Here is a 57,164-nt window from a genome sequence, read left to right as displayed (position 1 = left end):
CCGCTCAGCGTGCCCTGGTAGCCGAAGCTGGCGGTGCCGCCCGGCGCGATCGAGCCGTTCCAGCCCACGTTCCGCGCAGTCACCGACGACCCGTTCTGGGCCACCGTGGCGTTCCAGGAGTTGGTCACCGTCTGCCCGGCGGGCAGTGTGTACGCCAGCGTCCAGCCGTTGATCGTGCTCGACCCGGTGTTGGTGATTCGCACGTCGGCCGTGAAGCCGGTGCCCCAGGAGTTCGGCGTGTACGTCACCGCGCACCCGCTGCCACCCGGCGGCGGCGTGGACGGCGGGGGCGTGGACGGCGGAGGCGTGGTGGGCGGCGGGGTGCTCGGCGGCGGCGTGGTCGGGTTGCCGCCGCCGTTGACCGCGGCCGAGTAGTTGGTGACGGCCAGCCCGACACCGCCCTGCCAGGGCTCGAAGCCGGCCTGGATGCTGGTCAGGTACCAGGAGTTGGTGATCGCGCCCCGGTTGCGGACGTCGGCGATGAAGTCCAGCACGCTGAAGCTCAGGCTCGTGATGGCCGACGGGGCCACGTACGAGATGACGTTGTTGGAGCCGTTGCTGCCGCGCCAGACCTCCCAGGTGCGCCCGGCGAGGCTGGCGGTGCCGACCGGCGAGCCGATGGGCTGGATCGAGCCCTGCCGGTTGAGCCAGATCATGATCTCCATCTGGTTCACCCCGTCCCGCTTGGGTGAGGGGTCGAGCCAGATGTCGTACGAGGCGTTGTAGGTCGCCCCGCTGACGTAGCGGTACGTGATGCTGCTGTTGGCGCTGCTGATCTGGCTGACCTGGATGGGCAGGTTGGTGCCCGGGGAACAGTTCGTGTAGTGGCAGCCGACGAAGATCGACGGGTACGCGGTCGGCGCGCCGTTGGTGGGGTTGCTGCCGTCCTGCCTGGTGATTTCGAAGCCGGTGTCGGTGACGTTGATGCACTGCTGGGCGCTGGTGCCCCAGCGGTTGTTCTGCACCACGTACCGGCCCTGGATGGTGGTCGAGCCGTACTGCTCGCAGATCTGGGTGTCGGCGGAGGCGGTGCCGCCGAGGGCCACGGCGACGATCGACCCGGCGGCGAGCAGGGCCGCGGCCGCGATGGCGCGGAGTGGACGTTTCATGGTGCTCCTCAGTCACCGGCGCCGCGTGGCGCCGGACGGTCGGTGGTGGAGGTTCGGGAGCGCTCCCACAGTAGTCGACACATTTACATCTCTGAAACCCTCGCGCAACAAGACGGCAGTAATGAGATGGAAAGTGAGGTTTGTCACGTCAACGACGGGTGGCCCGCTGGTGGTCGTCCAGGCAACCGGCGCGGCGCGGAAAGGGGTTGCCGGGAGGGGACCGATTGACTCTGGCGTGCGTCGATTGCGCCGAGTAGTGTCTTGCCTCCAACGCGTGCCGAACCCCCTCCGGAGGCGTACACCACCATGGGTGGCTCCCCCCTGCGCATCCTCGTCGTCGGCGCGGGCATCGCCGGCCTCGCCGTGGCCCGGGCGCTGCGGATGGCGGGCTTCCGGCCCGACGTCACCGAGAAGCTCCCCGCCGGCGAGCTCCCGGAGACCGGCCTCTACCTGCCCGGCAACGCCGCGCGGGCGCTGCGCCGGCTCGACCTCGACGGGCCGGTCCGCCCCCTCGGCCAGGTGATCCACCGGCAGTACTTCCTCGACGCCGCGGGCGCGCCGCTCTGCGAGGTCGACCTCGACGCGCTGTGGACCGGCGTCGGAGAGTGCCGGGCGCTGCTCCGGGCCGAACTGCACCGGGTGCTGCTCACCGGCGCCGGGGGTGCCGTGCGGCACGGCGCCGAGGTCCGCAGCATCGACCTGCTGCCGCGCGGCGTCGGCGTCACGTTCGTCGACGGCACCGCCACCGAGTACGACCTGGTGATCGGCGCGGACGGGCCACGCTCCTCGATCCGTACGCTCGCCTCCCTCGGTGGCCCGCCACGCCCCACCGGGCAGGTGGTCTACCGCAGCGTGGTGCGGGACGCGCCGCCCGTCCGCGAGTGGACCGCGCTGCTCGGGCAGCGGGCCGGGTTCCTGATCGTCCCCATCGGGGCCGGACGGCTGCACTGCTACGCGGACGAGACGGGCACCCAGCCGCCGGTCGACCCGGTGGCCCGGCTGCGGGAACTCTTCGGCGACTACGGCGGCCCGGTGCCCGAGGTGCTGGACTGCCTGGACCACGTACACGTCGGCGCCACGGACGAGGTCGAGCTGGGCCGCTGGCACCGGGGGCGGGTGCTGCTCGTCGGTGACGCCGCGCACGCCACCGCACCGACCCTCTCCCAGGGCGCGGCGATGGCCCTGGAGGACGCCGTCGTGCTCGCCGAGTCGCTCACGGCCGCCGGCAGCGTCGAGGCGGCGCTGACGGCGTACGAGAGTCGTCGTCGCCCGCGTACCCGATGGGTGCGGGACCGGACCCGGGACCGCAACCGGACCCGCGACGTGCCGCCGGCGCTGCGCGATCCGCTGCTGCGCGGGCGCGGCGGACGCATCTTCGGCGAGCACTACCGGCTGCTGCTGGGTCCGCTCTGACGGTGGCCGGGGCCGACGGCGGCGGGCGCGGGCGCGGTCCGGGGTGCCGGGTGGCGCAGGTTACCCGACCACCCCACGCGGCGCTGCCACCTACCGGGGACTATCATCCTTGCGGATGACGGCCCGCAGACAACAACGCGTGCCGAGCGGGACAACCCAGAACCGGAGGCCACTCGTGACCACCGTCGCACCCAAGCCGGTCGTGACCCGGCCCTGGCCGGTCCGAGCGCCGGTCAAGGGGTCGGCCATCGCGCGGCTGCTGCGGACCACGGACGCGAAGCAGATCGGGATCATGTACATGGTCACCGCGTTCGCGTTCTTCATGATCGGCGGCCTGATGGCCCTGATCATGCGGGCCGAGCTGGCCCGGCCCGGGCTGCAGTTCCTGTCGCCCGAGCAGTACAACCAGCTCTTCACCATGCACGGCACGATCATGCTGCTGTTCTTCGCGACGCCGATCGTGTTCGCCTTCGCGAACTACATCGTGCCGATCCAGATCGGCGCGCCGGACGTGTCCTTCCCCCGGCTGAACAGCTTCGCCTACTGGCTCTACCTGTTCGGTGGGTCGCTGGCCACGCTGGGCTTCATCACGCCGGGCGGCGCCGCCGACTTCGGCTGGTTCGCGTACACCCCGCTGAGCAGCGTCGAGCACTCGCCGGGCGTCGGCGCCAACATGTGGATCGTCGGCCTGGCCATCTCCGGTCTGGGCACCATCCTCGGCGCGGTCAACATGATCACCACGATCCTGACCCTGCGCGCGCCCGGCATGACGATGTTCCGGATGCCGATCTTCACCTGGAACATCCTGGTCACCAGCCTCCTGGCGATCCTGGTCTTCCCGCTGCTGGCCGCCGCGCTGTTCGCGCTCGCCGCCGACCGCCTGATGGGCGCCCACGTGTACGACCCCGCGACCGGCGGGCCGATGCTGTGGCAGCACCTGTTCTGGTTCTTCGGCCACCCCGAGGTGTACATCGTCGCGCTGCCGTTCTTCGGCATCGTCTCCGAGGTCATCCCGGTCTTCTCCCGCAAGCCGATCTTCGGCTACAAGGGTCTGGTCGCCGCGACCATCGCCATCGCCGCCCTGTCGATGAGCGTCTGGGCGCACCACATGTTCGCCACCGGCCAGGTGCTGCTGCCGTTCTTCAGCTTCCTGAGCTTCCTGATCGCCGTCCCCACCGGCATGAAGTTCTTCAACTGGATCGGCACCATGTGGCGGGGCCAGATCAGCTTCGAGTCGCCGATGCTGTTCTCGATCGGCTTCCTCGTCACGTTCCTCTTCGGCGGTCTCACCGGCGTGCTGCTGGCCAGCCCCCCGCTGGACTTCCACGTGTCGGACTCGTACTTCGTGGTGGCCCACTTCCACTACGTGCTCTTCGGCACGATCGTGTTCGCGGTGTTCGCCGGCATCTATTTCTGGTTCCCGAAGATGTTCGGCCGGATGCTCGACGAGCGCCTCGCCAAGATTCACTTCTGGCTGACCATGATCGGCTTCCACACCACGTTCCTGGTGCAGCACTGGCTGGGCAATGAGGGCATGCCCCGGCGGTACGCGGACTACCTGCCGACCGACGGCTTCACCACGCTGAACATGATCTCCACGATCGGCGCGTTCATCACCGGTATCTCGACGCTGCCGTTCATCTACAACTGCTGGAAGTCGTACAAGGCCGGCCCGGTGGTCGAGGTCGAGGACCCGTGGGGCCACGGCAACTCGCTGGAGTGGGCGACCAGCTCGCCGCCTCCGCTGCGGAACTTCGACCGGATGCCGCGGATCCGCTCCGAGCGGCCGGCGTTCGACCACAAGTTCCCCGAGCTGGCCGCCGGTGGCCAGTCGCTGGCCGGCCCGCCGGAGGGCGGCGCCAAGCCGCTGACCAGCGAGTCCGACGGTGGTGCCAGCTACCAGGAGGACGTCGCGAGCGACATCGACCGCCGCTGACGGTCCACGTCCCGCACGACGGGCGCCGCTCCCCGGAGGGGAACGGCGCCCGTCGCCGTTCGGCCGAGGTGACCGGCGCCGGCTACGGCAACCCGCACGGGTGACCCGGCCGGCGCGGCCGGCGGCGGTGCGTGCGGACCAGGCTGATCCACTCCAAGCCGGCGGCATCGCGTGCTCTGGGACTGGCCGACCCCGCGACGCCGGCGGCATGGAGTTGACCTTCCGGCCGCCCCGGCCCAATTCGGCGCGGCCGGGTGCGGTCGGGTCGAGGTCGGGGTGCTCTAGGCGGCGGGGGCGAGTTCGGGCTCGGGCTCGGGGGCCAGCTCCACAGCCGGCACGGCCCGGCGGCGGCGCAGCTCGACCGGGAGCACGGCCAGGGCGACCAGCGCGCCGATCGCGCCGGTGACCGCGAAGCCCCAGGCGGGCGCGGACGCGTCGATGACCGCCCCGGCCAGCGGGGCACCGACCGCGATGCCGATCGTGATGGCCGAACCGTGCAGGCCCATCGCCTCGCCGCGCGCCTCGGCGGGTGCCAGCCGGCTGACCTCGTCGGAGGTTGCGGCGATGGTCGGCGCGCAGAGCAGGCCGGCCGGGATCAGCGCCAGGCAGAGCAGCCACCAGTGGGAGCCGCCCAGCCCCACCGGGATCGTGGCGACGCTGAGCGCCGCCATCAGCACGAGCGGGGACCAGGAGCGGGTGACCGCCCCGTACGCGAAGCCGCCGACCAGCGAGGCGGCCGCCCACATGGCGAGCACCAACCCGGTGTAGCCGACCTCGCCGCCGTCCCGCAGCACCGCGATCACGGCCACGTCGGTGCCGCCCAGCACGAGGGTGGCGGCGGTGCTCGCGGCGAGCACGGCGAGCATCCGCGGGGTGAGCCATTCGCGCCGGGCCACCTTCCGCTGCGGCCCGACCGGCTCACCGGCGCCGCGTACCGGAGGGTTGAGCAGCCAGAGCCCGGCGCCGGCGGCGACGATGCCGGCGCCGACCAGGTAGAGGGTCGTCCGGGCGGAGATGGCGGTGACGGCGACCGTGGCGAGCGCGGGGCCGACCATGAACGACAGCTCCACGGACATCGAGTCGAGCGCGTACGCGGGGCGGCGCCGGGCCGGCGGGACCATGGCCGCGATGGACTGCCGGATCACCGAGAAGATCGGCAGCGCCAGTGAGCCGGCGAGGAAGGCGGCCGGCAGGAGCAGCGCGTACGACAGCATCGGCGCCGTGGACCAGAAGACCGCCTCGGCGACGCCGGTCAGCACGAGCACCGGGCGCAGGCCCCGCCGGTCCACCAGACGGCCGAGCAGCGGGCCGCCGATGGCCGCGCCGACGGTGATCGCGGCACCGACCAGCCCGGCGGCGCCGTACCCCCGGCCGAGGTCCTCGACGACGAAGAAGGTGAGTGTCACCCCGGTCGCGGTGAGCGGGACCCGGGCGAGGACCGCCACCAGCAGCAGCGACCGGAGACCGGGCAGGGCGAGTGCCTCCCGGTAAGCCTTGATGTTCACGACGGTCCGTACCTCCGCGGACATCCTCAGCCGGGGGTACGACAACCGCCAAAGATTTACCGGGTCATGCGGCCCTGATCACAGGCTTTCCCCGGGTGGTGATCCCCGCGCCCTCGAACGCGCGGAGCGCCACGTCGGTCGTGTCCGGGGCGACACCGGCGGTCAGGTCCAGCAGCACGGTGGTGTCGAACCCCTCCTCGAAGGCGTCCAGGGCGGTGGCGCGGACGCAGTGGTCGGTGGCGATGCCGACGATCTCCACCTGGTCGACGTCGTGCCGTCGCAGCCAGTCGGCGAGGCACTCGCCGCCGTCGGTGTGCCCCTCGAAGCCCGAGTACGCGGCCGCGTGCTCGCCCTTGTGGAAGATCGCCGCTATCCGGTCGGTGGCCAGGTCGGGGTGGAACTCCGAGCCGGGGGTGCCCACCACGCAGTGCCGGGGCCACGAGTCGACGAAGTCCGGCGGATCGCCGAAGTGGGGGCCCGGGTCGACGTGGTAGTCCTTCGTGGCGACCACGTGGTCCCAGCGGCCCGGATCGGCGGCGAGCAGCCGGCTGACGCCGGCCGCGACGGCGGCGCCGCCACCGACGGCCAGCGAGCCGCCCTCGCAGAAGTCGTTCTGCACGTCCACGATGATCAACGCCTTGCCCATGTGACGTCCCTCCAGAGACTCAGTCCGCCGGAACGACGGTGACCGGGATGGCCGGGTCACCCGCCGAGAGCTTCAACCCCTCCCAGGGAATCGAGATCAGGCACTGCCGCAGGTGTTCCCGGGACTCGTCCAGCGTCGGCTGGTCGACCGGCTCCCCGCCCACCACGTACGACCGCTGGAGCAGCCGGTCGTGCGGCCGCCGGTCCGGCACGCCCTGCGGCACGATCACCTCCTCGGTGGCGGTGCCCGTCGGCTTGTGCCGGCGCACCGCCACCTTGCGTCCCCCGATGGTGGCCTTCTGCTCGGAACGCTTGACCACCGGGCGGCCGTCGACCTCGACGAGCTTGTAGACGAGGCCGGCCGTGGGGGCGCCGGAGCCGGTGACCACGGCGGTGCCGGCCCCGTACATGTCCACCGGTTCCGCGGCGAGCGCGGCGATGGCGTACTCGTCGAGGTCGCCGGACACGATGATCTTCGTCTCGGTGGCGCCGAGCGAGTCGAGCAGCTCGCGGGACTGCTGCGCCATCACGGCCAGGTCGCCGGAGTCGATCCGGACGGCGCGCAGGTCCGGCCCGGCCACCGCGATGGCGTTGCGGATGCCCTGGCTGATGTCGTACGTGTCGACCAGCAGCGTGGTGTCCTTGCCCAGCGTGGCCACCTGCGAGGCGAACGCCGCCCGCTCGTCGTCGTGCAGCAGGGTGAACGCGTGCGCGGCGGTGCCCGCGGTGGGGATCCCGTAGCGCTGCCCCGCCGCCAGGTTGGAGGTGAACCGGAACCCGGCCAGGTACGCCGCCCGCGCCGCCGCGACCGCCGCCTCCTCGTGCGTACGGCGGGAGCCCATCTCGATGAGGGTGCGCCCGCGGGCCGCGGTGACCATCCGCGCGGCCGCTGCGGCGACGGCGCAGTCGTGGTTGAGCACCGACAGGACCAGCGTCTCCAGCACCACGCACTCGGCGAAGGTGCCCGAGACGGTGAGGATCGGCGAGCCGGGGAAGGACAGCTCACCCTCGGCGTACCCGTCGACGTCGCCGGTGAAGCGGTAGCTGGTGAGCCACCGCGCCGCGGCCTCGTCCACGACGCCGGTGCGCCGCAGGAAGTCGACCTCGTCGGCGTCGAAGCGGAAGTCGCGGATCATCTCGACCAGCCGGCCCGTCCCGGCGACCACGCCGTAGCGGCGGCCCATCGGCAACCGGCGGCTGAACACCTCGAACACGCAGTGGCGGTCGGCGGTGCCGTCGCGCAGGGCGGCGCTGACCATCGTCAGCTCGTAGTGGTCGGTCAGCAGCGCGGGGCGAAGGGTGGTCACCGCCTCAGCCTAGAGTTTGGTCCGGGTGCCCGCCGTCGTGGCCCGGGATCGCCCGCAGCGCCGCCCCCAGCTCCGCCCGCCCGGTCACCCCGAGCTTGCTGTAGATGCGCTGGAGGTGGTTCTCCACGGTGCGCGCGGAGAGGTAGAGCCGCTGGGCGATGACGCGGCTGGTGGCGCCGGTGGCCGCGAGCCGGGCCACCTGCCACTCCCGGTGGCTCAGGGTCGGCGTACCGGCGCGCAGCGCGGGGGTGTCGACCTGGCCGCACCGCCCGAGCAGGGCGGCCAGCCGCTCCCGGGCGGTGCTGGCCGCGGGCGACCGCCGCTGCCGCAGGAGGTGTAGCGCCGTGGCGGTGGCCTCGGCGGCCCAGACGGTCAGGTCCAGCTCGGCGAAGGCCTCGGCGACGCCGAGCAGGTCCTCCGCGGCGCCGTCGGCCGCCGCCCGGGCGTGCCGGGCCAGCAGCGGCGGCAGCACCCCGTCGACCTGCTCGGACAGCTCGGCCAGGCGCTGGGCGACGGTGCGTCGGCTCCCGTCGGAGCAGGTCGGCCCGAGCGGTGCGGTGGCCTGGTCCAGGCGGACCAGATCGTGGAGCGCGTGGACCTCGTGTCCGGCGAAGCCGTCGGCGCGGAGCCGCTCGGCCAGCTCCGCGAGGTGCTTGACGGCGCCGGGCAGGTCGCCGCCGGCCGCCAAAACCGCCCCGCGGGCCTGCTCCAGCCACGGGTAGAGCACCGCCATTCCCCGCGCGTGGGTGCGGTCGGCCTCCGCCATCGCCGCCGCGGCCTGCTCCACGTCGCCGCGCAGCGCCGCGGCCTGGGCCCGCTCGGCCTGTGCCAGACCGGCGTAGACCCGGCTGGTGGCCAGGACGGCGCACGCGCCGAGGCTGGTCCGCAGCGCGGTGTCGGTCTCGCCGCGCAGCCGGGCCGCGTACGCCTGGAGGATCGCCAGGTAGCCGGTGCCGAGCCGGAAGTCCCCGGCGCCGGCCAGGTCGGCGAACTCGTCGGCCACGATGGCGTCGATGCCGAGCAGGTCCCCGGCGAGCGCGAGCCGGGTGCCACGGGCCAGCTCCAGCGCGAGTTGCAGGTACGGCATGTCCGCCCGCCAGTGCCCGGCCGCCGCCTGGACCAGCTCGATGGCCACGGCGCTGCGGCGCAGCTGCCCCTGCGCGGTGTGCAGGTAGGCGATGGTGCACCGGGCCAGTTCCCGCGCGGCGACGCTGGCGGCGGGCCGGTCCAGCACGGTCTGCCCGAGCCGGAGCGCGGCGGCGGTGTCCATGAGTTGCAGTCGCATGATCGCCTCGAAGGCGAGGACGCGGGCCTGGGCGGCGGAGTCCTTCAGCTCGGCGCCGCGGGCGGCGAGTTCCTCCACGGTGGATTCCCGGCTGAGCCCCCAGTAGCTGACCATGCCGCGCACGGTGAGCCACCGGCTGCGCCGGTGGTCGTCGGCCAGGTCGGCCGCGACGGCGTCGAGCACCTCGATCGCCTCGTCCGGCCGGTCGGCGAACATGAGGATGGTGGCCAGCAGTTCCGCGGCGTCGAACCCTCCGCCGGTGTCGAGCGCCGCCCGGGCGAGCCGCGTCGCCAGCGGTACGTCGTAGCGGGTGAACGCCTGCACCGCGGCGCCGAGCAGCATCCGCTCGTCCTGCGCGGTGCCCGACTCCAGCCGCCAGACGGCGACCCGCAGCAGGTCGTCCCGGCGGCGGGTGCCGACCTCCTCGAGCAGTTGCGCGAGGCGGGCCTGCAGGCGGCGGGTGCGGCTGACCGGGCACTGCCGGCGCATCACCTCCCCGTACATCGGGTGGGCCAGGCGTACGTCGAGCCGCCGGTCGTCGCGGACCACGGTGATGAGGCCCCGTTCCTCGGCGGTCTCCACGTCGGCCGGTTCGACCGCCTGCCCGAGCAGCTGCAGGCCGAGGGGTTCGCCGAACGCGACCAGCTCGACCACCGCCCGGACGCCGGGAGTGAGCTGACCGATCCGGGTGTCGATCAGGTCGGTCAGGCTCGGCGCCAGCTCCAGCCGGCCGGTCCACGTCCACACCCCGTACGTGCTGGTCAGCTCCCCGGTGCCGGAGGCGGCGTGGACGAGTTCGCGGAGCAGCAGTGGGTTGCCGGCGGAGAGCCGCCAGAGCCGGTCGGCGGAGCCGGCGTCGACCGGCCCGTCCAGGATCGCGGCGAGGAGCCCGGCGGTGTCGGCCGGGTCCATCGGGCTCAGCTCGGCGCGGTCGACCAGGTCGTCGGTCCACAGTGCGCGGATCGGCAGCGGGATCTGCTCGCCCTCGCGCAGGGTGCCGATGACGGTGGCGTTCTCGGATCGGGCGATGAGGTGCACCAGCGCGGCGGACGGCGGGTCCAGCAGGTGCGCGTCGTCGACGGCGAGCACGATGCGGCGGCCGGCCGCCTGCTGTTGCAGCACGTCCACGGCCCAGCGCAGGACACCGGCCGGCGACAGGCCCTGCGGCTGGTCGGCGGGGAGGACCTGGACCAGCCCGCCGAACGGGAGCGCGGCGGTGGTGGCGCTCGCCGCGACGTACCAGACCGCGTACCGGTCGCGGGGCAGCCCGTCCACGCACTCGCGGAGCAGCCGGCTCTTGCCGATGCCGGCGCTGCCGCTGATGAACAGCCCTCGCCCGTCGACGCCTGTCACCGCCGACAACAGACGGTCGAGCTCGTGTCTGCGACCGACGAATCTCCACCGACTCATCCGCGCAGCATATCGACGTGATTCCGTATGCAACTAGTCCGTCACGCACCGAAGTTGAGTAACCTCGTCGTTACCGCTGAGTAGACTGGATGTTCCGACTCGGTCCCGGGTCGCCCGTACTCTTCCGGCATCCGGTCAACTACCGGACAGTTCCGCGTGGCCGGCACCGCCGGTCACCAGCACTGGGAGGCCGCCTGTGATGCCGGGTCCGCTCCCCGCGGTCGACATGTCGGGCGATCCGGCCGGCGCCGCCGACCTGCCCCGCGGCCGGCCGCTGCCCAGCCGGAACGCGCCCGCGCCCGGTGCGGACGAGCCGCTGGCGGTGGTGGCCGCCGGTCCCGCCGGCGCGGGTCGGGTCGAGGTGCTCGCCACGCTGCTCCGGCTGGACCCCGCCATGCTCGCGGTCCCCGCCGGCAGTTGGCTGGTCGTCCGCCACGCGCGGGTTCCGAGTCGGGCCGCGTACGTGCCCGGCTACCGCCAGCCGCACTCGTACGGCGCGGACCGGCTGGCCGCCGGGCCGGCGCTCGCCCGACCGCCGCGCCGGGTCGAGCTGTCCGTGTCGGAGCCGCTGCTGAGGCACTTCGCCCTGGTCGACACCCCGGACACCGGCAGCCTCGGTGTGCCCGGTAACCGGGTGCTGCTGGACGCGGCGGGCCGCGCCGGCGCGGTGCTCTTCGTCATCGCCGCCGACCAGGCGTTCACCGCCGCCGAGCTGCATCTGCTGGCCGACCTCGCCGCCGCGCGGGTCGAGGTCTTCTTCGCCGTGACGCCCGGTGCGGGTGGCTGGTGCCCGCCCGAAGGCGGGTCGACGACGGAGGACACGGGGGCGTCCGTCGGCACGGCCGACGCCGGGTCCACCGGGCCGTCGGCGGTCACCCCGGTGGACCCGGCCGCCGTGACCGTGGCGGCGCACCGGGCGGCCCTGCTCGCCGCGGTCCCCGACCTCGCCCGTGCCCGGTGGTTCCCGGTCAGCCCCAGCGCCGCCGACGACCTGCGTCGGGGGCTGGTGGGCTGGGCCGCCGACGAGGGGCTGCGAAGGGCGAGCGCCACGCCGCCGGTGCTGCCCGGGGCGCACGGCCGGGTGCCGGTGCTGCCCGAGCCCGGCCCGTGGTCCGACGAGCTGGACCGGCGGGCCCGCTCGGTCGCGCGGCGCATCCGCCAGCACCTGGCCCTGGAACTCGCGAACGTCCACCTGCGGGTGGTGCAGGAGATCGTCTTCGGGGTCGGCTGCACCGGCCTCCCGCAACTGCTCGACCGCGAGATGGAGGCCCTCTCGCTGCTGGCCACCGCGCAGTGCGACCAGGCCGTCCGCAACCTGGTCGACGAGGCGGCCGGGCGGGTGTTCGGCGCTCCGCTGGCACCGGGCGTCCGCCGGCGGATCGTCAACGCGGTCCGGTGGGGCCTGGCCGACCACCGCTCCGGCGAGGAACTGGAGCGGGTTCTCCTGGTGACCAGCACCGGTGGGGTGGCCGGCCTGACCGGCGCCGGCGCGATCGACGCAATGACCGGCTATCCCGGAGCCGCGCGGGAGGACATTCTTCCGCCGGTGGCGGTGGCCCTCTCCGGTGGCTGCTGGCAGCACTGGCGCAGCCCCGGCAACAACGACCCGAACGCGGCGCGGGCGTGGGCCCAGCGCGCGCTGCGGGAGGTCGAGCTGGAGCTGACCCGCGAGGTGTCCCGACGCTTCGAGGTGATCCGCCTCTCGCTGGACGCGGTGCTCTCCGATGCGGTCGACCACGGCATCCTGCTCGCCTGACGGGGGTGCCGACGCGTCGCGTCCGCGTGGCTACGCAGGCGGTCACGGCGCCGATCCGGGACCGGCCGGCGTTCCGGTTCCTCGGTTCGCCGGATCCGGTGGCACGATGGGGGGCATGGCGGCTCCGCAGGTTGCACCGGTCGAGACGCCGGACACCGACGAGGTGCCGGCGCCCGACCGGCCGTGGGTGACGATCGTGTGGGACGACCCGGTCAACCTGATGACGTACGTGACCTGGGTCTTCCAGAAGCTCTTCGGGTACAGCCGGGAGAAGGCCGAGCAGCTCATGCTGGACGTGCACCACAAGGGCAAGGCGGTCGTCTCCAGCGGCGCCCGCGAGCGCATGGAGCACGACGCGTCGCAGCTGCACGCGTACGGTCTCTGGGCGACGGTGGATCGGGCGTGAGCATGTTCCGGCGCCAGGGCGACCGCTACGTCGCCATCTTCGCGGTGGACGAGGTCCGGGTGTTGCGCAAGGTCGCCTCCGAGGTGGTCGGGCTGCTCACCGACGGGTTCGACCACTCCGACCCGGTGGTCGGGCGGCTGTTCCCGGAGGTCTACCCGGAGGACGCCGCGGGGACGGCCGAGTTCCGCCGGTACACCGAGGGCGACCTGAAGACCGCGAAGATCGACCAGGCCGGCGCGATCCTCGCGGCGCTGCCCGACGAGGCGGGCGGCGAGGTGCGTCTCGACGCCGAGGCGGCCGAGGCGTGGCTGCGGGCGCTCAACGACGCCCGCCTGGCGATGGGCGTCCGGTTGGAGATCAAGGACGGCACCGACCTCGGCGCCGAGCTGGACGATGCGGTGGCCGAGGACCCGACGTCCAGCCGGGTGTTCCAACTGTCGGTCTACGCCTACCTGGGCTACCTCCAGGAATCCCTGCTCAACGCCCTGATCGACTGATTCGTGACCGCCGCCACCTCGCCGGGCCGCGCGGGCAGGCGTTAGGCTGGTCGGCGTGCTGAGCATCGACCGGTCGATCGTCGACGCGATCGTCGCCCACGCGCGTCGGGACCACCCCGACGAGGCGTGCGGCGTGGTCGCCGGCCCCGCCGGCAGCGACATCCCGGCCCGGCACATCCCGATGGAGAACGCCGCCCGCTCCATGACCTTCTACGAGTTCGACTCGATGGAGCAGCTGCGCGTGTGGCGGGAGATGGACGACCGGGACGAGGAGCCCGTTGTCATCTACCACTCGCACACCGCGACCGAGGCGTACCCGTCGCGTACCGACATCTCCTTCGCCGGCGAGCCCAACGCGCACTATCTGCTCGTCTCCACCCGTGAGCCCGACACCGAGGAGATCCGCTCCTTCCGGATCGTCGACGGCGTGGTCACCGAGGAGCCGGTCCGCATCCTGGAGCCGGGGGTGGACCCGCACGCCGTGCAGTCCTACATGTTCGGGCAGAGCCCGGCGACGGTCGACTACGAGTGTTCCGGCCGCTGAATCCAGCGCCGTAACACCCTGTCTCGTCCCGTCACCATTTCGGCACACCCGACCAAGGAGCACGACATCATGGCCATCGAGGTTCGCATCCCCACCATCCTGCGCAGCTACACCGGCGGCGCGAAGGTCGTCGAGGGCGCCGGCGACACGCTGGGCGACCTGCTCGCCGACCTGGACTCCCGGCACGCCGGCCTGAAGGCCCGGCTGGTCACCGAGACCGGCGCGCTGCACCGCTTCGTCAACGTCTACGTCAACGACGAGGACGTCCGTTTCCTCGGCTCGCTGGACGCCAAGCTCAACGACGGTGACAGCGTGACGATCCTGCCGGCCGTGGCGGGCGGCGCCTTCGGCTTCGCCGCCGCCGCGGCGATCGCGCAGCACGGTGCCGCCGCCGCGGCGATCGCGCAGCACGGTGCGGCGGCGGGCGCGTCGGCCGCGGCCCGGCGCGCCTCGGTCGCCGCCCGCTGAGGGCGGTCGTCATGGCGCGGTACGACAGCCTTCTCGACGCCTGTGGCGGCACGCCCCTGGTCGGGCTGCCCCGGTTGTCGCCGACGGTGCCCGACGGGGCGCCGCCGGTGCGGCTGTGGGCCAAGCTGGAGGACCGGAACCCGACCGGCAGCATCAAGGACCGGGCGTCCCTGTTCATGGTCCGGGCGGCCGAGGAGGCCGGCCGGCTGCGGCCGGGCGACACCATCCTCGAACCGACCAGCGGCAACACCGGGATCTCGCTGGCCATGGTGGCGAAGCTGCGCGGGTACCGGCTGGTCTGCGTGATGCCGGAGAACGTGTCCACCGAACGGGTCCAGCTGCTGCGCATGTACGGGGCGGAGATCATCTTTTCGCCGGCGGCGGGTGGCTCCAACCAGGCGGTCGCCACCGCCAAGCAGATCGCCGCGGAGCATCCCGACTGGGTGATGCTGTACCAGTACGGCAACGAGGCGAACGCCCGTGCGCACTACGAGACCACGGGTCCCGAGCTGCTGCACGACCTGCCCACGATCACCCACTTCGTGGCCGGTCTGGGCACCACCGGCACGCTGATGGGCACCGGGCGTTACCTGCGCGAGAAGGTCGAGGGCATCCAGGTCGTCGCGGCCGAGCCGCGCTACGGCGAGCTGGTCTACGGACTGCGCAACATCGACGAGGGCTACGTCCCGGAGCTGTACGACGCCACCGTGCTCACCCGGCGCTTCTCCGTCGGGACGCGGGACGCGGTGCTGCGGACGCGCCAGCTGGTCGAGGTGGAGGGCATCTTCGCCGGGTTCTCGACCGGCGCGATCCTGCACGCCGCCCTGGCGGTGGCGCACGAGGCGGTCCGCGAGGGGCGCCGCGCCGACGTGGCGTTCGTGGTGGCCGACGGCGGCTGGAAGTACCTGTCGACCGGGGCGTACGGGGGCACCCTCGGGGACGCGGAGGACGCCCTGGAGGGCCAGCTCTGGGCCTGACCGGACGAGCAGCGCGGACGGGGCGCCGGCCGGTGCCGGGGCCCCCGCGTGCACGGGGCGTGGTCGTGCCGGTCGGTCGCGTCGGGGCGGGCACCGGGAGCGGGTGTCACGTTCGTGACATCTTCCCGCGGATGATTCATGCGTTCGCGTACGCGAGCGTAGGCTGCGCAGCGTGGCGTACGCGTCGGTAGAGATCATGCTCCGCGGAGAGACGGCCGGCGCGGCAGCTACCCAACGTGACAGCGAGACAACTCGATGCGACTGACCGTCCTGGGCTGCGCGGGGAGTTTTCCCGGCCCCGAGGCCCCCTGCTCGGCGTACCTGGTCGAGGCCGAGGGTTTCAAGCTCCTGGTGGACTTCGGGTCCGGGTCGCTGTCCACGCTCCAGCGGTACGCGGGGCTGCACGCCCCCGACGCCATCCTCCTCACCCACCTGCACTGCGACCACATCCTCGACGCCGCGTCGTACGTGGTCGTGCGCCGGTACGCCCCCGACGGCCCGTACCCGCCGCTGCCGGTGTACGCCCCGGCCGGCGCGCCGGACCGGCTCGCCGCCGCGTACGGGCAGGAGGACGCCACCGTCGAGGACGTCTACCAGTTCTACGCCCTCCAGCCGGGGACCTTCCCGATCGGCCCGCTGACCGTCACCGTCGACCGGGTGAACCACCCGATCGAGACGTACGGGGTGCGGGTGGAGCACGGCGGGCGGGTCCTCTGCTACTCGTCGGACACGGCGCCGTGCGACGCCCTGCTGCGGCTGGCCCAGGACGCCGACGTGTTCCTCTGCGAGGCGAGCTACCTCGACGGCGTGGACAACCCACCGGACCTGCACCTCACCGGCCGGGAGGCGGGCGAGGCGGCCACCAAGGCGGGCGTCGGCCGACTGCTGCTGACCCACCTGGTGGCGGCCTGGGGCAGCGAGGCGCACACCGTCGCGTCCGCCGCCGCCGCGTACGCCGGCCCGCTCGAGGTCGTCCGTCCCGGCGCCAGCTACGAGGTCTGACGCCCACCCACGCGGCGGCTCTTGCCGAACTGTTCGCCGGGCGGTCAATGTCCCGTCGTCTGGCGCACCCGTGGCACCCGCACGGTGAGGGCATGCGCATCGCCATCGTCACCGAGTCGTTCCCGCCGGACGTGAACGGTGTCGCACACTCGGTGGTCCGGGCGGCGGAACACCTCGTCGCCCGCGGCCACGAGCCGGTGGTCGTCGCGCCGGCGCCGCCCGGGTCGCACCGGCACGACACCGACCGGTACCCGTACCCGGTGGTCCGGATCCCGAGCGTGCCCCTGCCGCGCTACCAGGGCTTCCGGCTGGGCGTACCCACGCCGGCCCGGTTGGCCGGCGCGCTGCTCTCGTACGCCCCCGACGTCGTCCACCTGGCCAGTCCGTTCGTCCTCGGGGCGCGGGCCGCGGCACTGGCCGTGCGGCACGGCCTCCCGACCGTCGCCGTCTACCAGACCGACGTCGCCTCGTACGCCCGCGCGTACCGGGTCGGCTGGGGCGAGGCGGCGGCCTGGCGCCGGCTGCGGGAGATCCACAACTCCGTCAACCGCACGCTCGCGCCCTCCACCCGGGCCGCCGCCGACCTCATCGCGAACGGTGTGCAGCGGATCTGGCTGTGGCGCCGCGGCGTCGACGCCGAGCGGTTCCAGCCGGCGAAGCGGTGCGCGGACCTGCGGCGCACTCTCGCGCCCCACGGCGAACTGCTGGTCGGGTACGTCGGCCGGCTCGCCCCGGAGAAGCGGGTCGACCTGCTCGCGGCCACCGCCGCCCTGCCCGGCGTACGGGTCGTGGTGGCCGGGGACGGCCCGGCGCGGCGGCAACTGGAGAAGGCCCTGCCCGACGTGACGTTCCTCGGGGTGCGGCACGGCGACGACCTCGCCCGCCTGTACGCGAGCCTCGACGTCTTCGTGCACACCGGACCGCACGAGACCTTCGGCCAGACGATCCAGGAGGCGCTGGCCAGCGGCGTACCCGTGGTGGCCCCGGCGGCCGGCGGGCCGGTCGACCTGGTGGAGACGGGGGTGACCGGGACGCTGGTGCCGCCCGACGACACCGACGCGCTGGCCGGCGCCGTCGCGGCGCTTGCCGCTGACGGGTCGCGCCGGCTGGCGTACGGGCAGGCGGCCCGCGCGGCGGTGAGCCGCCGGAGCTGGACGGCGGTCGGGGACGAGCTGATCGGCCACTACCAGGCGGTGCGGGCGGGCGCGTCGGCGCTCGACCTGCCGGCGGCGTCGTGACCGGGCGACGTGCCGCCCGGTGGCGCGGCCGGACGGTGCCGTCGTGAGCGGACTGCGGATCGTCCGGCTGGCGAACTTCGTCACCGGCCGCTCCGGCGGGCTCCGGACGGCGCTGCGCCACCTCGGCACGGGCTACCTGGCGGCCGGACACGACCCGGTGCTGGTGGTGCCGGGACGGCGGGACGCCGACGAGCGGCGCCCGTGGGGGCGGGTGATCACCCTCGCCGGCCCTGAGGTGCCCCGGACCGGCGGGTACCGCCTGCTCGCCGACCGCCGGCGGGTCGCCCGCGTGCTGGCCGGGCTGGGCCCGGACCGGCTGGAGGTGTCCGACCGCTCGACCCTCCGCTGGACCGGCGTGTGGGCGCGGGCGCACGGGGTGCCGTCGCTGATGGTCTCCCACGAGTCCCTCACCGGGCTGCTCGGCGAGTGGCGGGTGCCGCACGCGCTGCGGCGCCGGGCCGCCGACCGGCTCAACCGGGAGACCGCGGGGTCGTACGACCGGATCGTCTGCACCACCCGGTGGGCGGCCGAGGAGTTCGACCGGATCGCCGCGCCGGTCGAGCTGGTGCCGCTCGGGGTGGACCTGGACACGTTCCGGCCGGACCGGGCGGACGCGGCGCTGCGCGAGCGGTACGCGGACGCGACCGAGGTGCTGCTGGTGCACTGCGCACGGATGTCGGTGGAGAAGCGGCCGGAGCTGGCGGTGGACGCGCTCGCGGAGCTGCGCCGCGCCGGCGTGCCCGCCGTTCTGGTGATGGTGGGGGACGGGCCGCTGCGCCCGGCGCTGGCCCGGCGCGCCGAGGGGCTGCCGGTGGAGTTCACCGGCTTCCTGCCCGACCGGGGGATGGTCGCGGCTCTGCTCGCCAGCGCCGACGTGGTGCTGGCACCCGGTCCGGTGGAGACGTTCGGCCTGGCCGGGCTGGAGGCGCTGGCCTGCGGCACCCCGGTCGTGGTGAACGCCGCCAGCGCCCTGCCGGAGGTGGTCGGCTCCGCCGGGCTCGCCGCGTACGGCTCGGCGGCGTCGCTGGCCGAGGCGGTGAACCGGCTGCTGGCCCGGCCGGCGGCGGAGCGGCGGCGGGCGGCGCGTGCCCGGGCCGAGGAGTTCGGCTGGCCGGCGTCGGTGGCCGGTTTCCTGCGGGTGCACGGCGCGCCCGTACCGTCCGCCGCCTGACGGCGGGTCGGGACACCCCGGGGCGCTTCGATCACGGCACCGCATAGGGTGCAGGGCATGGCGCGACCTGACGGGCGGCTGCCCGACCAACTCCGACCGGTGACCCTGACCCGAGGCTGGAGCACACACCCGGAGGGTTCCGTGCTCGTGGAGTTCGGTGCCACCCGGGTGCTGTGCACCGCGAGCGTCACCGAGGGGGTGCCGCGCTGGCGCAAGGGTTCCGGGCTCGGCTGGGTCACCGCCGAGTACGCGATGCTGCCCCGCGCCACCAACACCCGGTCGGACCGGGAGAGCGTGAAGGGGAAGGTCGGCGGGCGGACGCACGAGATCTCCCGCCTGATCGGCCGCAGCCTGCGGGCGTCCCTCGACCTCAAGGCGCTCGGCGAGAACTCCGTCGTGCTCGACTGCGACGTCCTCCAGGCCGACGGCGGCACCCGCACCGCCGCGATCACCGGCGCCTACGTGGCGCTGCACGACGCGGTCACCTGGCTCGGCGAGCGGAAGGCCCTCGCCGGCAAGCCGGAGAAGGTGATGCACCGGTCGGTGGCGGCGGTCAGTGTCGGCGTCATCGCCGGCGAGCCGCGGCTCGACCTCAACTACGACGAGGACGTGGCCGCCGAGGTCGACATGAACGTGGTCTGCACCGGCACCGGCGAGTTCGTCGAGGTGCAGGGCACCGGTGAGGCGGGCGTGTTCGCCCGCGAGCAGCTGGACGCCCTGCTCGACCTGGCCGTCGCCGGCTGCGTGGAACTGGCCGAGGCCCAGCGGAAGGCACTCTCGTGAGCGCGAGGAGCGAGCTTGCGAGCCCCGCAGTCGCGAACAGAGGTGTTTCAGCATGAACAAGGTCCTGCTCGCCACCCGTAACCGCAAGAAGCTCACCGAGCTCCAGCGCATCCTCGACGGCGCGCTGGGCGCCCACCGGGTCGCCCTGCTCGGCCTCGACGACGTCGAGGAGTACCCGGAGCTGCCGGAGACCGGCCTCACCTTCGGCGAGAACGCGTTGATCAAGGCGCGGGAGGGCTGCCGCCGCACCGGCCTGCCGACGATCGCCGACGACTCGGGCCTGGCCGTGGACGCCCTCAACGGCATGCCGGGGGTCTTCAGCGCCCGCTGGGCCGGGCGGCACGGTGACGACCAGGCCAACCTCCAGCTGGTGCTGGACCAGATCGCCGACCTGCCGGACGAGCACCGGGCCGCCTCGTTCGTCTGCACGGTGGCCCTGGTGCTGCCCGGCGGCAAGGAGCACCTGGTCGACGGCCGGCAATCCGGCCGCCTGCTGCGGGCGCCCCGTGGCGACGGCGGCTTCGGCTACGACCCGATCTTCCTGGGCGACGGGCAGGACCGCACCAACGCCGAGCTGACGCCGGAGGAGAAGGACGCGATCAGCCACCGGGGCAAGGCGCTCCGCGAGCTGGCCAAGCTGGTCGCCAAGGTCCTCCCGCCGGCCTGACGTCGCGGTCAGGCGAGGGCGCCGACCTCCCGCTCGATCGCGGCGCGCAGGTCGGGGCCGGCCACCACCGCGCGGGCGGCCTCCATCACCGGGGCGAGGAACACGTCCGGGCCCGGTTCGCCGGCGGCCCCGCCCAGCGCGGCGATCGCGGCCCGACCCGCCGGGGACGGCTCCAGCGGCGCCCGCAGCTGAAGTCCGCGCACCGCGGCGAGCAGTTCCACCGCGAGCAGGCTGGTCAGGTTGTCCAGGACCGTACGCAGCTTCTTCGTCGCCGCCCAGCCCATCGACACGTGGTCCTCCTGCATGCCGCTGGTGGGCAGCGAGTCCACCGAGGCGGGCGCGGCGAGGCGGCGGTTCTCCGCGACGATCCCCGCGGCCGTGTACTGGGCGATCATCAGCCCGGAGTTCACCCCGGCGTCGGGGGAGAGGAACGCGGGCAGATCCCGGGACCGGGTCACGTCGAGCAGCCGGTCCACCCGCCGCTCGGCGATCGCCCCGACCTCCGCCGCCGCGACCGCCAGGAAGTCCGCGGCGAAGCCCAGCGGCGCGCCGTGGAAGTTCCCGGTCGACTCGACCCGGCCGTCCGGCAGCACCACCGGGTTGTCCACGACCGAGACCAGTTCCCGGTCGGCCACCTGGCGGACGAAGTCGAGGGTGTCGCGGGCGGCGCCGGCGACCTGGGGAGCGCACCGCATCGAGTACGCGTCCTGCACGGCGTGCGCCAGGTCGTCGCGGTGCGAGTCCATCACCGCCGAGCTCTGGAGCAGCCGGTGGATGTTGGCCGCCGCGGCGGCCTGCCCCGGGTGCGGGCGGATGGCGTGCAGCTCCGGCAGGAAGGGCCGCTCCGAGCCGAGCATCGCCTCGATGGCCAGGGCGGCGGTGATGTCCGCCATGGTGAACAGGTGCGCGGCGTCGTGGATCGCCAGCAGCAGCATGCCCAGCATCCCGTCGGTGCCGTTGATCAGCGCCAGCCCCTCCTTGGCGGCCAACTCGATCGGCGCCAGGCCGGCCCGGCGCAGGGCCTCGTCGGCGGGGACGCGCTCCCCGGCCGGACCGAGCACCCACCCCTCCCCGAGCAGCACCAGGGCGCAGTGGGCGAGGGGCGCCAGGTCGCCGGAGGCGCCCAGCGAGCCGTGCTCCGGCACCCACGGCGTCACCTCGTGGTTGAGCAGGTCGACCAGCGCCTCGGCGACCAGCGGCCGGACGCCGGAACGGCCGAGGGCGAGGGAGCGTACGCGCAGCAGCATCATCGCCCGCACGACCTCGCGCGGCATCGGCGCGCCCACACCGGCGGCGTGCGAGCGGATCAGCGCGTGCTGGAGTTCGGCGCGGCGCTCGGGCGCGACGAAGGTGTTGGCGAGCGCCCCGAAGCCGGTGCTGACGCCGTAGACCGGCCGGCCGGCGGCCTCGATGCCGTCCACGATGGACCGGCTGGTGGCCATCGCGTCGATCGCCGCCGGGTCGAGGACGACCTTGGCGGTGCCGCGGGCCACGGCGAGCACGTCGGCGGGGGAGACCCCGGTGGGCTGGATGACTACGCTCATAGCGGTACTCCGTTGTGCAGGACCTGGCGGATCAGTGGGACTCCCGGCCGGTAGGCCAAGTGCAGGTGGGACGGGGCGTCGAGGATCATCAGGTCGGCCCGCGCGCCGGGCCGCAACCGCCCGATGTCGTCGCGGCGCAGCGCCCGCGCGCCGCCGGCGGTCGCGGCCCAGACCGCCTCCGCCGGGGTCATCCGCATCTCGCGTACGGCGAGGGCGATGCAGAACGGCATCGACGACGTGTACGACGACCCGGGGTTGCAGTCGGTGGCGAGTGCGACGGTGACACCGGCGTCGAGCAGCCGACGGGCGTCCGGGTAGGGCGACCGGGTGGAGAACTCGGCCCCGGGCAGCAGGGTGGCCACGGTGGTCGTGTGCCCGCCCTCGGCGCACATGCAGTCGGACCGCGTCGACGCCAGCGCGTCGACGTCGGCGTCGGTGAGGTGGGTGCAGTGGTCGACGCTGGCCGCGCCGAGTTCCACGCCGAGCCGCACACCCGGCCCGGGGCCGAGCTGGTTGGCGTGCACCCGCACACCCAGCCCGACCGCCTGCCCGCAGGCGAGGATCGCCCGGGCATGGTCCACGTCGAAGGCGCCCCGCTCGCAGAAGACGTCGATCCAGCGGGCGTACGGTGCCGCGGCGGCGAGCATCGGCCCGCAGACCAGGCCCACGTAGTCGTCGGGGCGGTCGGCGTACTCGGCCGGGACGACGTGCGCCCCGAGGAACGTGGTCTCCCCGCTTACCTCGGCGGCGATCCGCAGGGAGCGGGCCTCGTCGGCGACGGTCAGGCCGTACCCGCTCTTGATCTCGATGGTGGTGGTGCCCTGCCGCAGCGCCTCGCCGCGCAGCCGGCGCACGGTGGCCCGCAGCTCGTCGTCGGAGGCGGCGCGGGTCGCGCCGACGGTGGTGCGGATGCCGCCCCCGGTGTACGGTTCGCCGGCCATCCGGGCGGCGAACTCGGCGGCCCGGTCGCCGGCGAAGACCAGGTGGGCGTGGCTGTCCACGAAGCCGGGCAGCACGGCCGCCCCCTCGGCGTCGATCCGCCGGTCGGCGGCCGGCGCGTCCCGGGCCGGCCCGATCCAGGCCACCAGGCCGTCCTCGACCAGCAGCGCGGCATTCCGGCGGAGGCCGAGCGCCCCGGCGCCGCCCTCGGAGTTGTTGGTGACCAGCTCCCCGATGTTGTCGACCAGCAGGCTGCTCACGAGGTCACCTCCGCGATGGCGGTGCGCAGTTCGGTGGGGACGTCCACGGTCAGGTGCCGGCCGTCGCGCACCACCACCCGGCCGTCCACCACGACCTGGGTGACGTCCGCGGCGCTCGCCGCGAAGAACGCCCCCACCGGCGGTACGCCGGCGGTGCGGGCGCTGTCCAGTCGCACGGTGACCAGGTCGGCCCGGTCCCCGATGGACAGCCGCCCGGCGTCGCCCCAGCCGAGCGCGGCGTGCCCGGCGACGGTGGCGGCGGTGACCAGGTCGGCGGCGGCGAAGTGACCCCGCTTGCGGGTGCGCAGCCGTTCGTCCAGCTCCACGGCGCGCGCCTCCTCGAAGAGGTCGACCACGGCGTGGCTGTCGCTGCCGAGGCTGAGTGGGCTGCCCGCGTCGGCCATCCGGTGTGCCGGCCCGATCCCGTCGGCGAGGTCCCGTTCGGTGGTGGGGCAGAGGCAGATCCCGGTCCCGCTGTCCCCGAGCAGCGTGACGTCGGCGCTGGTGGGATGCGTGGCGTGCACGGCGGTCGTGTGCCGGCCAAGGACCCCGCGGTCGGCGAGGAGGCGGGTCGGTGAGCAGCCGTGGACGGCCCGGCAGGCGTCGTTCTCGGCGGGCTGCTCGGAGAGGTGCACGTGCAGCGGCGCGCCCCGGCGGTCCGCCCAGCCGGCCACGGTGGCCAGCTGGTCGGCCGGCACCGCGCGGACCGAGTGGATCGCCGCGCCGACCCGCGCGTGCGTGTTGTCCGGCGTGAACGCGTCCACCCGCTGCGCCCAGCGCAGCGCGTCGCCGTCGCCGAACCGCCGCTGCGGGCCGACCAGCGGCTGCCCGTCCACCGTCGCGGTCAGGTACGCGGTGTCCAGGAGGGTGAGCCGGATGCCGGCGTGCGCGGCCGCCTCGACCAGCGCCGCACCCATCGCGTTCGGATCGTCGTAGGGCTCGCCGCCCGGCCCGTGGTGCAGGTAGTGGAACTCGCCGACGCAGGTGATCCCGGCCAGCGCCATCTCGGCGTAGACGGCCCGGGCCAGGGCCAGGTACGAGTCGGGGTCCAGCCGGGCCGCGACCGTGTACATGACGTCGCGCCAGGTCCAGAAGTCGCCGCGCCCGCCGTGCGTCCGCCCGCGCAGGGCCCGGTGGAAGGCGTGCGAGTGGGCGTTGGCCAGGCCGGGCAGGGTGAGCCCGGGCAGCCGTACCGCGTCGGTCAGGACCTCGACCCCGGCCGTCGGCCGGCCTCCGGCGGTCAGCGGGGTGACCCCGGTGATCCGCCCGCCGTCGGTCTCGATCAGTACGTCGGGCGTCGGCTCGGCGTGGTCCGGCAGCCAGGCGTACTCGGCGAGCCACCGGGTCATGTCAGCTCCTCCAGCACCCGCGCGAGGGCGGTCACGCCGGCGGCGCAGTCGTCGTCGGCGGCCGACTCGGCGGGGGAGTGCGAGATCCCGGTCGGGTTGCGCACGAAGAGCATCGCCGTCGGCAGGTGCCCGGCGAGCACACCCGCGTCGTGGCCCGCTCCGGTCGGCAGCACCGGCGCGTCGAGCAGCGTCGCGAGCCGGCCGGCCAGCCCGCCGTCGAACGCGACCAGCGGTGTCGCCGACTCCTCGGTCAGCGCCACCTCGGTGCCGTCGCGCCGGGCCCGCTCGGCGGCCTTGCCGTGGACGGCCTCCACCAGCCCGGCGAGGGTTTCCGGCTCCGCCGCACGGGCGTCCAGCCAGCCGGTCACCTTCGACGGGATCGCGTTGGTGGCGTTCGGCTCGACGGACACCCGGCCCACGGTGGCGTGGGCGCCGCGCAGCCGGGCCTCCTTGTTGGCGGCGAGGACCGTGAACGCGTACGTGAGCATGGGGTCGCGGCGGTCGCCCATCCGGGTCGTACCCGCGTGGTTGCCCTCGCCGGTGAAGTCGAAGCGCCAGCGGCCGTGCGGCCAGATCGCGCTGGCGACCGCGACCGGCGCGTCCTGGTCGACCAGCGCGCGGCCCTGCTCGACGTGCAGCTCGACGAACGCCGCGAACCGGCCGAGCAGCTCCGGCCGGGCGCCCGCCGGTGGGGCGCCCAACGCCTCGGCGAAGCTCACCCCGGCCGCGTCCCGCAGGCCGGCCGCGCGGTCGGCCGCCAGCGCCCCGGTGAGCAGCCGCGACCCCAGGCAGGGTACGCCGAACCGCGCCCCCTCCTCCTCGACGAACGCCGCCACGGCGACCGGCCGGGTGGGTGTGACGCCCGCCGCGCGCAGTTCGTCCACCGCGAGGAAGGCGCTGACGATGCCGAGCGGGCCGTCGTACGCCCCGCCGTGCGGCACCGAGTCGAAGTGGCTCCCGGTCAGCACCGCGTCCCCGGCCTCCGGGTCGCCCCACCAGGCGAACAGGTTGCCGTTGCCGTCCTCGGTCACCGGCATGCGGCGCCGCTCGGCCTGCCCGCGGAACCATTCCCGCAGGCGCAGTTCCGGCTCGGTGAGCGCGTACCGCAGGTACCCGCCGCTGCCGGCGTCCCGCCCGATCGGCGCGATCTCGTCCCACAGCTCGCGGAACCGGTTTGGAAGGGACCCTTTCACTACCGGATGCGTTAACAAGGGGCCCTTCCTTACGCCTCGGTCATCGGTACGCGTACGCCGGTGCGGGTGGCGACCTCGCGCGCGTCGTCGTAGCCGGCGTCGACGTGACGGATGACGCCCATCGCGGGGTCGTTGGTGAGCACCCGCTCGATCTTCTGCCCGGCGAGCGCGGTGCCGTCGGCGACGCAGACCTGCCCGGCGTGGATGGACCGGCCGATCCCGACGCCGCCGCCGTGGTGGATGGACACCCAGGACGCGCCGCTGGCGGTGTTGACCAGTGCGTTGAGCAGCGGCCAGTCGGCGATCGCGTCGGAGCCGTCGGCCATCGCCTCGGTCTCCCGGTACGGGCTGGCGACGCTGCCGCAGTCCAGGTGGTCCCGGCCGATCACCACCGGCGCGGACAGCTCACCGGAGGCGACCATCTCGTTGAACCGCACACCGGCCTTGTCCCGCTCGCCGTAGCCGAGCCAGCAGATCCGGGCCGGCAGGCCCTGGAAGGCGACCCGCTCGCCGGCCATCCGGATCCACCGCGCGAGGGACTCGTTCTTCGGGAACAGGTCGAGGATCGCCCGGTCGGTGGCGGCGATGTCGGCGGGGTCGCCGGAGAGCGCGGCCCACCGGAACGGGCCCTTGCCCTCGCAGAACAGCGGCCGGATGTACGCGGGCACGAAACCGGGGAAGTCGAACGCCCGCTCGTAGCCGCCGAGCTTCGCCTCGCCCCGGATCGAGTTGCCGTAGTCGAAGACCTCGGCGCCCGCGTCGAGGAAACCGACCATCGCCTCGACGTGCTTCGCCATCGACGCCCGGGCCCGGTCGGTGAACTCGGCGGGCTTGGCCGCCGCGTAGTCGCGGGCGTCGGCCAGCTCGACGCCCTCCGGCAGGTACGACAGCGGGTCGTGGGCGCTGGTCTGGTCGGTGACGATGTCGATCGCGACGCCGCGCCGGAGCAGTTCCGGGAAGACGGTGGCGGCGTTGCCGACCACGCCGACGCTCAGGGCCCGGCGGTCCCGCTTCGCGGCCAGCACCCGCTCCACGGCGTCGTCGAGGGAGTCCGCGATCTCGTCCAGGTAGCGGTCGTGCACGCGCCGCTCCAGCCGGGTGCGGTCCACGTCGACGATCAGGCAGACGCCGCCGTTCATGGTGACGGCGAGGGGCTGCGCCCCGCCCATCCCGCCGCAGCCGCCGGTCAGCGTCAGCGTCCCGGCCAGCGACCCGGCGAACCGCTTGGCCGCCACCGCGGCGAACGTCTCGTACGTGCCCTGGAGGATGCCCTGCGTGCCGATGTAGATCCAGGACCCGGCGGTCATCTGCCCGTACATGGTCAGGCCGAGCTGTTCGAGGCGGCGGAACTCCGGCCAGGTCGCCCAGTCGCCCACCAGGTTCGAGTTGGCCAGCAGCACCCGCGGCGCCCACTCGTGGGTGCGCATGACCCCGACCGGCCGGCCGGACTGCACCAGCATCGTCTCGTCGTCGCGCAGGTCGGTGAGTGTCCGCACCAGGGCGTGGTACGACGGCCAGTCCCGCGCGGCCTTCCCGGTGCCCCCGTAGACCACCAGGTCCTCGGGGCGCTCGGCCACCTCGGGGTCGAGGTTGTTCATCAGCATCCGCAGCGCGGCCTCCTGCGGCCAACCACGGGCGGTGCGCTCGGTGCCGCGCGCGGCGCGGACGGGCTGCGTCATGGGGAACCTCCTCCTAACCGAGGAACAACTGACGACGGGCGGCGGAGGCTTCGAAGGCCTCCAGCCGGCGTTGGGTTTCGGCGGGCGCGGCGTCGCAGATCGCCTGGAGCAGCACCATGGCCAGGGTCATCGGGGCGGTGTGCAGGTCGAACACGAGCTGGGCGCCGACGGCGGCGGGGAGAACCACGTCGGCGTGCTCGGCGGCCGGGCTGACCGGCGAGTCGGTGATGGCGACGACGCGCAGGCCGGCGTCCCGGGCGTCCCGCAGCGCCTCCAGCGTCTCCCGCGGGTAGCGGGGGAGCACGAAGGCGAGCAGGGCGCTCGCCCCGGCCTCGGCGGCCTGTTCCAGGCGGTCGGCGAGCAGGCTGCCGCCGTCGTCGAGTACCCGTACGTCCGGGTGCACCTTCGCCGCGAAGTACGCGAAGTACGCGGCGAGGGGTGCGGCGGCGCGCAGGCCGAGCACCGGCAGCGGGCGGCTCGCGGCGAGCAGCCGCCCGGTGTCGGCGATCCGGTCCCGGTCGGCGAGCTGGCCGGCGAGCCGGTCCAGGTTCCCGATCTCGGCGCGTACCGCCTGCTGGAGTTCGTTGCCCGCGTCGCCGCGTCCGCCGGCTGAGTCGACGGTCAGCTCGCGGAGGCGGCGGCGCAGGGCGGGGTAGCCGTCGTGGCCGAGCGCCATCGCGAACCGGGTGACCGACGGCTGGCTGACCCCGGCCAGTTCGGCCACCTCGGCGGCCGACAGGTACGCCACGGCCGGGCCGTGCTGCACGAGGCAGTGCGCGATCCGGCGTTGGGTGGGGGTGAGCCGGACCCCCTGGAACAGGTCGAGCACCCGGTCCTCGGGTGCTACGACAGCTCCGTCATTCATGTGCTGACTCTATGCATGAAAACTTTCACAAAGCAACCGGCGGTCCGGTCCGTGAGTGCGGGCCGGCCGGGGCGGGTCGCGCTGGACGCCGGTCGGTAGTATCCGCACGGCGGTTCGACGGAGGAGTGCGCGCATGCAGCCGGAAGGCCCGTACAGGTTCACCCACGCGCTGGGCGGGTCTCCGGTGGGAAAGGCCTGGGCGGCGATCGACGACCAGGGCCGCTTCGTCACCGTGGCGGTGCTGGACGCCGCCGCGGCCGCCGCGCCGGGTTGGCGGGAGGCCTTCGCCGGCGTCGCGAACTCGCTGGCGCAGGCACCGGACCCGCTGCCCTACACGTACGCCGACTTCGCGGCCGACGCGCCCTGGGTGGCGTACGCGGCCGAGGTGGGCCCCGGCGCGGAGAAGCTCTTCCGGGCCCTCGGCGTGGAGTACACCCCGGTCCCGACGGCCGTGTCGCCGACCTCCGCCCCGCCGGTCTCCGCGCCGCCGCAGCCGGTGTCCGGCCCGCCGCAGGCCCCGTGGGCGGTGCAGGCCGGCCCGATCCCGGGGCAGCCGGTCTCCGCGGCCCCGCACCCGATCTCCGGCGCGCCGGCCTCGCCGGCGGCACCGGACCTCACGCCGGCACCGTCCCCGCGCAGCCCGGTCCCGCACAGCGCGCCGGCCGACGTCCCGCCCCGCGACCCGTTCGCCTCGCCGGTCCGCCGCATCACGCCCTCCGAGCCGCCCCGTCGGCGGACCGGTCTCTGGATCGGGATCGCCGCCCTGGTGCTGGTGGTGCTCGCGAGCGCCGGTGGCGTGGCCATCTGGTCGGGCTCCGACGACGACCCGACGCCGCCGGTGGCGTCCAGCAGCGACCCGGCGCCACCGGCGGTGCCGACGGCGCCGCCCCAGTCGCCCGGCATCGAACCGCCGAAACCGGGCGCCTGGCCGACGCAGTGGCCGAGGTTCACCGAACGGGACCGGGTGCTGACCCTCACCGACCTGGAGGGGGTCGGCTTCCCGGTGAAGGTCCCGACGGACTGGAAGTGCACGCTCGCCGCCCGTGCCGACGGTTACGTGAAGCACACCTGCGGCAACTCCGCGTCGGGCAACGAGATGACCGGCGGCGAGTTGATCGTGCGGAACTGCCCCGAGCCGTGCACCGAACAGTGGCAGAACGCCATGCGTGCCGTCGAGGAGGCGTGGGGCGCGCAGTGGATCCGCAGTGGCCGGTACGCCAGCTACGCGGAGCAGATCATCGACGTCGACGGGACGAAGCGCCACGGCCTGGTCGTCGTCGCCTACTTCCGCAGTGGCGAAGCCGGGCTGGTCAACCGCCAGGTCGTGGTTCGGATGACCTCGCCCGTGCCGGAGGCCTACCAGCTGCGGCGCTTCGCCAGCTACATCCGGGACGTCGTCGTCTTCTGACCACGTCCGCAGGGACACCTCACCGTTCAGTCCGAATTCCTGTTCCAGCGACCGCGACCGGGCGACCGGCCGCGTAGGGGAAGCCCGATGAGCCTCACCTCGTCCACACCCGACGCCGCGCTCCGGCCGCTCGCCGACCACTCCGTCGCGCTGATCCACGAGTGGTTCGGCGCCACCGGCGGTTCCGAGCAGGTCTTCCTCAGCATGGCCGAGGTCGTCCCGCACGCGGACCGATTCGTCCTCTGGAAGGACGACGACGCGACGGTGGACCAGGAGATCCACGAGTCGTGGATGGCGAAGACCCCGCTCAAGCGCAGCAAGGCCCTCGCGCTTCCACTCATGCCGCTGACCTGGCGGACGCTGACCCGCAAGACGTACGACTTCGTCATCTCGTCGAGTCACGCCTTCGCGCACACCGTCAAGATCGGTGACCCGGAGCGGACCCGCCACCTGAGCTACGTGCACTCACCGGCCCGCTACGTGTGGAGCCCGGAACTGGACCAGCGAGGTGCGAACGCCATGCTCGCGCCGATGCGCGCCGTGCTCCAGGCCGGGGACCGGCGGCTGAGCCGGCACGTCCACAGCTACGCGGCCAACTCGCTGGAGGTGCAGGCTCGGATCCGCCGCTTCTGGGGACGCGACGCCCGGGTGATCAACCCGCCGGTCGAGGTGGACTACTTCGGGTCGGCCCCGCCGGAGGTACGCAACCAGGACCGCCGCTACCTGCTGGGGGTCGGCCGCTGGATCCCGTACAAGAACTTCGACCTGATGATCGAGATCGCCGCGGCGGCCGGCCTGCCGCTGGTGATCGCCGGCGGCGGGCCGGAGGAGGAGAACCTGCGCCGCCTCGCCGCCCGCGCCGGCGTGCCGGTCGAGTTCGAGTTCCGGCCGTCGACGGAGCGGCTCCGCGAGCTGTACTGGGGCGCGATCGCGCTGCTCTACCCGGCGCTCGAGGACTTCGGCATGATCCCGGTGGAGGCGCAGGCCTGCGGCACGCCGGTCGTGGGCTGGGCCCGTGGCGGGCTGCTCGAGACCGTGGTCACGGGCGAGACCGGCTTCCTGCTCAACGCCACCGACCCGGCCGCGTACGTGGACCCCATCCGACAGGCGGCGCACCTGCCCGTGTCGGCGACCATGGCCAACGCCCGACGGTTCACCCCGCAGGCCTTTCAGGCGAACATCGCCGCCTGGTTGGCCGACGAGGCGTAGCCGACCCGGACACCCCGCAGGCGGCCGCGTCCCCGGTATTGGCTTCGCCTGCCGACTCCCTTAATCTTGCGCCGGGCTCAGAGCACTGCGAGCTGGAGATGACTTTATGGTGACGGCGTCAGTGCCGGAGCAGGCCCGACTCAACGACGTTCCGGTGGCGAACGTGCTGATGTTGGGAACGGCGGAGTGGGACTCCCCGATCGCGACCAACCAGCACTACGTCGCGCGGGAACTCGCCCGTACCACGAAGGTGACGTTCGTCGAGTCGCTGGGCCTGCGTCGGCCCAAGCTCCGGCGGGACGACGTGGTCCGGATGGCCTCCCGGGTGCGGAGGGCGCTGGGCGAACGGGAGGACACCCCGGCGCACCGACCCCGCCCGGCCGGTGCGGAGATCGTGTCGCCGCTGGTGCTGCCGGTGCACCGGACGCCGACCTTCCCGATCAACCGGGCCCTCCTCCGGCGGGCCACCAGCGACTGGCTCGCGAGCCCGCGTCCGCGCGTGCTCTGGACGTTCACCCCGGTCACGTACGGCCTGGAGGCCTCGGCGGACGTCGTCATCTACCACTGCGTGGACCTGCTGGCGATCTTCCCCGGCGTGGACGGCGTCGCCGTGGGCCGCGGTGAGCGGTCCCTGTCGTCGCGCACCGCCGTCGCCATCGCCACCAGCAAGGCGGTCCAGGACCACCTCGCCGCCGCCGGCTTTCCCCGGATCGAGCTGCTGCCGAACGTCGCTGACGTGTCGGTCTTCACGGCGGCGAGCCGGCCGGCGGCCGAGCGCCGTCCCGCCGTCCTCTTCTCCGGGAACCTCACCGTCCACAAACTCGACATGCGGATCCTCGAATCCGTCGCCACCGCCCTGCGCGGGCGCGGTGAGCTGCTGCTGGCCGGCCCGCTCGCGGCCGGTGGAGGCAGCTTCGACGCGGAGCTGCGGCGTCTCGAGGAGCTGGGGGCCCGCCATCTCGGCGTCCTCACGCCCGCCCAGCTCGCCGAGGCCGCCGGCACCTGCGCGGTGGGGCTCATCCCGTACGAGATCAACGACTACACCCGGGGCGTCAGTCCGCTGAAGTGCTTCGAGTACCTGTCCTCGGGCCTGGCGGTGCTGAGCACCGGGCTTCCGTCGGTGACCGAGCTGGCGCGCGCCAACTCGCACGTGACGGTGGCCGGGGCCGACGACTTCGCGGCCCGCCTGGTGGACCTGCTCCAGCCGGTCACCGACACCGTCGTGACCGACCGGATGACGAGCGCGGCGGAGCACGGCTGGGAGGGGCGTGGCGCGCTGCTGCGCACACTGCTGGAGACCGAACTGACCCGCGGACGATAGCGGGCCATGAGCAACGATCGCCGACCGCGTGGCGGTCGCACACGGGGGTGTCGGGTGGTTCGGGCATGAACGAGCAGAGCGAGCGGATCACCAGGCTCAGCGCCCTGGTGCCTCAGGCCGCCACCGCGCGCGGCGGAGTGCCGGCATGAGCCGGGTCCTGGTGGTCAGCGTCGAACCGCCCTGGCCGGCGCAGCACGGCGGGCGTATCCGCACGGCCAGGGTGGCCGAGGCGCTGAGCCGTCACGTCGAGGTGCTGGTCACGTTCCCCGACCACGGCACCCGGCAGCCGGACCCGCCGGTCGAGACCCGCCCGCTGCCGTGGTCACCGCCGTCGGCGGTCCGCACCCGGGCGTCCGGCCGGCCCCACCTGGGCGGGCACTACATGGTGCCGGTCGCCGACTCCCTCGACGCGCTCTGCGCCGAGTTCCGGCCCGACGCCGTGTACTGGTCCCACTCCTACCTGGCGGCGTGGGCGCCCCCGGTGTCCCGGCAGGTGCCGCACATCGTCGAGTTCGCCAACATCGAGAGTCACCGTCTCCAGACCCTGGTGACGTCGGCCCAGGGTTGGCAGCGGATGGCCCGTCGCGCCGAGGCGACCAAGGCCGGTTTCTGGGAGCCCCGCGTCGCCGCCCGCGCCGCCCTCTGCGTCGCGCTCTCCCAGCCGGACCTGGACGTGCTGCGCGGGTGGACCCGTGACGTCGTCCTCGCCCCGAACGGGGTGGACCTCCAGCCCTACCACCCGTCGCCGCCGGACGGATACGTCCTCGCGCTGGCGTCGTACGACTACGAACCGAACGTGCTGGCGCTGCGGACGCTGGTGCGGGACATCTGGCCCCTCGTCCGCGCCGAGTCCCCCGACGCCCGGCTGGTCATCGCCGGCCGGCGGAGCGAGGCGTTGGCCCCGGAGTTCGACGGCGTCCCCGGGGTGACCGTCCTCGGCACCCTCGACGACGTGTCGGAGGCGTACGCCGGTGCCGCGGTGACCGTCGCGCCGGCCACCACCGGGGGCGGCTCGCAGCTCAAACTGACCGAGTCGATGTCCCGGGGCCGGTCGGTCGTGATGAGCCCGTTCGCCGCGCAGGGCCTTCCGGACGCCGTACGGGACGCCGACGCCTACTGGGTGGGCGACGGGCCGCACTCCTTCGCGAAGGCGGTCGTCGACGCGCTGCGGAACCTGCCGGCGCGCCACGCGCGGGAACACACCGGGTGGCAGCGCTGCGAGGCGCTCGGCTGGTCCCGGACGATCGGTCCGGTGGTCGGCTCCGTGGCCGGCCTCGCCGACCGGAAGGCGGCGTCGTGATCCGCCGCGTCCACCTCGTCGAGTCGGGCGGTCGGGGCGGGGTCTTCAACCACTCCGTCGAGGTCGCGGCCGGCCTGTCGGACCTCGGTGTGGACGTCGTCGTCCACACCGCCGACGACTGTGACCCGGCGCCCGCCTCGGTACACCTGTGCCGGTGCATCACCTGGCACCGTGCCTCCGCCAACCGGGTCGTCCGGCAGGCGAGGACGTCCGCGCGGTACGTCCTGCGGACGCTGCCGCACCTGCACCGGGCGATCGACGCGCGGGACGTCGTTCATATCCAGGGCATGTTCGCGTTGACCCCGGAACTGGTCTCGGTGGCCCGACGCCGCGCCGCGACCGTCGTCACCAGCCCGCACAACACGTTCGTCCGGTCGAACGCCCCCGGGGGCGGCCGCGCGCTCCGCAGCGCTCTCGAGGACGCCGACCGGGTGCTCGTCTACTCGGAGGCCGACCGGCAGAAGCTGCTTGACCGGGGGGTCGCGAACGTCGCCCGGGTTCCCCTGGTGCAGTGGACCCCGCCCCCGGCCCCGGCTCTCGTCGCGCGCTGGCGCGCCGAGCTGGCGCCGGACGGTGGCCGGCTCGCCCTTCTGCCCGGTCAGGTTCGCGCCGACAAGAATCCGGAGCTGTTCGTCCGGGCCTTGGCGGAGCTGCCCCACTGGCGGGGCGCGGTGGTGGGCGAGGACCTCGGGCCGGGCCGGCAGGTGGACACGCTGATCGCGCAGACCGGGGCGGCGGTGACGACCGACTACCGGTACCTGGACGTGGACGAGTTCACCGCGCTGGTCGCGGCGGCCGACGTCGTCGTCGCCCCGTACGAGATCGCCAGCCAGTCCGGCGTCCTGGCGGTGGCGGCCCGGCTCGGTGTGCCGACGGCCGTCGTGCCGTGCGGCGGTCTGGGCGAGCTCGCCACCGCTGTCGCCCGGGACACCAGCGTCGCGGCGGTACGGGACGCCGTCGTGGCCGCGTACGAGACCGGCGCGAAGCCGCTCGACACCGCGGACGCCGCGGACCGGTTCCTCCACGAGTACGCCGTCGCCCAGCAGAGCCGCACCGAGGCCCAGAAGTGAGGACCACCTTGTCCACGTTGACCGTCACGATGGTCTCCGTCTCGGACACCGCCGGTGGCGCCGAGGCGCACACCGTCGCGCTCGGGCAGGGGCTGCGGCAGCGTGGCCACGACGTCCTGCTGTACGGCCGGTGCCCGGGCTGGGAGGAGCACGGCCTCGACCGGCAGGAGATCGCGCTCGGCCCGAAGTGGTCGCGCCGGACGATGGCCACCGGCATCCTGCGGGTGCCCCTGGAGCGGCGGCGGACGCAGGAGATCGCCGACTCCTCGATGTACTACATGCAGTTCAAGCGGGAGCAGATCGCCCTGACGGCCCCGTTGTCCCGCCGTGCGCCGGTGATCTGGACCGAGCACGGGCGGTGGATGGGCGGCACCGCCGGCCGGCTGCTCCTCGCGGGTTACGCGCGCGCCGCCGAGCACGTCTCCCGGGTGGTCTGCGTCAGCGAGGCCGTGGCCGACGACCTCGCGCCGGTGGTCGGGCGGGACAAGCTCGTCGTGGTGCCCAACGCGATCGACACCCGGCGCTACGCCGCCCCGCCGGCCGCGACGCAGGCGGCTCTGCGGGAGCGGCTGCTCCCGAGCCGGTTCCAGGACCGACGGGTCGCGATCCTGGCCGCGCGGCTGCACGGGGCCAAACGTCACGACCGGGCGATCGCGGCGGCGCTGGCCAGCGGGAGCGTGCTGGTCGTGGTCGGCGACGGGCCGGACCGGGAGCGGCTTGAGCGGCTCAGCGACGGCAGCGCGGACGTGCACTTCACGGGTCACCGGGAGGACGTGCCCGACCTCCTCGCCGCCGCCGACTTCTACATCTACTGCGGCGCGGAGACCGACGGCACCCCGACCTGTGTCCTCGAGGCCGCCGCCGGGGGACTGCCGGTGGTGGCGTTCGACGGCGATCCCGGCACCGAGCTGGTGCCCCGGTGCGGTGGTCTGGTGATCGCGGATCCGGCGGAGCTGACGGCCGACCGGGTGGCGGCTCTGCTGGACCTGCGGGGCAGCGGCGTCGCGTACGTCGAGCAGCGGCACGGCCGCGAGACCTGGCTGGACGCGTACGAACAGATCTTCGGGGAGTGCCTCCGGTGACCTGGCCCGGACGGCCGACCGAGCCGGGGGACCAGGACACCATGGTGCTGCCGGTCGTCCCGGCCAGCCGCGGAACGACCGGCTGGGCGACCGGAACGACGGACCAGGACACCATGGTGCTGCCCGTCGTCCCGGCGGATCCGGGTCCGACCGGCGGGCCGGCCGACCCGGGGGACGGCTCGCGCTCGGCGCGCGGGCTCAGCATGGCCACGGCCGTCTCCCTCGGGCTCCGGCTGCTGGGCATGGTCGTGGGCATGGCGACCACGTCGGTGCTCGCCCGCTACCTCAACCCCGACGGGTACGGCCTCTTCGCCCTCGCACTCACCCTCGGCACGGCGGCGGCGCAGATCGCCGACATGGGCACCTCGATCACGGTGAGTTCCCGGATCGCCCGGGAGAAGGAGTCCGCCGGACGCATCCTGAGCACCGGGCTGGTCATCCGCACGTCGATGGCGCTGGCCGCGACCGTCGCGCTGCTCGTCGGGGCCACCCAGGGGCTGTTCGGGGAGTCCAGCGGGGTCGTCAGCGTCGTCGCGATCGCGACACCGCTGTCCGCGGCGTCCGTCCTCACCGCCGGGGCGACCGCGCGTTTCCGCCCCGAGGTGTCGGCCATCCTCGCTCTCGTGCAGGGCGTCCTCTGGCTGGTCGCGGTCGTCGTCATCGCGCAGACCGGGGGCGACCTGGTCCTGCTCGCCTGGTTCTTCGTCGCCGTCGTCACGGTGCAGACCGGTATCGGCGTGCTGATCAACCGGAGGCTGGTGCCCCTCGGCCGACCGTCCTGGGCGGAGGCGGGCCGGATCTTCGCGCTGAGCTGGCCGCTCGCGATCAGCTCGCTCGCGGTCATGGCCTACTACCGCCTCGGCTCGGTGATCCTGTTCCACCTTCAGGGCGCCGCCGAGGTGGGCTACTACTCCGCCGCCTACAAGTTCCTCGACGTCGCCCAGCTCGGGCCGGCGATGCTGGTGGCTCCGCTGCTGCCGATCGTGGCGACCAGCATGTCCATGGACGCCCACCGCCGAAGCCTGATCTTCAGCCTGGCGACCCGGACCGGGGTGGTGATCGGCGCCGGTACGGCGGTCCTGCTGATCGCGCTCGCCCCCGCCCTGGTCGCCTACCTCTACGGTGACGACTTCGGCCCGGCGGTCACGCCGCTGATGCTGCTCGCGGTGGCCTTCGTCGGCGTCACCCTCGGCTACGTGGGCACGACGATCTGTTCGGCGCTCGGCGTCGTCCGGCCGATCGCCGTGCTGACCGTCTCGGTGGCGGTGGTCAACCTCGCGGCCCAGTTCTGGGCGTGCGCCCGCTGGGGCGCGACGGGTGCGGCGGCGGTCGCCGCCGGCACCGAGCTGATCATCGGGGTCGCGACCTGCCTGCTGGCCGCCCGGGCGATGACGTCCCGGCTGCCCGTACGGGAGGTGGCGAGCGTGTTCGCGGCCGGGGCCGCCACGATCCTCGTGCTGTGGTTGGTCCGGCTCCCGTGGCCGGTCGAGGCGGCGCTGGCCGGTGCCGCGTTCGGTGCGGCGGTGCTGGTCTCGCGGGCGCTCACCATGGCGGACCTCAAGCGCGTGCTGTCCCGCAAGGCCCTCTGAGCCCGCCGGCGCCGCCGGTCACCAGGTGGCGCCGGTCCGCAGGTTCTGCCAGGTCAGGCCGGCGCACACCACCGGTCCGGTGCCGCACGACAGCCGGGCGTTCGTGTTGGTGGCCGAGCTGCCCTCGGCGCGGACGAGCCGGCTGACGTCGACGGCCAGGTCCAGCACGTACGACGTCACCGAGCCACCGGAGCCGACCGCCACCCCCTGCGCACCGGCGGCGGTGCGCAGGGTGTTGCCCCGCACCACCGCGGCGCCCGAGCCGCGCACCTTCGCCACCCCGCCGGTCGTGTCGTCGATGGTCACCCGCGACAACAGCAGCTCGGTGCGGGTGCTCAGGTCGACCAACCACGTCTTCCCCGCCGTCCGCACGTTGGTGAGGGCCACCCGGGGCAGGGTGTGGGTCGCTGCCGTGGCGGCGACCAGGCCACCCCCGCGGCCGGCGACACCCGTGTCCGACACGCTCGCCTGCCGGACCGCGGCGTTCGCCGCCCATCGGGGCAGCTCCAGCAGGAAGCTGTCGCCGGGCGACGCGGCGCTGACCGCCCGGACGGTCAGGTCGTCAACCGTGCCGGCGACCTGCACGACCGCGGCGCCGGCAGCCGACGCGGCGACGGTCAGCCGGTCCACCCGGAGGCGCTGGACCCTGGCGGTGGGGTCGACGCCCACGACCGGTCCGGCGCCGAGATGAGTGACGTCGACGTCCTCGACGGTCAGCTCGGCGACGGTCGCGGCGGTGATCGGCGCGACCCGCAGCACCGCCCCGTCCGCGCCCGGATCGGCGAACGTGACGCCCCGGACGTGGACGCGGCCGACGTTCGACCCGCTCACGTACACGACGTGTCGACCGGGGACGGTCGCCGCACTGACCTGTTCGACGACCAGGTCGTCGACCTGGCCGCCACTGGTACGCCATTCGGCGGTGTCGTCGCCGACCCAGACGACGTTGTTGCGGGCGCGGCCGGCGACGCCGCGGACGGTGGTGCGGGTCGCCGCGGTCTCCGGCGATCCGCCGAGCACCTTCACCAGCGCCGCGGCCGAGGTCACGTCGATGTCCTCGATGACCGTGTCGGTCACCGGCCCCCAGACGTCGTCGTAGGCCTGCCAGTCCCGGGGGGTGATGGCGACCGTGTCGTCACCCGTCGAGCCCCGGAGGGTGGCCACCGTGGTCCGTGCGGCCGGACCCTGGATGTGCACACCGTCGGACTGCACCTCGAACCGGATCCGGGTGACGGTGGCGTCGGTGACGTCACCGAGGGAGATGGCGTACTTGTCGCCGGAGGTCTTTACCGCCAGTCCTTTGAGCACGAGGTGGTCGACCCGCCGGAACCGCAGGGTGTGCAGGTCGGGGCCGATGCCGCCGACCCCGTCGGCGCGCACCCAGGTGCCACCGACCACGACGATGTTCCGGTCCCGGCCGCCGCCGGCGACCGCCTTGTTGGTGAGGAGGTTGCAGCCGCTACCCTTCGTCAGGGTGACGGTGCACTCCGACATCATCAGCGTGGTGCCGCTGTGCACCACCAGTGGGGCGCTGACCCGGTAGGCGGCGCCGCGGGGGCCCCGGACGAGGCCGCCCGCGCCGGCTCGGAGCGCGGCGTTGAGGGCGGCGGTGTCGTCGCCGCCGGACGGGGCGGGCAGCACGGTGCGCCTGGGTCGCGCGGAGTCGCCGGCCAGGACCAGGCCGCCGGCGACGGCGATCAGGCTGCGGCGGGTGATCATCTGCGGCTCCGGGGGTGATCGGCAACCTCGTCAGGAGGCCGTTGTGGCGCACCCGGCCAGAAACCGGAACACACGCCGCGGGAATCCTACTGAGCCGACCCGGCGGCGGGTGTGCCGGGCGAAACTTCCGGTAGCGCTCGCCGCCGCCGTGCCTGATACTGTGTGCCGCGACGGCCGCTGGCCGTGATGTTCGACCTACCACTAAGCACGACCGCTCTGGTCACAGGGTCGCCTCGGCTGTGGTCGTCCCGCGACTGTCACGGCAACCGGTTCGGTGTTGGTGTCAGTGGGTTCTCTGTCAGCCGAAGGCCGACGGGACCGGTCACGGGGCAAAGGCGGCGATGGGTTCCAGAGGAACGTCGACTGGTTCGGGCACCGACGCCGACCGCCAGTCCCCCCGTCGGCACGCCGCCGGACCGGAACACGGCGCTGTAGCGGGGCGCCGGGAGCGTCCGCTGTCCCGTACCCTCGGCCCCCTGGCCGCCGCCGCGCGGCACCCGGTCGGGTGGGCGTCCTACGCGGTCGCGTTGCTCTCCGCCGCGTACATCGCATGGGCCGTGCCGTCACCTGTCGGCATCGTCCTCGCGGTCGTGCTGCCTCTCCTCGTGCTTCGCCTTCCCGCGATGGGCATCGTGCTCGTGGCCGTGCTCGCCCAGGAGATCAAACCCAACGGGCGCTTCGGCGAGCTGACCACGCTGGGCCACCAGGTGTTCCTCAGCTCCGGGAAGGTCCCGGTCATTCTGCCGCTCGCGTTGACGGCGGCGCTCGCGGCCGTCGCCCGGTGGTGGCCTGTGGAGCGCCCTCGGCTCCGGTCCCTCGGCGGGTTGCTCCTCGGGTTGGCCGTGGCCCTCGTCGTCCTGGCCACCGGCAGCGGCCTGCTCCACGGGCAGTCGCCCCTCTCGGCCGTCAACCAGAACGCACGGCCCTTCGTCCTGCTGGTTCTCGGGCTGGTCGTCGGTGTGAGCCTGCGGTGGCTGCCGGACGACCGGAAGTCGCTGCCCCGAGTGGTCGGAGCAGCGCTGGTCGGTCTGCTCGTGGCGGCAGCGGTCGCCATCCCCCTCGGCGAGATCGCCGACGATCGGCTCAGCGCCTACTTCGTCTTCTACGACTCGGCGCTGCCGGCGGTCGCGGCGGCGGTGTTCCTGGGCATGCTGGGCGACACCGAATGGCGCTGGGACTGGCGGCACATGGCCGTGGCCGTCGCGGCGCCGCTGGTCATCGTCTTCAGCTTCCGCCGGAGCGTGTGGCTGGCGGCTCTGGTCGTGCTCCTCACCGTCCTCGTGGTCGCCTGGTCCCGATGGCGGCGGGTGTTCCAGCAGCTCGCGTTCGCGGGGTTCGTGGTGGCGGTGGTGGTGTTGTCGGCACCGGGTCTCGCTGCGGACGTCGGCCTCCGCAGCGTGGGAAGCTTCGACCTGGGCGGCAGCGAACCGGTCGCGAGCGGTCGCTGGGTCACTCCCAGCAGGCCGGCCCCCACCGGCGAGGCATCGGCGCCCGCGCAACCGCCCGCGACGAGCCGCCCGCCCGCGACGAGCCGCCCGCCCGCGACGAGCCGCCCGTCCGCGACCGGGGGACCGGCCGCGACCGGCGGACCGGCCGCGACCGGCGGACCCGCCGCGACCGGGGGTACCCGGCCGGCCCCGCCCAACCCGTCGGCGACACCCGGCCGGCCGTCACCGCCTCCGGGGCCGGGAAGTGCCGACCACCAGGCGGCATCGACGACCGGCCACATCAGCGATCTTCGCGTCGGGTGGGATCACGTACGGGAGAACCTCTGGACCGGCGTCGGCCCGCTCGCCCCGCAACTGAAGGGTCTGGTTGCCGACAAGGCCGAGCGGGTCTACGTGCACAACGAACTGCTCCAGAACTGGCTGCGGTACGGCCCGGTGGCACCGGTGCTCGTGGCCCTCTTCCTCACGGTCGCCGGCCTGTCGGGACTGGCCCGGCTCCGCGACCCCGCCAGCGATGTCGCTGTCCGGGCGGCGGCCGGGTTCTGCCTGATCGCACCGCTGTGTTTCATGACCGCCCCGTTCCTGTCCGAGACGAGCCGGTGGCCGCTCGTGATGGGCCTGGCGGCCGGGATCCTCGTCCCGCTCCTCCGGAACCCGGGCGAGCCGCATCGGCGGACCGGGCCGTCCGGCTCACCACCACCGTCGAGCAGGAACGGCCGTGCGGGACAGATCGCCGTCTGACGTCCGAAGAAGGGCAGCTCCATGACCGACACACCGCCCCGCGCGCTGCGGCTCGCCCTCTGGGCTCAGCGCCAGGCACACGTCGTCCCGGCGCCACTCCGCCGGCTGGGCGGGCGCACCCTGCGCCGACTCACCAGTTCCGACGCCGGCACGGCGGGCCCGAGCGAGGACTGGTCCGTCCCGCTGGTTCCCGGCGCAGCCGTCGGTGACCTGGAAACCCTCCGGCCGGTCGCCGGCGACTCGCGTCCGGCGTCTCCACGGCCCGCCGCCGCGTCCGCCGGCTCCCGGCGGGTGCGCTGTGCCATCGCCGCGAGCGTGCTCGACGTGGGGGGTGCGGAGGAGGTCGCGGCGTTCCTTGCCCGGCGGCTCCCCTCCCACAACTTCGAGACCGTGGTCGTCTACTCGGGAACGCGCCTGCCCGGCCAGGAGGGCGAGGGTGGGCGCCTCGCCCGGGCCCTCGCGGCCGAGGGGGTCGCGACCCAGCTGCTCACCCCCGTGGACGCCGCCGTGTGGATGCGGTCGTGGCAACCTGATGTGATCAGCGCGCACAACGCCGACGACTGGCTGCTCGACGTGGCCGCCGAACTCGGCGTTCCGTGGGTGGAGACGCTGCACGACATGCACCGCCTCTACCACCCCCACGCCTGGGAGCCGGAACGCCAGCGGGCACAGCGGATCTCCGCGCAGATCGCGGTGAGCGAGCTCGTCCGTCAGCAGTACCTCGCCCGCAACCCGGCCTATCCCGGTGACCGGGTGGTCACGGTGCCGAACGGTGTGGACGCCTCGCGCGTTCTCCTCGTGGACCGGGCGCAGGCCCGCGCCGCCCTCGGGCTGACGGACGAGTTCCTCTTCGTCTCGCTGGCGCGGTACTGCCTGCAGAAGAACACCTTCGGCCTGGTGACGGCCTTCGCCGAGGTGGCGGCCGAGCACCCGGAGGCGCACCTGTTGGTGGCCGGCCGCGCCAACGACGACCTGCTGTACTACGAGCAGACCCGGCAACTCGCCGCGTCCCTGCCGAGCGCCGACCGGATCCACCTGCGTGGCCACTGCGCCAACCCGCTGGCCCTGCTGGCCGCGGCGGACGCCTTCGTCTTCGACTCCTTCTTTGAGGGCTGGTCGCTGGCGTCGATGGAGGCCCTGGCGGCCGGCGTTCCCGTGGTGATGACCGACGTCGGTGGGGCCAGGGAGCAACTGGCGGACGGCCGGCGCGGGTACGTGGTCGCCAACCCCGCCGGCAAGGCCGAGCTGGTCGACTGGCCGGTGATCAACGACCTCCGGTACCGCCCGCAGGAGAACCGCGCCGAACTGGTCGCGGCGATGTCGTCGATGGTTCGTGAGCGTACGGCGTGGGCGGCCGCCCGCCAGCGCCTGCGCGACGAGGCGATCCGCCTCTTCTCGCCGGATGCGTCCCTGGCCGGACACGCGAACGTGTTGCGCGCCGTGGCGTTCGGTGAGCCCCTGCCGGCCCCGGTCCGGCAGTCCCACGTCGCGTAGCGGGAACAGCGGACGACCCCGGGCGCCTGTGGCGCCCGGGGTCGTCCCCTTTTCGTTCGGCTGTCGCGATGGTCGACCGGTCAGCGGCCGCCGCCGCGAAACACCTCGGCGACCGTACGCAGCACGACCTTGATGTCGAGCCAGAGCGACCAGTTCTCGATGTAGTAGTTGTCGAACCGAGCCCGGTCGGAGATCGGCGTGTCGCCGCGCAGGCCACTGACCTGCGCGAGCCCGGTGAGGCCGACCGGGACCCGGTGGCGTGCCGCGTACGTCGGGTACTCCGCGGAGAACTTCTCGACGAAGAACGGCCGCTCGGGCCGCGGCCCGACGACGCTCATGTCGCCACGCAGGATGTTCCACAGTTGGGGCAACTCGTCCAGCGAGGTGCGGCGCATGAACCGGCCGATCGGGCCGACCCGCTGGTCGTGGGCGATCGACCAGTTGGTCTGCGACTCCCGCTCGTCCACCGGACGCATCGACCGGAACTTGATGACCTTGAACGGCTTGCCGTACCGGCCGATCCGCTCCTGGTGGAAGAAGATGCCCGGACCGCCGTCGATGAAGGTGGCGATGGCGCAGAGCAACAGCACCGGGCTCAGCGCGAGCAGGGCGACCGCGGCGAACAGCACATCCGAGGCCCGCTTGATGGCCCACCGCGGTCCGGAGAGCGAGATGTCACCGATCTTGACGATCGGGATGGCCCCGATGTGGTCGGGGTATCCGCCGTGGGAGCGGGAACCCCACAGGCGCGGGACCGCCCACAGGTCGCAGCGGGAGCTGCGCGGCCGTAGCAGCGTCTCCATGAGGGGCGACTCGGGGCAGTCCGGGTCGGCGATGACCAGGACCTCGCACTTCAGCAGCCGGACAAGGTGTTCGAGGTCGTCCAGGGTGCCGCTGAGCGGAAGCGCACCCGTGCCCTGGCGCGACAGGGCGTCGACGCAGCCGACGAACCGCAGACCGTACTGGGGGTAGCGACGCAGCAGCCGGGCGAGCTCGAGACCGACGGGCCCGCTGCCGATGATGATGGCGTTGTGCTCCACCCACCGGCGCTTGCGGACGAGCTTGGTGAGCGACCGGCTGGCCGTCCGGCCGACGATCACCAGCCCCGCCGAGAGCGCGACGCCGCGCATGAACCCGCCGACGTACTCCACCGAGGAGTGCCGTTCCGCGGCGATGATGGCCACCACCGCCGCGGAGGCCAGCAGCCGCCCGCATATGCTCGGCAGCTCGTCGAGGATGCTCACGTGCCGGCGGGCCCGGTAGAGCCCGCCGGCTGCGAAGATGGCCACCGTGAGCACCGCGTTGGCCAGCGTCCCGCGCCAGTAGTTCTGGCTCAGCGCCAGCGGCGCGAGCAGCGCGGCGACGTCGATGGGAACCACCATCATCCACGCCCGCAGCCAGCGCGTGCGTGACGACGCCCGTGACCCGGCGTACGGCAGCACCGCGGTCGTGTCGAGACCGGCGCGATAGGCGGCCGCCTCCGGCTCGGTGGTCACCCCGGCGGCGGACAACCCGCGGAGGAAACCCTCGTCACCGGCACCGTCGTGGCGCGGTGCCACCGCTTGCTGCGACAGCCCGCCGAGGTGCGGCGGGTGCACGGAATGACTGGTCGCCGGTTGGCCTGACATGGTGGACCCTCCCCCGTGAAAGCCCTTGGCCACATGAACATGACTCAGAGGGCGACCGCAGGATACGACCGGGGCGGAGCGGCCACCATAGCCGGCAAGTCAGTTCACGTTCCTACTTTGCGGCGGACAGGATCTCCGGCACCGCGTCGCGACGGACCGCGTCGAAGAGCCGCTCGGCCTTGGGCAGGTCGGCCAGGACGACGCTCTCGTTGCCCATCCGGCCCGTCCCCTTCGTGGGGCAGGTGAAGAAGCCCAGGTTGCCGCTACGGAGATGGCGCATCTCCATCGCCAGGTCCAGCAGGGACATGGACTCGTCCACCGCCACCGCGTCGGCCGTGGCCTTCACGAACGAGTTCAGCTTGGTCGGGCTGGCCAGCGTGCCGCCGGACGCGGCCTTGTCCAGGATCGCCTTGATGACCTGCTGCTGATGCTTGATGCGGGTGAAGTCACCGTCGGCGAAGGCGTACCGCTCCCGCGCGTAGTCCAGCGCGGCGGCCCCGTCCATCGTCTGCTTGCCCGCGACGAACTCCCGCCGGCCGCCCGGGTTCAGCGAGTGCGTCGAGGTGAAGCCCTTGTCGACGGTGATCTCGATGCCGCCGAGGGCGTCGACGATCTCCTTGAAGCCGGCGAAGTCCACCATCGTGACGTGGTCGACCCGGACGCCGGTGAACTTCTCCACGGTCTGGACCATCAGCGGAATGCCACCCCACGCGTACGAGGCGTTGATCTTCGCGTCGCGACCGCCCCGACCCTGCGGCGACTGCGGCACACTCACCCAGGTGTCCCGCGGGATCGAGATGAGCTGGGCGCTCGACCGGTCCTTCGGCAGGTGGGCCAGGATGATCGTGTCGGCCCGGGAGCCGGAGCTGTTGTTCGGGTCGCGTGAGTCGCTGCCGAGGATCATGATGTTCATGGCGCCCTTGGCCACGACCTGCGGCCGGGACTCCTCCGGCACCCCCTCGAAGGCGTCGACACGTTCGATGCCGGACTCGACCGAGCGGAGGTACAACCCGCCCGCGATCATCCCGCCGCCACCGAGCAACGCCAGCACCAGAAAGGTGATCAGGGCGGCCCGCTGCCACCGGGGACGCCGTCGACGGGGCTTCCCGGTCGGCTCCGGTTCCCGATCGAAGTCGAGAATCTGGGTCTCGGGGTCCGCGTACAACTGGCGATCTGGCATGGCGTGATGCTACTGAGTCGGGCTCGCGACCGCGTACCCCCGTCCGGGCGCGGCGGGTGGCGTCATGAATGAAAACTTTCATCCCAACGGGCGGGCCACGGCTGGTAGAACGCTCCCGTGGATCGAATCAAGCTCCGTCGGGCCATCGCCCGCACCCGGCTCGCCCCCGTCGCCGCCTTCCCCAAGCGCCTCCGGACGGTCGCCCGCTACGACGCGAAGGTGCTGAGCACCTCGGCACGCTGGCTGGTCCAGTCCCGCGAGCATCACAACTACACGTACGACCTGACCCCGCTGAGCCGCAACCACCTCGCCTGGTTCGTCAGCGTCGTCTGCGACATCCCGGTCAAGCAGGTCCGCGCGTACCTCGACGAGATCGAGGCCGACGACAACCTGCGGCAGCACCTCCAGCAGGCGATCGCCGGCGCCGAGCGCCGCGGCCTCGCCGACAAGCAGATCCGGTACGCCCGCCGCATCGGCTGGTACGCGATCGTGCGCGCCGCCAAGCCGAAGCACATCGTGGAGACCGGCGTCGACAAGGGCCTGGGCAGCGTCGTGCTCGCCGCCGCCCTGCTGCGCAACGCCGCCGAGGGGCATCCCGGCCGGGTCACCTCGCTGGACATCAACCCCGAGGCCGGCTACCTGGCCAAGGTGGCGCCCTGGTCCGAGGTGGTGGACCTGGTGATCGGCGACTCGCTCGCCTCGATCGCCGCCCTGGACCGGCCGGTCGACCTCTTCCTCCACGACAGCGACCACAGCACCGCCCATGAGCGGCGCGAGTTCACCGCCGTCGAGCCGAAGCTCGCTCCCGGCGCCCTCCTGCTCACCGACAACGTGACGATCACCAACGTCCTCGCCGAGCACGCCGAGCGTACCGGCCGGAAGTTCCTCGCCTACCGTGAGACGCCCGCCAACCACTGGTACCCGGGGGACGGTATCGGCGTGGCATGGTAGGGCGGTGCAACTGAGCGCGATCCACACGTACCCCGTCAAGGGGTGTCACCGGCTCGACCACGACGGCGCGCAGGTGCGGCCGTGGGGCCTGGCCGGCGACCGGCGTTGGATGGTCGTCGACGCCGCCGGCGTCGGCGTCACCCAGCGCGAGGTCGCCGGCCTGGTCGCGGTGCGGGCGGAGGCCCGCGACGGCGGCCTCACCCTGCGTGCCCACGGTCGGCCCGACCTCGACGTCCCGGAGCCGTCCGACGGTGAGCCGGTCGCGGTCCGCACCTTCCGCAGCCGGAAGCTGCCGGTGCCCGCGCTCCCGGCCGGGCCGGCGGCGGACGCCTGGTTCAGCGCCCTGCTCGACCGGCCGGTCCGCCTGGTCTGGCTGGCCCGGCCGACCCGCCACATCCCCGCCGGGGACCGGGAGCACGACACCGGCGACCAGGTCAGCTTCGCCGACGCCTACCCGCTGCTGTTGGCCAACGCGGCCTCGCTCGACGCGCTCAACGGGTGGCTCGCCGACGCCGGCGAGCCACCGGTGCCGATGACCCGCTTCCGCCCCAACCTCGTGGTCGAGGGCGTCACCGCCTGGGCCGAGGACGAATGGGTCGGGCGGCCGCTGCGCATCGGCGGCGTGCGCTTCCGCGCCGCCGGGCCGTGCGACCGCTGCGTGGTCACCACCACCGACCAGGAGACCGGCGTACGCGGCAAGGAGCCGCTGCGCACCTTGGGGCGGTACCGCAACGTGCGGCAGAAGCTCCTCTTCGGACTGAACCTGGTACCCGTGACGACCGGCCGCGTCGCCGTGGGCGACGAGGTGGTCGTGGACGGGTGACCGTCCCGGTGGGCTCACGCCGGGGCCGTGACAGCCCCGGTCAGGTCCAGCCACATGAAGATCTCGTCGCGGTCGTCCCCGGGTGCCACCCGGAGCGCGCCGGGCAGCCGGCCGACCTCGCGGTACCCGAGCCGCCGGTAGAACCGATCCAGGCCCAACCCGTCACGGACGGTGACCTGCAGCGCCTGGAAGCCCAGCCGGCGGCCCACCCGCTCGGCCTCGCGCATCAGGTCGACGCCACAACCGTGGCCCTGCGTGTCGGGGTGGACCATCACCCGGGTCAGCACCCGGTAGTGGGTCTTCAGGTGGAACCGGTTGTCGGTGAAGATCGCCATGGCTGCCAGCCGCTCGCCCGCGTACCCGACCAGCAGCCGGTCCGGGCCCTCGGCGATCCCCGCGAGGGTCGGATCGGCGATGGTGCGGACGTCGGCGGCGGTGACCGGCGCGACGAAGCCGACCGCGCCGCCGGCGTTGGTGACGTCGACCCAGAGCGCGACGATCTCCTCGCGCAGGTCGGGCGTCAGGTCAGGGTCGAGGACGAAGCGCAGAGTCACGCCGGCCATCCTGGCCCGCCGGACGTGCGCGCGGCCCTCGATCGTGACGAGCCCGACACACGCGGCCGACGTCGATCACGCCCCTGACGCTGCCCCGCCTAGGCGGAATTGCCTGCCCGAGGCGGGCCGAGAGATGTCATCGGTGCGGGAGAGGGGATTCGAACCCCCACGTCCTTGCGGACACAGGTTCCTAAGACCTGCGCGGCTGCCCATTACGCCACTCCCGCCAGCGTGAAGAGTCTAGAGCGTCGGGCGACGGTGGTGGCGAGGCCGGCAGAGCGAACCGCCCGCGGGTGGTGGGACTTCGTCGCACGAATGCAACGGAGGGCACGCGCCCAGTCGCCGACGGCGACCGGGCGGTCCGGATGGGACATCCGGTGAGGAGGTTGAGCGGCGACCGCGACGGCGAGGAGCGGCCGTACCCGTTTCCTGGAGGCGGCGCGCCAGGCGGTAGACGTGGTGCCGGTGGCAGCCGATGCGGAGCGCTGCCTCGGCGGCCGTCAATTCGCCCCGGACGACCTGTCGCACCAGGTCATCGACCTGCTCTGGGTCGGGCAGCCGCGCGCCGGGCGCCCGCGGTGGCAGCCCGGACGACCCGATGTCCTCCGCCCCGGCCGCGCCTTCTGTGGACCGGCTGTCCGGCCGGCGGTTACGACCGGCGTACGTGGGTGTCTGGCTGTGGCAGTTCGGGCAGACCAGGCGCAGATTGGGTGGACGGTTGTCGAGGAAGTCGCCGTTGATGTGGTCGACGTGAAGAGTCAATGGCCGGCCACGCCAGATTGCCCCTGTGCCGCACTCCTCGCACTCCTCCGGCCCGCCGATGGTGCCGAGGGCCCATTTCGGACGGGTGCCCGGAGTACGCCGGGATCCTTCCGGCAGGCGAACCAGCAACTGCGACGACGTGGTACGTCTCTCACCGCGCCGGCCGCGGTTGTGGGCTTGGCCGGTGAAGTGGGACGTGTCGACGCCGAAGCGCTTGAGCTGCCGGCTGATGTGCGCGTGCGAACCGCCGCTCAGGCGTACGCCGAGCAGCCGCATCACCTCGGTGACGCTGCGGGCGGCGGCGGCCGCCTCGGCAAGTGCCTCAGGGGTGTACCGGTACCGGACCATGCACGCACCGTAGTGACCCGGTGCGACAAATCAGTCGAGGCCGAGGTCGCGGCGCAGCTTGGCGACGTGGCCGGTGGCCTTGACGTTGTAGAGCGCCCGCTCGATCTTCCCGTCGGCGTCGATGACGAACGTCGAGCGGATCACCCCGGTGACCGTCCTGCCGTACATCTGCTTCTCGCCGTACGCCCCGTACGCGGTCAGCACCGCCTTGTCGGTGTCGGCGACGAGCGGGAAGGTGATGGCGTCGCGCTCGCGGAACTTCGCCAGCTTCTCCGGCTTGTCCGGCGAGATGCCGACGACCTCGTAGCCGGCGGCCTGGAGCGAGGCGAGCGAGTCGCGGAAGTCGCAGGCCTGCTTGGTGCAGCCGGGGGTCATCGCGGCCGGGTAGGCGTACAGCACGACCTTGCGGCCGCGCAGGTCGGCCAGCGACAGCGTGTCACCGGTGTCGGTGGGGAGGCGGAACTCGGGGGCGGGGTCGCCGGGGGAGAGGCGGGCGGGCGCGGTCATGGCCCCGACCCTACCGCCGCGCCGGCTCGGCCTCCCGCTCGCGACGCGCGGCGGCCGGACAGCCGGCGAGCTTCGTGATCAACGCCATCCCTTGTTGCCAGATACTGGCAACAGCGACCGACGGCCAATAGGCTGACAGGCGCCGGCGCGGACGGGCCCGCCGACGCGTGGGAGGTCGCGTGGAAACCCTGGCGATGCACATCTCGAACGGGATCATCAACGGTCCCGTCGCCGCGGCCTTCGCGGCGGTCGCGCTTGCCGCGATGGCGTTCTGCGTGCTGCGCGGCCGGCAGGACCTGGACGACCGGTTGGCGCCGATGGCCGGCCTGGTCGCCGCGTTCATCTTCGCCGTGCAGATGCTCAACTTCCCGATCTTCACCGCCGGGGTCAGCGGCCACCTGCTCGGCGGCGCGCTCGCCGCGCTGCTGGTCGGCCCCTGGGTGGGCGCGCTCTGCGTGGCGGTCGTCCTCGTCGTGCAGGCGCTGGTCTTCGGCGACGGTGGCGTCGCCATGCTCGGCCTCAACATCACCAACATGGCGGTGATCGGGACCGCCGCCGCGTACCTGCTGATCGCCGCGCTGCTGCGGGTCCTGCCGCGGACGCCGGCCGGGCTCGCCGTGACGGCGTTCGTGTCCGCGCTGGTCAGCGTCGTGGTGGCCGCGATGGGCTTCGTCGTGCAGTACCAGCTCGGCGGCACCGCCGACCTCGGCGGCAACCTCGCCGCCCTGGCCGGCACGATGGCCGTCTCGCACCTGCTGATCGGCATCGGCGAGGGCCTGATCACCGCGACGACGGTGGTGACCGTCGCGAAGGTCCGGCCCGATCTCGTGTACGCGCTGCGCGCCCTCAAGCCGGCCACGCCGGCGTCCGTCCCCGTTGTCGGAGGTGTCCGGTGAAGAAGCGGTCCTGGGGTTTCGTCATCGGTGGGCTGCTGGTCGCCCTGCTGCTGGCCGGCGTGGTGAGCAACTTCGCCTCGTCGCACCCGGACGGGCTGGACTCGTCGCTGCGGGAGGGCTGCACCTTCGACGCCGACGACAACATCACCGGCGGCAGTTGCCCGGCGCAGCAGGAGAAGGAGCACGAACTCGGCGGTCCGCTGGCCGACTACGGCATCGCGGGGATCGACAACGAGTTCCTCTCCACCGGCCTCTCCGGCGTGCTCGGCGTCCTGCTGACCTTCGCCGTGGCCGGCGGTGCGTTCTGGCTGGTCCGCCGCCGTGGCGCGCCGGCCGCCGACAGCGGAGCCGCCGAGGGCGCGAAGCCGGAGCAGGCACCCGCCGGCCGGGCCGGCTGAGGGTACGACGTTGGGCGCCGGCCACACCCACCCGCTCTACCGGGCGTCCGGCTCGCCGGTGCACCGCCTCCCGCCCGAGGTGAAGATCGCGGCGATGGTGACCTTCACCCTCGCCGTGGTCGCCACGCCCCGGGAGGCGCTCTGGGCCTTCGGGGCGTACGCACTGCTGGTCGCCGCGGTCGCGGCGGCCGCGCGGGTCGGGCCGGGCTGGCTGCTGCGCCGGTCGCTGATCGAGCTGCCGTTCGTCCTGTTCGCCTTCGCCCTGCCGTTCCTCGGCGCGGGCGAGCGGGTCGAGTTCCTCGGCCTGCGGCTGTCCGAGGACGGCCTGTACGGGGCGTGGAACATCCTCGCCAAGGGCACCCTGGGGGTGCTCGCGTCGCTGCTGCTCGCCGCGACCACGACGACCCGGGACCTGATCGTCGGCCTGGACCGGCTGCGCTGCCCGCAGATCCTCACCCAGATCGCCACGTTCATGCTGCGCTACCTGGAGGTGCTGGTCGGCGAGGCCCGCCGGATGCGGGTGGCCCGGATGTCCCGGGGTGACGACCCGCGCTTCGTGTGGCAGCTGCGCGGCTTCGCCGCCGGTGTCGGCGCGCTGTTCCTGCGCGCGTACGAGCGGGGCGAGCGGGTGTACCTGGCGATGCTGTCGCGCGGCTACTCCGGGCGGATGCCGGTCGTGTGGCAGGGCGGGGGCGCGGCGACCGCCGGTCAGTGGGCGGTCGCGGCCACCGTGCCGGCGGTGGCGGCCGCCGTCGCCGCCACCGCGCTCGCCCTGACATGATCGGAGGCGTGCAGCCCACGACTCCGAGCCTCCACGTCCAGGGTGTGCGGTACGCGTACCCGGACGGGCACGTCGCGCTGCACGGGGTCGACCTGACGGTGCCGCGCGGCGACCGGGTGGCGCTGCTCGGCCCGAACGGCGCCGGCAAGACCACCCTGGTGCTGCACCTCAACGGCATCCTCACCGCCAGCGAGGGCAGCGTGTCGGTGGGCGGGTTGACGGTCGGTCCGGACCGGGCGACGCTCGCGGAGGTGCGCCGCCGGGTCGGCATCGTCTTCCAGGACCCGGACGACCAGCTCTTCCTGCCGACCGTGGCGGAGGACGTGGCGTTCGGCCCGGCCAACCTGGGGCTGCGCGGTGCCGAGCTGGCCGCCCGGGTGGACGAGGCGCTCGCCGCGGTGGGGATGAGCGAGCACCGGGACCGCGCGCCGCACCACCTGTCGTTCGGGCAGCGCCGCCGGGTGGCGGTGGCCACCGTGCTCGCCATGCACCCGGAGATCCTGGTGCTCGACGAGCCCTCGTCCAACCTGGACCCGGCCGCCCGGCGCGAGCTGGCCGACATCCTGCGCGCCCTGCCGGTGACCCTGCTGATGGTCACCCACGACCTGCCGTACGCGCTGGAGCTGTGCGACCGCTCGGTGATCCTGGACGCCGGCCGGATCGTCGCCGACGCCCCCACGGTCGACATCCTGACCGACGAGGAGCTGCTGTCCCGCCACCGCCTGGAACTTCCCTACGGTTTCACTCCCCGCCCCACCCCCCGCTGACCCCACCGGATCGATCCCGCTCGCGGCGAGCACGGAGTCATGGCGCCCGGTTGGCGCTTCTCTCGTCCGTCTCGTCTGCCACCACAACTCCATGGTCCGCGGCGGAGGGCAGAGGCGGTGGGGTGGCGGGGCGGGCGGCCCGGGCGGCGGCGTGGAGGCGCAGGGCGCCGGCCGCCAGCGCGCCGGCCCCCGTGACCAGGGTGGCCGTGACCAGCAGCCGCGCGATGGTCGGCGGCCACAGGACCGGGGCGACCGAGCGGGCGAACACCGCCGCGTTCGCCACACCGGCGAACAGGGCCAGGCACGCCCCCGCGAGCGCGACCGAGAAGTCCGCCGCGGGGCGGCGGGCCAGCGCGTACGCCCCGGCGGCGATCGCGCCGAGCCCGGTGAGCAGCGGCCACACCTGACCGCCGAGCAGCCCCAGCAGCAGCGCGCCGGGCCCGTCCGCCCCGGCGTCGAGCTCCCGGCCGACGCTGTAGGTCACACCGGCGGCCCCACCGGCGACGAGGAGCCCGCCCAGCACCGCGAGGGCCCGCCCGCCCGGTGTCGAGCCGGCCGGCAGCAGCCCCAGCGCACCCACCGCGAGCAGGCCGAGCGTCGCGGCCACCCACCAGGTGTACGGATCCGGCGGCGGCACCCAGTCGAGCGTGCCGCGGATCTCCAGGGGCTCGCCGTCTACGCGCAGCGGCACCACCCAGTCGCGGACCCGGTGCTCCCGGTCCGGGGCGGCGCGCACCTGCGGCGGCGGCGTCGACTCCCGCCACAGTGCCCGCTGGTCGTGCCAGCGCACCGTCGTCGAGCCGTCGACCCGCCGCCAGTCCGGCGGGGCGGCCGGGTCCGCCTCGGCGGGGATGCGGGTGTCCCCGGCGAGGGTGCGGTTCAGGTACGTGGCGGGGGAGCTCCGGTTCTCGTACACGCCGTCGGGGCCGACCCGCAGGTACGGCTCGCCGGAGTAACCGATCACCTCGACCGGCTGGTCCCCGGTGTTGGTCAGCTCCAAGCGCGCGCCGGCCTCCACGGCCCGGACGGTGAGCCCGGCCCGGGCGGGGGTGACGGTGCCGACCTCGGTGCGGTAGTCGGTGCCGTCCGGGGCGTCCGCCCCGTGCGCCGCGGCCGGGGCGGCGAGCGCGAGCGTCGCGGCGACGGTACCGGCGAGCACCAGGCCGGCGCGGGTGACGAGGGTGCGGATCACCCGACGGCCTCCACCGCCGCCCGGATGCCCTCGGGCGAGCGGTCGGCGACCGGCTGCCCGTTCACCAGGATGGTCGGGGTGCCCGTGATGCCGGCCTCGCTGGCCTCCTCGGTGACGTGCTCGGTCCACGCGTGGTACGTGTCGTCGCGGACGCAGGAGCCGAACGTGTCCCGGTCGAGCCCGACCTCCACCCCGATGTCGACCAGCTGGTCGTCGCTCAGCCCGGCGCCACCCTCCGACGGCTGCCGCTCGAACAGCGCCTCGGTGAACTCGCGGAACTTCCCACCCGCCGCGGCGCAGCCGGAGGCGGCCGAGGCGCGGGTCGAGTACTCGGTGGTGGAGTAGCGGTTGAGGTAGGCGACCGGGTGGAACACCACCCGAACCTTGCCCTGGTCGGCGAGCTGGTCGATCGTCTCGCCGCTGACCTCCTCGAACTGCTTGCAGGCGGGACAGAGATAGTCCTCGTACACGTCGATGGTGACCGGCCCGGAGCCGTACACGATGCCGGTGCCGGCGTCGTTGGCACCCGGCGGCGCGGTGTACTCGTCGGCGCGCTGGCTGGAGTAGACGCTCCACCCGATCAGGCCGGCGACGACCAGCACGGCGACGGCGGCCACGGACACCCACAGCGTCCGCTTGCGCCGGCGTTCCCGGGCCATCTGCTCCCGGACGACGCGGGCCGCGTCCCGGCGGGCCTTGCCACTACTCATCCTCGTCCTCCACCGCGGGTTCGCTCGTCAGCCAGCCGTCCACCGAGAACGGGGTGCGGGGCCAGATCAGCAGGAAGCCGGCCAGCGCCAGGAATCCCAGGTCCCGGAGGATCTCCGGGAGGTAGCTCGGGGCCTGCCCCTCGGCGAGCTGGCCGCCGCTGCCGAAGCAGCCGCAGTCGATGGCGAGGCCGCGCGACCAGGCCGAGACGATGCCGGCGACGAAGACCACCAGCAGCGCCACCGACACCCCGGCGGACAGCCGCGTGGCGAGCCCGAGCAGCAGGAGTACGCCGAGCGCCAGCTCGACGAAGGGCAGCGCGGCGCCGATCACCGTCGCCACGTCGTACGGGAAGATCTGGTACGCGTTGACCGCCCGGCCGGAGCCGGCCAGGTCACCGACCTTGGAGGCGCCGGCGAGGAGCCAGACCGCGGCCAGGCCGAGCCGGGCGGCGACGCCCACCCAGGGGCGTACGGCGGGCCAGCGGCCGGTGCGCGGTGTGATCACGGTCATTGGTCGTTCCTCGTCCGGCGGAAGTTCCCGTCCCGGGGCGGGTGACGTCGACACCGGCCCTACCCGGCCCGCGCGTCGTCGACCGCCTCGACCAGGTCGGCGCGCGCCCGGGCCACCCGGGACCGGATGGTGCCGACGGGTACCCCCTCCACGGCGGCGGCCTCGGCGTAGGACAGGCCGAGCAGTTGGGTGAGCACGAAGGCGCCCCGCCGCTCGGCGGGCAGCCGGCGGAGCAGGTCGGCGGCGCCGAGCTGGCCGGCGGGGTCGGGATGCGGCCGGTCGGTCCACGCGTCGGCGGTGAGCCGGGCGTCGAGCCGGCGCCGCCGGACGACCGTGCGCAGGTGGTCGGCGCAGGCCCGGCGGGCGATGCCGAGCAGCCAGGTCCGCGCCGAGGAGCCTCCTTCGAAGCCGGGCAGCGCCCGGAATGCCCGCAGGTAGGTCTCCTGGGTGAGGTCGTCCGCGGTGTCCGGGTCGACGAGGGCCGCGACGAACCGCCACACCTCGGCCTGGGTGAGCCGGACGAACGCGGCCTGGGCGACCGGATCCCCGTCGCGGGCGGCGAGCGCCCACTCGGTGGCCCGCGAAGGCCCGCCGGTGGCGTCGGCCGGACCGGCGGCGGCGGTGTGGCGCTGGGCGGGGATCACGACAGTCCAGGTTACGCGGAGCGCCCCGCGCCGGGAGGGCCCTTCGGCCCTTCCATGGTCTGCGCCACGTCGGGAACTTTTCCGGTGCACCGCCCGACTACCCCCTCATGAACTGCGACGACGTACGCGTGGCGCTGTCGGCGCGGCTGGACGGGGAGGACCCGCAGGCGGCGCCAACGGTGCTCGACGCACACACCGAGGGCTGCTCGGCGTGCCGGGCGTGGCTGGCCCGCGCCGAGCAGGTGACCCGGCTGGTCCGGGTCCAGCCGGTGGCCGTGCCGGACCTGACCGCCCCGGTTCTCGCGGCGGTCGCCGCCGACGCGGCGCGTACCGCCCCGGCGGCCGTGCGGCGGGCCCGCCGTCAGGTCCTGCGGGTGGCGGTCGCGGTCGCGGCGGTCGCGCAGTTGTCGATCGCGCTGCCGGTCCTGCTGGCCGGCCTCGGCGTGGCGCAGGACCCGCACACCAGCCGGGAGTTGGCGTCCTTCGACGTCGCCCTCGCCGTCGGGTTCGCGCTCGCGGCGTGGCGTCCCGAGCGGGCCCGGGCGTTCGTTCCGGTGGCGCTCGTGCTCGCGGTGTGCCTGGCCGGCACGAGCGCGGTCGACGTCGCCAACTCCACCACCGCCCTCGTGCACGAGGTGGGCCACCTCGCGGCGGTGTTGCAGGCGGGGCTGCTGTGGGCGCTGGGTCGGGTGAGTGGTGACGGCGACCACCGCCCGTTCGTGCCGGCGGTCGCCGCGGGGCGCGGATGAGGGCCGCCGGTCTGCTGCCGCGGCGACCCGGGCTGGGCGCGGCGGGGTGGTCTGGGCGAGCATGACCGACATGACTGCCGCCCTCCGCCGCTGGTTCGGCCGGCTCAGCGCCACCGCCGGTCTCCTGTTCGTTCTCGTCGCCCTGCTGGTCGCCCCGGCCGGCCCCGCCAGTGCCCACGCGGTGCTGGTGAGCAGCAGCCCGATCGCGTCGGCCGTGGTGCCGAACGCGCCGGCCGAGGTCGTCCTCACGTTCAGCGAGTCCGTCCGCAAGGTGCCCGGCAAGATCCGCGTCCTCGCACCGGACGGCTCGCGCGCCGACCGCGGCGAGCCCGACTTCGACGGGGGCGTCGTCACGATCCCCGTCGATCCGGCCGGCGACCGGGGCACCTACCTGGTCAGCTACCGGGTGATCTCGGCCGACAGCCACCCGGTCTCCGGGGCGTTCACGTACTCGGTCGGCGCCCCCTCGCCGCCACCGGTCGACACCGGCGACGACAACCGGGCCGACGCGGTGGTGGGCGCCGCGGTCAAGGTCGCCAAGTACGTCGGCTACGCCGGCCTGCTGCTCCTGGTCGGCCCGGCGCTGGTCCTCGCCGCGCTCTGGCCGCGGCGGCTGTCCCGCCGGGGGCCCACCCGCCTCGCCTGGACCGGCCTGGGCCTGGTGGTGGTGTCCACCCTCGCGACGCTGTGGCTCCAGGTGCCCTACACCGCCGGTGGCGGCGTGTTCGACGTCACCGGGGAGGGGTTCAGCGGGGTGCTGGGCAGCATGTTCGGCGCGGCCCACCTGGTCCGGCTGGGCCTGCTGGCGGCCGCCGCGTTCCTGCTCCGGCCGCTGCTGGCCGGGCCGGTCGGCGGCACCGACGTGGTGATCCTGGGCATCCTCGGCGGTGCGGCGCTGCTGACCTGGCCGCTGGCCGGCCACCCGGCCGCGTCACCCGCCCCGGCGGTCTCCGTCGTGGTGGACGCCGTGCACCTCGGCAGCATGGCGGTGTGGCTGGGCGGGCTGGTCATGCTCGCGGTCTTCCTGCTGCGCCGGGCCGACGAGCGGGAGCTGGGGGCGATCCTGCCGATCTGGTCCCGCTGGGCCGCGCTGGCCGTGTCCGCGCTGCTGCTCGCCGGCGTCGTGCAGGCGCTGATCGAGGTCGCCACCCCGAGCGCCCTCGTCGGCACCACGTACGGCCGGCTCCTGCTCGGCAAGATCGGGCTGTTCGTGCTGGTGATCGTGGTGGCCGCGTACTCCCGGGCGCTGGTGCGCCGGCGGACCGCCGCCGGCCGGCCGGCGCTGGTGCGGCGGGCGATCTGGGCCGAGCTGGCGATCACCGCGGTGGTGCTCGGCGTCACCGCCACGCTGGTGCAGACCACCCCGGCCCGCACCGCCGCCGCCGACACCGCCGGCAGTGCCAGCGGCTACTTCTCGACCACGCTGTCCAGCTC

General features: G+C 73.8%; 51 protein-coding genes and 1 tRNA gene (2 of these 52 cut by a window edge). 30 read left to right on the top strand and 22 right to left on the bottom strand.

Going from position 1 to position 57,164, the window contains the following annotated elements; genetic code table 11:
- Positions 1-1,109, bottom strand: partial view of a cellulose binding domain-containing protein gene (locus AB0873_RS04740; RefSeq protein WP_366598425.1) — the 5' portion only. 58 nt of this gene lie to the left of the window's left edge; 1,109 of the gene's 1,167 nt are visible here — the first part of the coding sequence; the start codon lies at positions 1,107-1,109; its stop codon lies off the left edge, out of view.
- Between the two features lie 306 nt (positions 1,110-1,415).
- Between AB0873_RS04740 and AB0873_RS04735 the strand changes: the two genes are divergently transcribed.
- Together AB0873_RS04735 and ctaD are read left to right on the top strand one after the other, a co-directional pair.
- The gene (locus AB0873_RS04735; protein WP_155333806.1) at positions 1,416-2,522 is read left to right on the top strand and encodes an FAD-dependent monooxygenase; all 1,107 of its coding nucleotides are present in this window, start codon (positions 1,416-1,418) and stop codon (positions 2,520-2,522) included.
- A gap of 175 nt (positions 2,523-2,697) precedes the next feature.
- The gene (gene ctaD, locus AB0873_RS04730) at positions 2,698-4,458 is read left to right on the top strand and encodes a cytochrome c oxidase subunit I (protein WP_366598424.1); all 1,761 of its coding nucleotides are present in this window, start codon (positions 2,698-2,700) and stop codon (positions 4,456-4,458) included.
- Between the two features lie 281 nt (positions 4,459-4,739).
- Here ctaD and AB0873_RS04725 read toward each other — a convergent pair whose 3' ends face one another.
- From AB0873_RS04725 to AB0873_RS04710, 4 genes are read right to left on the bottom strand one after another with little or no spacing between them, the layout of a single operon-like run.
- Positions 4,740-5,987, bottom strand: coding sequence for an MFS transporter (locus AB0873_RS04725; protein WP_366598423.1), 1,248 nt, complete (start codon positions 5,985-5,987; stop codon positions 4,740-4,742).
- 40 nt (positions 5,988-6,027) lie between these two features.
- Positions 6,028-6,609 carry an isochorismatase family protein gene (locus tag AB0873_RS04720; RefSeq protein ID WP_155333803.1) on the bottom strand — a complete coding sequence of 194 codons (582 nt, stop codon included), beginning with the start codon at positions 6,607-6,609 and terminating at the stop codon, positions 6,028-6,030.
- 19 nt (positions 6,610-6,628) lie between these two features.
- On the bottom strand, positions 6,629-7,915 hold the full coding sequence (locus AB0873_RS04715; protein WP_366598422.1) for a nicotinate phosphoribosyltransferase: 1,287 nt from the start codon (positions 7,913-7,915) through the stop codon (positions 6,629-6,631).
- Between the two features lie 4 nt (positions 7,916-7,919).
- Positions 7,920-10,610, bottom strand: a complete 2,691-nt coding sequence (locus AB0873_RS04710; RefSeq protein ID WP_366598420.1) for a LuxR C-terminal-related transcriptional regulator — start codon at positions 10,608-10,610, stop codon at positions 7,920-7,922.
- 199 nt (positions 10,611-10,809) lie between these two features.
- Here AB0873_RS04710 and AB0873_RS04705 point away from each other — a divergent pair, with 199 nt between their 5' ends.
- From AB0873_RS04705 to rdgB, 11 genes are all read left to right on the top strand, one after another.
- Positions 10,810-12,366: a hypothetical protein gene (locus AB0873_RS04705; protein ID WP_366598419.1), complete on the top strand. Its 1,557-nt coding sequence runs from the start codon at positions 10,810-10,812 to the stop codon at positions 12,364-12,366.
- 115 nt (positions 12,367-12,481) lie between these two features.
- On the top strand, positions 12,482-12,772 hold the full coding sequence (gene clpS, locus AB0873_RS04700; RefSeq protein WP_155333799.1) for an ATP-dependent Clp protease adapter ClpS: 291 nt from the start codon (positions 12,482-12,484) through the stop codon (positions 12,770-12,772).
- A gap of 2 nt (positions 12,773-12,774) precedes the next feature.
- Complete coding sequence (locus AB0873_RS04695) at positions 12,775-13,269, top strand: DUF2017 domain-containing protein (protein WP_196255962.1); 495 nt, start codon at positions 12,775-12,777, stop codon at positions 13,267-13,269.
- A gap of 55 nt (positions 13,270-13,324) precedes the next feature.
- Positions 13,325-13,813: a M67 family metallopeptidase gene (locus AB0873_RS04690; protein WP_366598417.1), complete on the top strand. Its 489-nt coding sequence runs from the start codon at positions 13,325-13,327 to the stop codon at positions 13,811-13,813.
- A gap of 69 nt (positions 13,814-13,882) precedes the next feature.
- Positions 13,883-14,281 carry a MoaD family protein gene (locus tag AB0873_RS04685; protein WP_155333796.1) on the top strand — a complete coding sequence of 133 codons (399 nt, stop codon included), beginning with the start codon at positions 13,883-13,885 and terminating at the stop codon, positions 14,279-14,281.
- An 11-nt stretch (positions 14,282-14,292) separates the two neighbouring features.
- A complete protein-coding gene (locus AB0873_RS04680) occupies positions 14,293-15,258 on the top strand; it encodes a PLP-dependent cysteine synthase family protein (RefSeq protein ID WP_155333795.1) in 966 nt (321 codons plus the stop codon).
- Between the two features lie 255 nt (positions 15,259-15,513).
- Positions 15,514-16,260 (top strand): MBL fold metallo-hydrolase, encoded by a 747-nt coding sequence (locus AB0873_RS04675; protein WP_155333794.1) that lies wholly within the window; start codon positions 15,514-15,516, stop codon positions 16,258-16,260.
- A gap of 92 nt (positions 16,261-16,352) precedes the next feature.
- Positions 16,353-17,498: a glycosyltransferase family 1 protein gene (locus tag AB0873_RS04670; protein WP_155333793.1), complete on the top strand. Its 1,146-nt coding sequence runs from the start codon at positions 16,353-16,355 to the stop codon at positions 17,496-17,498.
- A gap of 52 nt (positions 17,499-17,550) precedes the next feature.
- On the top strand, positions 17,551-18,669 hold the full coding sequence (locus tag AB0873_RS04665; protein WP_366598567.1) for a glycosyltransferase: 1,119 nt from the start codon (positions 17,551-17,553) through the stop codon (positions 18,667-18,669).
- Between the two features lie 57 nt (positions 18,670-18,726).
- Positions 18,727-19,452: a ribonuclease PH gene (gene rph / locus AB0873_RS04660; protein WP_366598416.1), complete on the top strand. Its 726-nt coding sequence runs from the start codon at positions 18,727-18,729 to the stop codon at positions 19,450-19,452.
- A 52-nt stretch (positions 19,453-19,504) separates the two neighbouring features.
- Complete coding sequence (gene rdgB, locus AB0873_RS04655) at positions 19,505-20,119, top strand: RdgB/HAM1 family non-canonical purine NTP pyrophosphatase (RefSeq protein ID WP_155333790.1); 615 nt, start codon at positions 19,505-19,507, stop codon at positions 20,117-20,119.
- Between the two features lie 8 nt (positions 20,120-20,127).
- Here rdgB and hutH read toward each other — a convergent pair whose 3' ends face one another.
- The 6 genes from hutH to AB0873_RS04625 are packed head-to-tail and all read right to left on the bottom strand — an operon-like array spanning position 20,128 to position 27,948.
- Positions 20,128-21,663: a histidine ammonia-lyase gene (gene hutH, locus AB0873_RS04650; protein WP_366598415.1), complete on the bottom strand. Its 1,536-nt coding sequence runs from the start codon at positions 21,661-21,663 to the stop codon at positions 20,128-20,130.
- Positions 21,660-22,862: an imidazolonepropionase gene (gene hutI, locus AB0873_RS04645; RefSeq protein ID WP_155333788.1), complete on the bottom strand. Its 1,203-nt coding sequence runs from the start codon at positions 22,860-22,862 to the stop codon at positions 21,660-21,662. The genes hutH and hutI overlap by 4 nt, the downstream gene beginning before the upstream one ends.
- Positions 22,859-24,211, bottom strand: coding sequence for a formimidoylglutamate deiminase (locus tag AB0873_RS04640; protein ID WP_155333787.1), 1,353 nt, complete (start codon positions 24,209-24,211; stop codon positions 22,859-22,861). The genes hutI and AB0873_RS04640 overlap by 4 nt, the downstream gene beginning before the upstream one ends.
- Entirely contained in the window at positions 24,208-25,422 is a 1,215-nt protein-coding gene (locus tag AB0873_RS04635) for an allantoate amidohydrolase (protein WP_366598413.1), read from the bottom strand. Before AB0873_RS04635 ends, AB0873_RS04640 begins: the two co-directional genes overlap by 4 nt.
- An 11-nt stretch (positions 25,423-25,433) precedes the next feature.
- Positions 25,434-27,083: a urocanate hydratase gene (hutU, locus tag AB0873_RS04630; RefSeq protein WP_155333785.1), complete on the bottom strand. Its 1,650-nt coding sequence runs from the start codon at positions 27,081-27,083 to the stop codon at positions 25,434-25,436.
- 13 nt (positions 27,084-27,096) lie between these two features.
- A complete protein-coding gene (locus AB0873_RS04625) occupies positions 27,097-27,948 on the bottom strand; it encodes a MurR/RpiR family transcriptional regulator (protein WP_155333784.1) in 852 nt (283 codons plus the stop codon).
- A 133-nt stretch (positions 27,949-28,081) separates the two neighbouring features.
- On the opposite strand from AB0873_RS04625, the gene AB0873_RS04620 reads away from it, so the two are divergent.
- The 7 genes from AB0873_RS04620 (at position 28,082) to AB0873_RS04590 (ending at position 36,927) form a co-directional block, all read left to right on the top strand.
- Positions 28,082-29,356 carry a hypothetical protein gene (locus AB0873_RS04620; protein ID WP_366598411.1) on the top strand — a complete coding sequence of 425 codons (1,275 nt, stop codon included), beginning with the start codon at positions 28,082-28,084 and terminating at the stop codon, positions 29,354-29,356.
- Between the two features lie 87 nt (positions 29,357-29,443).
- Positions 29,444-30,565, top strand: a complete 1,122-nt coding sequence (locus AB0873_RS04615; protein WP_366598410.1) for a glycosyltransferase — start codon at positions 29,444-29,446, stop codon at positions 30,563-30,565.
- A 106-nt stretch (positions 30,566-30,671) separates the two neighbouring features.
- On the top strand, positions 30,672-31,886 hold the full coding sequence (locus AB0873_RS04610) for a glycosyl transferase family 1 (protein ID WP_366598409.1): 1,215 nt from the start codon (positions 30,672-30,674) through the stop codon (positions 31,884-31,886).
- A gap of 145 nt (positions 31,887-32,031) precedes the next feature.
- Positions 32,032-33,186: a glycosyltransferase family 4 protein gene (locus AB0873_RS04605; RefSeq protein WP_366598408.1), complete on the top strand. Its 1,155-nt coding sequence runs from the start codon at positions 32,032-32,034 to the stop codon at positions 33,184-33,186.
- The gene (locus AB0873_RS04600; RefSeq protein ID WP_366598407.1) at positions 33,183-34,256 is read left to right on the top strand and encodes a glycosyltransferase; all 1,074 of its coding nucleotides are present in this window, start codon (positions 33,183-33,185) and stop codon (positions 34,254-34,256) included. The genes AB0873_RS04605 and AB0873_RS04600 overlap by 4 nt, the downstream gene beginning before the upstream one ends.
- A 17-nt stretch (positions 34,257-34,273) precedes the next feature.
- On the top strand, positions 34,274-35,338 hold the full coding sequence (locus AB0873_RS04595) for a glycosyltransferase family 4 protein (protein ID WP_366598406.1): 1,065 nt from the start codon (positions 34,274-34,276) through the stop codon (positions 35,336-35,338).
- Positions 35,335-36,927 carry a flippase gene (locus AB0873_RS04590; RefSeq protein ID WP_366598405.1) on the top strand — a complete coding sequence of 531 codons (1,593 nt, stop codon included), beginning with the start codon at positions 35,335-35,337 and terminating at the stop codon, positions 36,925-36,927. The genes AB0873_RS04595 and AB0873_RS04590 overlap by 4 nt, the downstream gene beginning before the upstream one ends.
- Before the next feature lie 18 nt (positions 36,928-36,945).
- On the opposite strand, the gene AB0873_RS04585 is transcribed toward AB0873_RS04590, so the two are convergent.
- The gene (locus tag AB0873_RS04585; RefSeq protein WP_366598404.1) at positions 36,946-38,646 is read right to left on the bottom strand and encodes a hypothetical protein; all 1,701 of its coding nucleotides are present in this window, start codon (positions 38,644-38,646) and stop codon (positions 36,946-36,948) included.
- 341 nt (positions 38,647-38,987) lie between these two features.
- Here AB0873_RS04585 and AB0873_RS04580 point away from each other — a divergent pair, with 341 nt between their 5' ends.
- Both AB0873_RS04580 and AB0873_RS04575 read left to right on the top strand, forming a co-directional pair.
- Positions 38,988-40,835: a hypothetical protein gene (locus AB0873_RS04580; RefSeq protein ID WP_366598403.1), complete on the top strand. Its 1,848-nt coding sequence runs from the start codon at positions 38,988-38,990 to the stop codon at positions 40,833-40,835.
- Between the two features lie 21 nt (positions 40,836-40,856).
- Positions 40,857-42,329, top strand: coding sequence for a glycosyltransferase (locus AB0873_RS04575; RefSeq protein WP_366598402.1), 1,473 nt, complete (start codon positions 40,857-40,859; stop codon positions 42,327-42,329).
- Between the two features lie 80 nt (positions 42,330-42,409).
- On the opposite strand, the gene AB0873_RS04570 is transcribed toward AB0873_RS04575, so the two are convergent.
- Both AB0873_RS04570 and AB0873_RS04565 read right to left on the bottom strand, forming a co-directional pair.
- On the bottom strand, positions 42,410-43,957 hold the full coding sequence (locus AB0873_RS04570) for a sugar transferase (RefSeq protein ID WP_366598401.1): 1,548 nt from the start codon (positions 43,955-43,957) through the stop codon (positions 42,410-42,412).
- Between the two features lie 112 nt (positions 43,958-44,069).
- Entirely contained in the window at positions 44,070-44,981 is a 912-nt protein-coding gene (locus AB0873_RS04565; protein ID WP_366598566.1) for an LCP family protein, read from the bottom strand.
- Between the two features lie 273 nt (positions 44,982-45,254).
- Here AB0873_RS04565 and AB0873_RS04560 point away from each other — a divergent pair, with 273 nt between their 5' ends.
- Positions 45,255-46,088, top strand: a complete 834-nt coding sequence (locus AB0873_RS04560) for a class I SAM-dependent methyltransferase (protein ID WP_366598400.1) — start codon at positions 45,255-45,257, stop codon at positions 46,086-46,088.
- 4 nt (positions 46,089-46,092) lie between these two features.
- Positions 46,093-46,911: an MOSC N-terminal beta barrel domain-containing protein gene (locus AB0873_RS04555; RefSeq protein WP_366598399.1), complete on the top strand. Its 819-nt coding sequence runs from the start codon at positions 46,093-46,095 to the stop codon at positions 46,909-46,911.
- Positions 46,912-46,925: 14 nt separating this feature from the next.
- Here AB0873_RS04555 and AB0873_RS04550 read toward each other — a convergent pair whose 3' ends face one another.
- From AB0873_RS04550 to bcp, 4 genes are all read right to left on the bottom strand, one after another.
- Positions 46,926-47,465: a GNAT family N-acetyltransferase gene (locus AB0873_RS04550; RefSeq protein WP_366598398.1), complete on the bottom strand. Its 540-nt coding sequence runs from the start codon at positions 47,463-47,465 to the stop codon at positions 46,926-46,928.
- A gap of 143 nt (positions 47,466-47,608) precedes the next feature.
- Positions 47,609-47,692, bottom strand: a tRNA-Leu gene (locus AB0873_RS04545).
- A 13-nt stretch (positions 47,693-47,705) separates the two neighbouring features.
- Positions 47,706-48,575: a hypothetical protein gene (locus tag AB0873_RS04540; RefSeq protein ID WP_366598397.1), complete on the bottom strand. Its 870-nt coding sequence runs from the start codon at positions 48,573-48,575 to the stop codon at positions 47,706-47,708.
- Between the two features lie 30 nt (positions 48,576-48,605).
- Entirely contained in the window at positions 48,606-49,082 is a 477-nt protein-coding gene (gene bcp, locus AB0873_RS04535) for a thioredoxin-dependent thiol peroxidase (RefSeq protein WP_366598395.1), read from the bottom strand.
- A 179-nt stretch (positions 49,083-49,261) separates the two neighbouring features.
- On the opposite strand from bcp, the gene AB0873_RS04530 reads away from it, so the two are divergent.
- The 4 genes from AB0873_RS04530 to AB0873_RS04515 are packed head-to-tail and all read left to right on the top strand — an operon-like array spanning position 49,262 to position 51,924.
- Entirely contained in the window at positions 49,262-49,978 is a 717-nt protein-coding gene (locus AB0873_RS04530) for an energy-coupling factor ABC transporter permease (protein ID WP_366598394.1), read from the top strand.
- Complete coding sequence (locus AB0873_RS04525) at positions 49,975-50,376, top strand: PDGLE domain-containing protein (RefSeq protein ID WP_366598392.1); 402 nt, start codon at positions 49,975-49,977, stop codon at positions 50,374-50,376. Before AB0873_RS04530 ends, AB0873_RS04525 begins: the two co-directional genes overlap by 4 nt.
- Positions 50,377-50,386: 10 nt before the next feature.
- Positions 50,387-51,157 carry a cobalt ECF transporter T component CbiQ gene (gene cbiQ / locus AB0873_RS04520; RefSeq protein ID WP_366598390.1) on the top strand — a complete coding sequence of 257 codons (771 nt, stop codon included), beginning with the start codon at positions 50,387-50,389 and terminating at the stop codon, positions 51,155-51,157.
- Positions 51,154-51,924, top strand: coding sequence for an ABC transporter ATP-binding protein (locus AB0873_RS04515; protein WP_366598389.1), 771 nt, complete (start codon positions 51,154-51,156; stop codon positions 51,922-51,924). Before cbiQ ends, AB0873_RS04515 begins: the two co-directional genes overlap by 4 nt.
- 37 nt (positions 51,925-51,961) lie before the next feature.
- Here the strand turns inward: AB0873_RS04515 and AB0873_RS04510 are convergent, their stop codons facing one another.
- Genes AB0873_RS04510 through AB0873_RS04495 form a run of 4 tightly spaced genes read right to left on the bottom strand, consistent with a single transcriptional unit; the run spans position 51,962 to position 54,981 of the window.
- Positions 51,962-53,116, bottom strand: coding sequence for a hypothetical protein (locus AB0873_RS04510; protein ID WP_366598388.1), 1,155 nt, complete (start codon positions 53,114-53,116; stop codon positions 51,962-51,964).
- A complete protein-coding gene (locus AB0873_RS04505) occupies positions 53,113-53,826 on the bottom strand; it encodes a thioredoxin domain-containing protein (protein ID WP_366598387.1) in 714 nt (237 codons plus the stop codon). Before AB0873_RS04505 ends, AB0873_RS04510 begins: the two co-directional genes overlap by 4 nt.
- The gene (locus AB0873_RS04500) at positions 53,819-54,337 is read right to left on the bottom strand and encodes a MauE/DoxX family redox-associated membrane protein (protein WP_366598386.1); all 519 of its coding nucleotides are present in this window, start codon (positions 54,335-54,337) and stop codon (positions 53,819-53,821) included. Before AB0873_RS04500 ends, AB0873_RS04505 begins: the two co-directional genes overlap by 8 nt.
- Positions 54,338-54,396: 59 nt before the next feature.
- Complete coding sequence (locus tag AB0873_RS04495) at positions 54,397-54,981, bottom strand: sigma-70 family RNA polymerase sigma factor (protein WP_366598385.1); 585 nt, start codon at positions 54,979-54,981, stop codon at positions 54,397-54,399.
- Between the two features lie 107 nt (positions 54,982-55,088).
- Between AB0873_RS04495 and AB0873_RS04490 the strand changes: the two genes are divergently transcribed.
- Together AB0873_RS04490 and AB0873_RS04485 are read left to right on the top strand one after the other, a co-directional pair.
- The gene (locus AB0873_RS04490; RefSeq protein WP_366598384.1) at positions 55,089-55,730 is read left to right on the top strand and encodes a zf-HC2 domain-containing protein; all 642 of its coding nucleotides are present in this window, start codon (positions 55,089-55,091) and stop codon (positions 55,728-55,730) included.
- A 61-nt stretch (positions 55,731-55,791) separates the two neighbouring features.
- Positions 55,792-57,164 carry the 5' portion of a copper resistance protein CopC gene (locus tag AB0873_RS04485; RefSeq protein ID WP_366598383.1) on the top strand. It continues 292 nt past the right edge of the window, so only the first 1,373 of its 1,665 coding nucleotides appear in the window; the start codon lies at positions 55,792-55,794; the stop codon falls past the right edge of the window.

The sequence above is a fragment of the Micromonospora sp. NPDC047707 genome, assembly GCF_040704235.1.
In the GTDB taxonomy this organism is placed as follows: Bacteria; Actinomycetota; Actinomycetes; order Mycobacteriales; family Micromonosporaceae; genus Micromonospora.
The sequence above is the reverse complement of the archived record's forward strand: the minus strand, read 5'-3'. Positions and strand labels throughout refer to the sequence as shown.

Coding starts and splice junctions, on each gene's coding strand:
- AB0873_RS04625 (WP_155333784.1), bottom strand. CDS start 27,948: ATGAATGACGGAGCTGTCGTAGCACCCGAGGACCGGGTGCTCGACCTG.
- AB0873_RS04640 (WP_155333787.1), bottom strand. CDS start 24,211: ATGACCCGGTGGCTCGCCGAGTACGCCTGGCTGCCGGACCACGCCGAG.
- AB0873_RS04720 (WP_155333803.1), bottom strand. CDS start 6,609: ATGGGCAAGGCGTTGATCATCGTGGACGTGCAGAACGACTTCTGCGAG.
- AB0873_RS04500 (WP_366598386.1), bottom strand. CDS start 54,337: ATGACCGTGATCACACCGCGCACCGGCCGCTGGCCCGCCGTACGCCCC.
- bcp (WP_366598395.1), bottom strand. CDS start 49,082: ATGACCGCGCCCGCCCGCCTCTCCCCCGGCGACCCCGCCCCCGAGTTC.
- AB0873_RS04670 (WP_155333793.1), top strand. CDS start 16,353: ATGCGCATCGCCATCGTCACCGAGTCGTTCCCGCCGGACGTGAACGGT.
- AB0873_RS04610 (WP_366598409.1), top strand. CDS start 30,672: ATGGTGACGGCGTCAGTGCCGGAGCAGGCCCGACTCAACGACGTTCCG.
- rph (WP_366598416.1), top strand. CDS start 18,727: ATGGCGCGACCTGACGGGCGGCTGCCCGACCAACTCCGACCGGTGACC.
- hutH (WP_366598415.1), bottom strand. CDS start 21,663: ATGAGCGTAGTCATCCAGCCCACCGGGGTCTCCCCCGCCGACGTGCTC.
- AB0873_RS04735 (WP_155333806.1), top strand. CDS start 1,416: ATGGGTGGCTCCCCCCTGCGCATCCTCGTCGTCGGCGCGGGCATCGCC.
- AB0873_RS04620 (WP_366598411.1), top strand. CDS start 28,082: ATGCAGCCGGAAGGCCCGTACAGGTTCACCCACGCGCTGGGCGGGTCT.
- AB0873_RS04685 (WP_155333796.1), top strand. CDS start 13,883: ATGGCCATCGAGGTTCGCATCCCCACCATCCTGCGCAGCTACACCGGC.
- AB0873_RS04580 (WP_366598403.1), top strand. CDS start 38,988: ATGGGTTCCAGAGGAACGTCGACTGGTTCGGGCACCGACGCCGACCGC.
- AB0873_RS04540 (WP_366598397.1), bottom strand. CDS start 48,575: ATGGTCCGGTACCGGTACACCCCTGAGGCACTTGCCGAGGCGGCCGCC.
- AB0873_RS04575 (WP_366598402.1), top strand. CDS start 40,857: ATGACCGACACACCGCCCCGCGCGCTGCGGCTCGCCCTCTGGGCTCAG.
- AB0873_RS04585 (WP_366598404.1), bottom strand. CDS start 38,646: ATGATCACCCGCCGCAGCCTGATCGCCGTCGCCGGCGGCCTGGTCCTG.
- AB0873_RS04705 (WP_366598419.1), top strand. CDS start 10,810: ATGCCGGGTCCGCTCCCCGCGGTCGACATGTCGGGCGATCCGGCCGGC.
- AB0873_RS04725 (WP_366598423.1), bottom strand. CDS start 5,987: ATGTCCGCGGAGGTACGGACCGTCGTGAACATCAAGGCTTACCGGGAG.
- AB0873_RS04675 (WP_155333794.1), top strand. CDS start 15,514: ATGCGACTGACCGTCCTGGGCTGCGCGGGGAGTTTTCCCGGCCCCGAG.
- rdgB (WP_155333790.1), top strand. CDS start 19,505: ATGAACAAGGTCCTGCTCGCCACCCGTAACCGCAAGAAGCTCACCGAG.
- AB0873_RS04515 (WP_366598389.1), top strand. CDS start 51,154: ATGATCGGAGGCGTGCAGCCCACGACTCCGAGCCTCCACGTCCAGGGT.
- AB0873_RS04695 (WP_196255962.1), top strand. CDS start 12,775: ATGTTCCGGCGCCAGGGCGACCGCTACGTCGCCATCTTCGCGGTGGAC.
- AB0873_RS04605 (WP_366598408.1), top strand. CDS start 32,032: ATGAGCCGGGTCCTGGTGGTCAGCGTCGAACCGCCCTGGCCGGCGCAG.
- hutU (WP_155333785.1), bottom strand. CDS start 27,083: ATGACGCAGCCCGTCCGCGCCGCGCGCGGCACCGAGCGCACCGCCCGT.
- AB0873_RS04565 (WP_366598566.1), bottom strand. CDS start 44,981: ATGATCGCGGGCGGGTTGTACCTCCGCTCGGTCGAGTCCGGCATCGAA.
- AB0873_RS04680 (WP_155333795.1), top strand. CDS start 14,293: ATGGCGCGGTACGACAGCCTTCTCGACGCCTGTGGCGGCACGCCCCTG.
- AB0873_RS04490 (WP_366598384.1), top strand. CDS start 55,089: ATGAACTGCGACGACGTACGCGTGGCGCTGTCGGCGCGGCTGGACGGG.
- AB0873_RS04615 (WP_366598410.1), top strand. CDS start 29,444: ATGAGCCTCACCTCGTCCACACCCGACGCCGCGCTCCGGCCGCTCGCC.
- clpS (WP_155333799.1), top strand. CDS start 12,482: ATGGCGGCTCCGCAGGTTGCACCGGTCGAGACGCCGGACACCGACGAG.
- AB0873_RS04710 (WP_366598420.1), bottom strand. CDS start 10,610: ATGAGTCGGTGGAGATTCGTCGGTCGCAGACACGAGCTCGACCGTCTG.
- AB0873_RS04505 (WP_366598387.1), bottom strand. CDS start 53,826: ATGAGTAGTGGCAAGGCCCGCCGGGACGCGGCCCGCGTCGTCCGGGAG.
- AB0873_RS04570 (WP_366598401.1), bottom strand. CDS start 43,957: ATGTCAGGCCAACCGGCGACCAGTCATTCCGTGCACCCGCCGCACCTC.